At 50.7% G+C, this 56,869-nt stretch carries 58 protein-coding genes, 6 pseudogenes and 1 riboswitch (1 of these 65 only partly in view); of the genes and pseudogenes, 45 read left to right on the top strand and 19 right to left on the bottom strand.

Annotated features, from left to right (window positions below; translation table 11 throughout):
• The 4 genes and pseudogenes from OGW44_RS14785 to OGW44_RS14775 all read left to right on the top strand — a co-directional run.
• On the top strand, positions 1–334 hold the end of the coding sequence (locus OGW44_RS14785; RefSeq protein WP_049268776.1) for a DUF4145 domain-containing protein. The gene continues 350 nt to the left of window position 1, outside the view; only the last 334 of its 684 coding nucleotides appear in the window; the start codon falls outside the window, past its left edge; its stop codon occupies positions 332–334.
• 151 nt (positions 335–485) lie between these two features.
• On the top strand, positions 486–689 hold the full coding sequence (locus OGW44_RS14780) for a hypothetical protein (protein ID WP_049268775.1): 204 nt from the start codon (positions 486–488) through the stop codon (positions 687–689).
• 88 nt (positions 690–777) lie between these two features.
• Positions 778–863, top strand: a pseudogene (locus tag OGW44_RS25825) (terminase small subunit); the annotation flags it as partial.
• 258 nt (positions 864–1,121) lie between these two features.
• Positions 1,122–1,484, top strand: a complete 363-nt coding sequence (locus tag OGW44_RS14775) for an HNH endonuclease (protein ID WP_075207154.1) — start codon at positions 1,122–1,124, stop codon at positions 1,482–1,484.
• Positions 1,485–1,619: 135 nt separating this feature from the next.
• Here the strand turns inward: OGW44_RS14775 and OGW44_RS14770 are convergent, their stop codons facing one another.
• The gene (locus tag OGW44_RS14770) at positions 1,620–2,135 is read right to left on the bottom strand and encodes a hypothetical protein (RefSeq protein ID WP_003841965.1); all 516 of its coding nucleotides are present in this window, start codon (positions 2,133–2,135) and stop codon (positions 1,620–1,622) included.
• Positions 2,136–2,350: 215 nt separating this feature from the next.
• Between OGW44_RS14770 and OGW44_RS14765 the strand changes: the two genes are divergently transcribed.
• The 21 genes from OGW44_RS14765 to OGW44_RS14665 all read left to right on the top strand — a co-directional run bounded on the left by OGW44_RS14765 (position 2,351) and on the right by OGW44_RS14665 (position 23,900).
• Positions 2,351–2,848: a phage terminase small subunit P27 family gene (locus tag OGW44_RS14765; RefSeq protein WP_003832359.1), complete on the top strand. Its 498-nt coding sequence runs from the start codon at positions 2,351–2,353 to the stop codon at positions 2,846–2,848.
• Positions 2,845–4,572, top strand: coding sequence for a terminase large subunit (locus OGW44_RS14760; protein ID WP_075847151.1), 1,728 nt, complete (start codon positions 2,845–2,847; stop codon positions 4,570–4,572). Before OGW44_RS14765 ends, OGW44_RS14760 begins: the two co-directional genes overlap by 4 nt.
• Positions 4,566–4,745 (top strand): hypothetical protein, encoded by a 180-nt coding sequence (locus tag OGW44_RS14755; RefSeq protein WP_003832363.1) that lies wholly within the window; start codon positions 4,566–4,568, stop codon positions 4,743–4,745. The genes OGW44_RS14760 and OGW44_RS14755 overlap by 7 nt, the downstream gene beginning before the upstream one ends.
• Positions 4,745–6,004 carry a phage portal protein gene (locus tag OGW44_RS14750; protein ID WP_016152732.1) on the top strand — a complete coding sequence of 420 codons (1,260 nt, stop codon included), beginning with the start codon at positions 4,745–4,747 and terminating at the stop codon, positions 6,002–6,004. The genes OGW44_RS14755 and OGW44_RS14750 overlap by 1 nt, the downstream gene beginning before the upstream one ends.
• 36 nt (positions 6,005–6,040) lie before the next feature.
• Complete coding sequence (locus OGW44_RS14745; RefSeq protein ID WP_075847153.1) at positions 6,041–6,961, top strand: S49 family peptidase; 921 nt, start codon at positions 6,041–6,043, stop codon at positions 6,959–6,961.
• Positions 6,962–7,033: 72 nt separating this feature from the next.
• Entirely contained in the window at positions 7,034–8,320 is a 1,287-nt protein-coding gene (locus tag OGW44_RS14740) for a phage major capsid protein (protein ID WP_016152734.1), read from the top strand.
• Positions 8,321–8,417: 97 nt separating this feature from the next.
• Entirely contained in the window at positions 8,418–8,795 is a 378-nt protein-coding gene (locus OGW44_RS14735; protein WP_016152735.1) for a hypothetical protein, read from the top strand.
• Positions 8,776–9,093, top strand: coding sequence for a head-tail connector protein (locus OGW44_RS14730; protein WP_016152736.1), 318 nt, complete (start codon positions 8,776–8,778; stop codon positions 9,091–9,093). Before OGW44_RS14735 ends, OGW44_RS14730 begins: the two co-directional genes overlap by 20 nt.
• A complete protein-coding gene (locus OGW44_RS14725) occupies positions 9,090–9,440 on the top strand; it encodes a phage head closure protein (protein ID WP_016152737.1) in 351 nt (116 codons plus the stop codon). Before OGW44_RS14730 ends, OGW44_RS14725 begins: the two co-directional genes overlap by 4 nt.
• Positions 9,409–9,798, top strand: a complete 390-nt coding sequence (locus OGW44_RS14720) for a hypothetical protein (RefSeq protein ID WP_016152738.1) — start codon at positions 9,409–9,411, stop codon at positions 9,796–9,798. The genes OGW44_RS14725 and OGW44_RS14720 overlap by 32 nt, the downstream gene beginning before the upstream one ends.
• On the top strand, positions 9,795–10,199 hold the full coding sequence (locus OGW44_RS14715; protein WP_016152739.1) for an HK97-gp10 family putative phage morphogenesis protein: 405 nt from the start codon (positions 9,795–9,797) through the stop codon (positions 10,197–10,199). The genes OGW44_RS14720 and OGW44_RS14715 overlap by 4 nt, the downstream gene beginning before the upstream one ends.
• 33 nt (positions 10,200–10,232) lie before the next feature.
• On the top strand, positions 10,233–10,715 hold the full coding sequence (locus OGW44_RS14710) for a hypothetical protein (protein ID WP_003832379.1): 483 nt from the start codon (positions 10,233–10,235) through the stop codon (positions 10,713–10,715).
• A gap of 62 nt (positions 10,716–10,777) precedes the next feature.
• A complete protein-coding gene (locus OGW44_RS14705) occupies positions 10,778–11,140 on the top strand; it encodes a phage tail protein (RefSeq protein ID WP_075847155.1) in 363 nt (120 codons plus the stop codon).
• Positions 11,141–11,390: 250 nt separating this feature from the next.
• The gene (locus OGW44_RS14700; RefSeq protein WP_137366890.1) at positions 11,391–14,693 is read left to right on the top strand and encodes a phage tail tape measure protein; all 3,303 of its coding nucleotides are present in this window, start codon (positions 11,391–11,393) and stop codon (positions 14,691–14,693) included.
• Complete coding sequence (locus OGW44_RS14695; protein WP_053090390.1) at positions 14,694–15,026, top strand: phage tail protein; 333 nt, start codon at positions 14,694–14,696, stop codon at positions 15,024–15,026. It abuts the gene before it with no gap.
• Between the two features lie 8 nt (positions 15,027–15,034).
• Complete coding sequence (locus tag OGW44_RS14690; protein WP_075847157.1) at positions 15,035–15,730, top strand: phage minor tail protein L; 696 nt, start codon at positions 15,035–15,037, stop codon at positions 15,728–15,730.
• An 11-nt stretch (positions 15,731–15,741) separates the two neighbouring features.
• On the top strand, positions 15,742–16,476 hold the full coding sequence (locus tag OGW44_RS14685) for a C40 family peptidase (protein ID WP_075847159.1): 735 nt from the start codon (positions 15,742–15,744) through the stop codon (positions 16,474–16,476).
• On the top strand, positions 16,374–17,051 hold the full coding sequence (locus tag OGW44_RS14680; RefSeq protein WP_049268765.1) for a tail assembly protein: 678 nt from the start codon (positions 16,374–16,376) through the stop codon (positions 17,049–17,051). Before OGW44_RS14685 ends, OGW44_RS14680 begins: the two co-directional genes overlap by 103 nt.
• A 71-nt stretch (positions 17,052–17,122) precedes the next feature.
• Positions 17,123–20,503 carry a phage attachment tail tip protein J gene (gene gpJ / locus OGW44_RS14675; RefSeq protein ID WP_075847161.1) on the top strand — a complete coding sequence of 1,127 codons (3,381 nt, stop codon included), beginning with the start codon at positions 17,123–17,125 and terminating at the stop codon, positions 20,501–20,503.
• Positions 20,504–20,571: 68 nt separating this feature from the next.
• Positions 20,572–23,319, top strand: coding sequence for a prophage tail fiber N-terminal domain-containing protein (locus OGW44_RS14670; protein ID WP_075847163.1), 2,748 nt, complete (start codon positions 20,572–20,574; stop codon positions 23,317–23,319).
• Positions 23,319–23,900, top strand: a complete 582-nt coding sequence (locus tag OGW44_RS14665) for a tail fiber assembly protein (RefSeq protein ID WP_075847165.1) — start codon at positions 23,319–23,321, stop codon at positions 23,898–23,900. The genes OGW44_RS14670 and OGW44_RS14665 overlap by 1 nt, the downstream gene beginning before the upstream one ends.
• Here the strand turns inward: OGW44_RS14665 and OGW44_RS14660 are convergent.
• The gene (locus OGW44_RS14660; RefSeq protein WP_306299935.1) at positions 23,872–23,955 is read right to left on the bottom strand and encodes a tail fiber assembly protein; all 84 of its coding nucleotides are present in this window, start codon (positions 23,953–23,955) and stop codon (positions 23,872–23,874) included. The genes OGW44_RS14665 and OGW44_RS14660 overlap by 29 nt on opposite strands.
• Positions 23,956–24,015: 60 nt before the next feature.
• Between OGW44_RS14660 and OGW44_RS14655 the strand changes: the two are divergent.
• Positions 24,016–24,144, top strand: a pseudogene (locus OGW44_RS14655) (helix-turn-helix domain-containing protein); the annotation flags it as partial.
• 127 nt (positions 24,145–24,271) lie between these two features.
• Here OGW44_RS14655 and OGW44_RS14650 read toward each other — a convergent pair.
• A pseudogene (locus tag OGW44_RS14650) lies at positions 24,272–24,414 on the bottom strand (DinI-like family protein); the annotation flags it as partial.
• A gap of 284 nt (positions 24,415–24,698) precedes the next feature.
• On the opposite strand from OGW44_RS14650, the gene OGW44_RS14645 reads away from it, so the two are divergent.
• Positions 24,699–26,240, top strand: coding sequence for an EAL domain-containing protein (locus OGW44_RS14645; RefSeq protein ID WP_153647147.1), 1,542 nt, complete (start codon positions 24,699–24,701; stop codon positions 26,238–26,240).
• Positions 26,241–26,354: 114 nt separating this feature from the next.
• On the opposite strand, the pseudogene OGW44_RS14640 reads toward OGW44_RS14645, so the two are convergent.
• A pseudogene (locus OGW44_RS14640) lies at positions 26,355–26,450 on the bottom strand (SOS response-associated peptidase); the annotation flags it as partial.
• 756 nt (positions 26,451–27,206) lie between these two features.
• Between OGW44_RS14640 and OGW44_RS14635 the strand changes: the two are divergent.
• Positions 27,207–28,040 (top strand): hypothetical protein, encoded by an 834-nt coding sequence (locus OGW44_RS14635; RefSeq protein ID WP_185654522.1) that lies wholly within the window; start codon positions 27,207–27,209, stop codon positions 28,038–28,040.
• 444 nt (positions 28,041–28,484) lie between these two features.
• A pseudogene (gene spr / locus OGW44_RS14630) lies at positions 28,485–28,694 on the top strand (bifunctional murein DD-endopeptidase/murein LD-carboxypeptidase); the annotation flags it as partial.
• A gap of 871 nt (positions 28,695–29,565) precedes the next feature.
• Here spr and OGW44_RS14625 read toward each other — a convergent pair.
• From OGW44_RS14625 to znuC, 3 genes and pseudogenes are all read right to left on the bottom strand, one after another.
• Positions 29,566–29,829, bottom strand: a pseudogene (locus OGW44_RS14625) (SOS response-associated peptidase family protein); the annotation flags it as partial.
• Between the two features lie 291 nt (positions 29,830–30,120).
• Positions 30,121–30,906, bottom strand: coding sequence for a zinc ABC transporter permease subunit ZnuB (znuB, locus tag OGW44_RS14620; RefSeq protein ID WP_016152760.1), 786 nt, complete (start codon positions 30,904–30,906; stop codon positions 30,121–30,123).
• Positions 30,903–31,658, bottom strand: coding sequence for a zinc ABC transporter ATP-binding protein ZnuC (gene znuC / locus OGW44_RS14615; RefSeq protein ID WP_016152761.1), 756 nt, complete (start codon positions 31,656–31,658; stop codon positions 30,903–30,905). Before znuC ends, znuB begins: the two co-directional genes overlap by 4 nt.
• Before the next feature lie 78 nt (positions 31,659–31,736).
• Here znuC and znuA point away from each other — a divergent pair, with 78 nt between their 5' ends.
• The 3 genes from znuA to lpxM all read left to right on the top strand — a co-directional run bounded on the left by znuA (position 31,737) and on the right by lpxM (position 35,107).
• Positions 31,737–32,681, top strand: coding sequence for a zinc ABC transporter substrate-binding protein ZnuA (znuA, locus tag OGW44_RS14610; protein WP_019076521.1), 945 nt, complete (start codon positions 31,737–31,739; stop codon positions 32,679–32,681).
• 15 nt (positions 32,682–32,696) lie between these two features.
• Positions 32,697–34,016, top strand: coding sequence for a murein DD-endopeptidase MepM (mepM, locus tag OGW44_RS14605; protein WP_016152763.1), 1,320 nt, complete (start codon positions 32,697–32,699; stop codon positions 34,014–34,016).
• 119 nt (positions 34,017–34,135) lie between these two features.
• Positions 34,136–35,107, top strand: coding sequence for a lauroyl-Kdo(2)-lipid IV(A) myristoyltransferase (lpxM, locus tag OGW44_RS14600; RefSeq protein ID WP_185654377.1), 972 nt, complete (start codon positions 34,136–34,138; stop codon positions 35,105–35,107).
• A 45-nt stretch (positions 35,108–35,152) separates the two neighbouring features.
• Here lpxM and pyk read toward each other — a convergent pair whose 3' ends face one another.
• Positions 35,153–36,595: a pyruvate kinase gene (gene pyk / locus OGW44_RS14595; protein WP_046276423.1), complete on the bottom strand. Its 1,443-nt coding sequence runs from the start codon at positions 36,593–36,595 to the stop codon at positions 35,153–35,155.
• Between the two features lie 118 nt (positions 36,596–36,713).
• Complete coding sequence (locus tag OGW44_RS14590; RefSeq protein ID WP_019076523.1) at positions 36,714–37,583, bottom strand: MurR/RpiR family transcriptional regulator; 870 nt, start codon at positions 37,581–37,583, stop codon at positions 36,714–36,716.
• A gap of 368 nt (positions 37,584–37,951) precedes the next feature.
• On the opposite strand from OGW44_RS14590, the gene zwf reads away from it, so the two are divergent.
• From zwf to kdgA, 3 genes are all read left to right on the top strand, one after another.
• The gene (gene zwf / locus OGW44_RS14585) at positions 37,952–39,427 is read left to right on the top strand and encodes a glucose-6-phosphate dehydrogenase (RefSeq protein ID WP_003034896.1); all 1,476 of its coding nucleotides are present in this window, start codon (positions 37,952–37,954) and stop codon (positions 39,425–39,427) included.
• Positions 39,428–39,659: 232 nt separating this feature from the next.
• On the top strand, positions 39,660–41,471 hold the full coding sequence (gene edd, locus OGW44_RS14580) for a phosphogluconate dehydratase (protein ID WP_016152767.1): 1,812 nt from the start codon (positions 39,660–39,662) through the stop codon (positions 41,469–41,471).
• A 34-nt stretch (positions 41,472–41,505) separates the two neighbouring features.
• Entirely contained in the window at positions 41,506–42,147 is a 642-nt protein-coding gene (gene kdgA, locus OGW44_RS14575; protein WP_016152768.1) for a bifunctional 4-hydroxy-2-oxoglutarate aldolase/2-dehydro-3-deoxy-phosphogluconate aldolase, read from the top strand.
• A gap of 66 nt (positions 42,148–42,213) precedes the next feature.
• Here the strand turns inward: kdgA and purT are convergent, their stop codons facing one another.
• Positions 42,214–43,392: a formate-dependent phosphoribosylglycinamide formyltransferase gene (gene purT, locus OGW44_RS14570; RefSeq protein WP_046276424.1), complete on the bottom strand. Its 1,179-nt coding sequence runs from the start codon at positions 43,390–43,392 to the stop codon at positions 42,214–42,216.
• A 132-nt stretch (positions 43,393–43,524) separates the two neighbouring features.
• Between purT and yebG the strand changes: the two genes are divergently transcribed.
• The 4 genes from yebG to ptrB all read left to right on the top strand — a co-directional run bounded on the left by yebG (position 43,525) and on the right by ptrB (position 47,213).
• The gene (gene yebG, locus OGW44_RS14565; RefSeq protein ID WP_003833810.1) at positions 43,525–43,815 is read left to right on the top strand and encodes a DNA damage-inducible protein YebG; all 291 of its coding nucleotides are present in this window, start codon (positions 43,525–43,527) and stop codon (positions 43,813–43,815) included.
• Between the two features lie 121 nt (positions 43,816–43,936).
• Positions 43,937–44,290, top strand: a complete 354-nt coding sequence (gene yebF, locus OGW44_RS14560; protein ID WP_016152770.1) for a protein YebF — start codon at positions 43,937–43,939, stop codon at positions 44,288–44,290.
• A 101-nt stretch (positions 44,291–44,391) separates the two neighbouring features.
• Complete coding sequence (locus OGW44_RS14555) at positions 44,392–45,051, top strand: tellurite resistance TerB family protein (RefSeq protein WP_016156220.1); 660 nt, start codon at positions 44,392–44,394, stop codon at positions 45,049–45,051.
• Positions 45,052–45,137: 86 nt separating this feature from the next.
• On the top strand, positions 45,138–47,213 hold the full coding sequence (gene ptrB / locus OGW44_RS14550; RefSeq protein WP_109017732.1) for an oligopeptidase B: 2,076 nt from the start codon (positions 45,138–45,140) through the stop codon (positions 47,211–47,213).
• Here ptrB and exoX read toward each other — a convergent pair.
• The 3 genes from exoX to OGW44_RS14535 form a co-directional block, all read right to left on the bottom strand.
• A complete protein-coding gene (gene exoX / locus OGW44_RS14545) occupies positions 47,195–47,857 on the bottom strand; it encodes an exodeoxyribonuclease X (protein WP_049040232.1) in 663 nt (220 codons plus the stop codon). The two genes, ptrB and exoX, sit on opposite strands and share 19 nt — an antisense overlap.
• Before the next feature lie 23 nt (positions 47,858–47,880).
• On the bottom strand, positions 47,881–48,537 hold the full coding sequence (locus tag OGW44_RS14540; RefSeq protein ID WP_016156222.1) for a carbon-nitrogen hydrolase family protein: 657 nt from the start codon (positions 48,535–48,537) through the stop codon (positions 47,881–47,883).
• Positions 48,538–48,643: 106 nt separating this feature from the next.
• A complete protein-coding gene (locus tag OGW44_RS14535) occupies positions 48,644–48,874 on the bottom strand; it encodes a DNA polymerase III subunit theta (RefSeq protein ID WP_003034925.1) in 231 nt (76 codons plus the stop codon).
• Positions 48,875–49,017: 143 nt separating this feature from the next.
• Between OGW44_RS14535 and yobA the strand changes: the two genes are divergently transcribed.
• From yobA to OGW44_RS14520, 3 genes are read left to right on the top strand one after another with little or no spacing between them, the layout of a single operon-like run.
• Positions 49,018–49,392, top strand: coding sequence for a CopC domain-containing protein YobA (yobA, locus tag OGW44_RS14530; RefSeq protein WP_047415373.1), 375 nt, complete (start codon positions 49,018–49,020; stop codon positions 49,390–49,392).
• Positions 49,393–49,395: 3 nt separating this feature from the next.
• Complete coding sequence (gene copD / locus OGW44_RS14525; protein ID WP_137351950.1) at positions 49,396–50,268, top strand: copper homeostasis membrane protein CopD; 873 nt, start codon at positions 49,396–49,398, stop codon at positions 50,266–50,268.
• A gap of 20 nt (positions 50,269–50,288) precedes the next feature.
• Positions 50,289–50,627, top strand: a complete 339-nt coding sequence (locus OGW44_RS14520) for a YebY family protein (protein ID WP_003833793.1) — start codon at positions 50,289–50,291, stop codon at positions 50,625–50,627.
• Between the two features lie 336 nt (positions 50,628–50,963).
• Here OGW44_RS14520 and OGW44_RS14515 read toward each other — a convergent pair whose 3' ends face one another.
• From OGW44_RS14515 to OGW44_RS14500, 4 genes are all read right to left on the bottom strand, one after another.
• Positions 50,964–52,049, bottom strand: coding sequence for a tyrosine-type recombinase/integrase (locus tag OGW44_RS14515; protein WP_047415377.1), 1,086 nt, complete (start codon positions 52,047–52,049; stop codon positions 50,964–50,966).
• Complete coding sequence (locus OGW44_RS14510) at positions 52,018–52,290, bottom strand: excisionase (protein WP_072034353.1); 273 nt, start codon at positions 52,288–52,290, stop codon at positions 52,018–52,020. The genes OGW44_RS14515 and OGW44_RS14510 overlap by 32 nt, the downstream gene beginning before the upstream one ends.
• Before the next feature lie 64 nt (positions 52,291–52,354).
• A complete protein-coding gene (locus OGW44_RS14505; protein ID WP_047415379.1) occupies positions 52,355–52,597 on the bottom strand; it encodes a DUF4060 family protein in 243 nt (80 codons plus the stop codon).
• 39 nt (positions 52,598–52,636) lie between these two features.
• Positions 52,637–53,635 carry a RecT family recombinase gene (locus OGW44_RS14500; protein WP_185654378.1) on the bottom strand — a complete coding sequence of 333 codons (999 nt, stop codon included), beginning with the start codon at positions 53,633–53,635 and terminating at the stop codon, positions 52,637–52,639.
• A gap of 506 nt (positions 53,636–54,141) precedes the next feature.
• Here OGW44_RS14500 and OGW44_RS14495 point away from each other — a divergent pair.
• Positions 54,142–54,453 carry a DNA cytosine methyltransferase gene (locus tag OGW44_RS14495; protein WP_185654379.1) on the top strand — a complete coding sequence of 104 codons (312 nt, stop codon included), beginning with the start codon at positions 54,142–54,144 and terminating at the stop codon, positions 54,451–54,453.
• Here the strand turns inward: OGW44_RS14495 and OGW44_RS14490 are convergent.
• Together OGW44_RS14490 and OGW44_RS14485 are read right to left on the bottom strand one after the other, a co-directional pair.
• The gene (locus OGW44_RS14490) at positions 54,395–55,690 is read right to left on the bottom strand and encodes a voltage-gated chloride channel family protein (RefSeq protein WP_185654380.1); all 1,296 of its coding nucleotides are present in this window, start codon (positions 55,688–55,690) and stop codon (positions 54,395–54,397) included. The genes OGW44_RS14495 and OGW44_RS14490 overlap by 59 nt on opposite strands.
• 87 nt (positions 55,691–55,777) lie before the next feature.
• Positions 55,778–55,839: riboswitch (Fluoride riboswitch) on the bottom strand.
• A 175-nt stretch (positions 55,840–56,014) separates the two neighbouring features.
• Positions 56,015–56,257: a DinI family protein gene (locus OGW44_RS14485; protein ID WP_047414238.1), complete on the bottom strand. Its 243-nt coding sequence runs from the start codon at positions 56,255–56,257 to the stop codon at positions 56,015–56,017.
• A gap of 74 nt (positions 56,258–56,331) precedes the next feature.
• Between OGW44_RS14485 and OGW44_RS25820 the strand changes: the two genes are divergently transcribed.
• Both OGW44_RS25820 and OGW44_RS14475 read left to right on the top strand, forming a co-directional pair.
• Entirely contained in the window at positions 56,332–56,574 is a 243-nt protein-coding gene (locus tag OGW44_RS25820; protein WP_446661275.1) for a DNA polymerase V, read from the top strand.
• Positions 56,575–56,576: 2 nt separating this feature from the next.
• The coding region (locus OGW44_RS14475) for a HumD family translesion DNA polymerase (protein ID WP_502873893.1) at positions 56,577–56,869 on the top strand (293 nt) is incomplete at its 3' end.

Raw genomic sequence — 56,869 nt, 5'->3', positions numbered from 1 at the left:
ACTCTCGCGTCGATGTCTTCAGGGGATGATCAGGAATGTTTGGAATGTCAAACCAGCAAGATTGGTCGATGAGATAAAAGCCATTGAGGGCCAGATAGAATCTGGTATGTGGAAAGCCATTGATGCTATTCGCAATATTGGCAATATTGGTGCTCATATGGAAAATGACATTAACGTGATCGTTGATGTTGATCCAGACGAAGCGGAAATGCTTATCGGTCTACTAGAGCTACTTATTCAAGAATGGTACATAGAAAGGCATGAAAGGCAGCTAAGAGTTGAAGCTATCACTGCCTTGGCCGCAGAAAAAAAAGCAATGAAACAAGCTAGATAATCGGTTTTTGACGATTTTTTTATTGTCATCATCATACTGATTGCAGCAGGCATACGCTGAAAGTCTGTGATAATCATGTTGAAACTGCTATGAAATTACATCAAATTATCTATGCCATACATACCATGTTGATAATAGATAAGGAGTTACTATGTTAGAGGGATATTTCGGAAACGGACCAGCTGAAAAAGATAGAAAACGCTTACTGGCTGTCCAGGCAGCTCTTGAAATTTCCAAAGCAACGGTTGCATCCGCAACTGCGATTGCTGGTGTGAAATCAGGCTACGATTTAGAGCATGTAACGAAAAAAGTTGAAGCATTGGCAGATGCAATACAGGCAGCCCTAGATAAATAATTGCTTTCTTAAGGTAACAATTTCATTGCCATCACAAAGGCCACCTTCGGGTGGCTTTTTTAATGGCTTGAACCATAGGAATAGAACCATGGCAAAACCGGACTGGGGAGCGCTGCAAGACCAGTTCCTCACCGAACATGCCAAATCCGGTCCCCCCCAATGAACTGGTGCGATTAGCTAGGACTGATTAACACATCTGCACGGCCAACTGAATTGTGGACTGGCCCGATACCGGTAGATGATCCTGTTCTAAGCATTATCTAGAGAAAACGATATTCATTCTCATTTACGGGGACCTTTCCGGTGTTCCGGCCTGTTACGGGGCGGCGACCGCGCAGATTCTCGCTATTTATGAAAATTTTCCGTTAGTGGCCGTTTCCAGTTTCTTTCCGCGTACGACAAAAACTTTATTCAACAGACAGGACAATACCGATGCCAGCCCGAGCTAAGCGTCCATGCCGGCACAAAGGATGTGCGGCAATCACCAACGATGCCAGTGGGTATTGTGACCAACACCGACAACAGCATGTTGGTGATGGTTGGAGAAACTATCAGGCAGGTAAGAGCAGACAGGATCGAGGATATGGTCGGCTCTGGGAAATCATACGGGAGCGTGTCCTACAGCGTGATCAATACCTGTGTCAGAACCATCGCCGGCAGAAGATAGCGAAGAAAGCGACCAGCGTTGACCACATCATCCCAAAAGCTCATGGCGGCACTGATGACGATTCCAATCTTGAGTCGTTGTGCTGGGAATGCCACAGAGCGAAGACAGCAAGAGAACATATTCGATGATAATATTCACTGCTGTAATGCATAAGAACTGTTTCTACATTCATGCAGATACCCGGAAGGAATTTTGGGTGTTTTTAAGTAAAACACTGGGATGGGGCAAATTTGAGTTAATTCGCCCCTCTGACGAGTTTAGCCCTACTGGAGGGTTGTTTGAATTAGTCGAAGTGCGTTCGGCAGATTCAGAACCCCCTGAGTCAGTAACTGTAGGGTCAAATGTTTTATGGCGTCTCCCGGAAGCTCTCGGAGTTTTGAAATCAATCCCTTCTTCTGATCTTCAGATATATTTGCGACACGGATTATATCCTCAAGGGCAACAATCGTGTCATTGTGTAACCGAACGGTTTGAACCTTAAGGATTGCACTTAAGCCGCCATCATCAAGAAGAAAATCAATTCCTTTCTCTGTAATGTTGCAGTATGGGGCGTTGAAGATAAAATCAACGCCAGCCATTGTTTCGCTGCGTACGAAAGGTGTAGAAACAAGACTATGCATTTCAAGATATAGCATGCACGCCACAAAGTGATCATAGTTATCAAACTTCTCAATGAGGTCTCGCTCCTGTGCCTTGTTTAAAGAGTTAGGAGCACAATCTATAAGAGCGTTGAGGATCTCAAGTTGTAAGGCTCTATCATATTTTCTAGTTTTATCCATTTCTTAGACTCCATCGTTTATTTATTGAGAATAACTGAAGACACTATGCTGAACATCCTGATGGATGACCAGTATCTGCTTTTGCATGCTTTCTTGCTGTCATCTTCAAGGGGGAGGGGGGGATAAAATCCCTGACCCCTTTCGCGCTTTAGGACTGCCCGCTTCCTCGTATTTTTATACCCGCGAAAAATGAAATTTAACCAGGAGTGTCGCTTATGGCTGGTACGGCGGGGCGTTCCGGGCGTCGCCCTAAGCCAACGGCGCGCAAGGAGCTGGCAGGGAACCCCGGCAAACGAGCCCTGAATAAAGAGGAACCTGTATTCACACCGATTAAAGGTGTGGCACCACCTGACTGGTTTTCTGAGGATGATGGTCTGCCAATGGCTGCCGTCATGTGGGAACTGACCACGAAAGAATTATGTGGACAGGGATTACTGTGTGTTACCGATCTTGCCGTACTTGAGCGCTGGTGTGTTGCATATGAGTTCTGGCGCAGGGCGGTTAAAAATATCGCCAGAGAAGGGCTGACTATCACTGGTGCTATGGGGGGGAAGATAAAAAACCCTGAGCTAACCGCAAAGAAAGAGCAGGAATCGGAGATGAGCTCTACCGGCTCCATGCTTGGCCTTGATCCCAGCAGTCGACAACGCCTAATCGGCCTTGCCGGACAGAAGAAAACCTCTAACCCATTCCTGAAGATGATCAACTCATGAGCCGGAAATCGTACCCCAACGTAAACGCCGCGAATCAATACGCCCGCAACGTTGTGCGGGGGAAAATTCCGGCGTGCCAGTTTGTCATTCAGGCCTGCCAGCGTCATATCGATGACATGGCGGCTGAAAAGAGTAAGAAATTTCGTTACCGCTTCGATAAAGACATGGCAGAAAAGGCCGCGAAATTTATCCAGTTGTTGCCACATACAAAAGGAGAGTGGGCATTCAAGCGGATGCCGATCACTCTGGAGGCATGGCAACTGTTTATTGTGTGCTGCGCCTTTGGCTGGGTCCAGAAAGGGTCGAAGCTTCGACGATTTCGCGAGGTTTACACGGAGATACCGCGTAAAAATGGGAAATCAGCTATTTCGGCAGGTGTGGCGCTGTACTGTTTTACCTGTGATAACGAGTTTGGCGCTGAAGTATATTCCGGGGCCACAACTGAAAAACAGGCGTGGGAAGTATTCAGACCAGCTCGTCTGATGTGTAAGCGCACCCCGCTGCTGGTGGAAGCGTTCGGGATTGAAGTTAATGCGTCCAACCTGAACCGGCCAGAAGATGGCGCGCGTTTTGAGCCGCTGATTGGTAACCCTGGGGACGGCGCTTCGCCGCACTGTGCGATTGTTGACGAGTACCACGAACATCCCACAGATTCGCTCTACACCACTATGCTGACGGGTATGGGGGCGCGGCGACAACCACTAATGTGGGCGATCACGACGGCGGGTTACAACATTGAGGGTCCATGCTACGACAAACGGCGTGAAGTGATTGAGATGCTGAATGGCACAGTACCGAATGAGGAATTGTTCGGCGTGATATACACCGTCGACGAGGGGGATGACTGGACCGATCCTAAAGTGCTGGAAAAAGCTAACCCGAATATGGGCGTGTCGGTCTATCGTGACTTTCTCCTCAGCCAGCAACAGAGAGCTATTAATAACGCCCGTCAGGCTGGTGTATTTAAAACTAAACACCTCAACATCTGGGTTGCAGCCCGTGCTGCTTTCTACAACCTGGTTTCCTGGCAGAACTGTGAGGATAAGACACTTACGCTGGAGCAATTCGAAGGACAGCCATGTGTTCTGTCTTTCGACCTGGCGCGCAAGCTGGATATGAACAGTATGGCGCGGTTGTTCACCAGGGAAATTGACGGCAAGACACATTACTACAGCGTTGCTCCCCGCTTCTGGGTTCCCTACGACGCAGTATTCAGCGTTGAAAAGAACGAAGATCGTCGTACTGCGGAGCGATTTCAGAAATGGGTTGAAATGGGACTGCTTACAGTTACTGATGGCGCTGAAGTTGATTACCGCTACATCCTTGAAGAGGCCAAGGCGGCAAACAAGCTCAACCCAGTCAGTGAGTCACCGATTGACCCGTTCGGCGCGACGGGGCTTTCACATGATCTGGCTGATGAAAGCCTTAATCCGATCACTATTGTTCAGAACTACACCAATATGTCTGATCCGACGAAGGAGCTGGAAGCCGCCATTGAGTCAGGCCGCTTTCATCACGACGGGAACCCGATTATGAGCTGGTGTATCAGCAACGTCGTCGGGAAGTATTTGCCCGGTAATGACGATGTGGTTAAACCCATCAAAGAGCATAACGAAAACAAAATCGATGGCGCGGTTTCGCTAATTATGGCAATCGGACGGGCAATGTTGAATAGCCGGGCGAGTAATTCATCCGTTTACGACGAGGAAGATGTAGCATGCTAATGACGTTTTTAAGTTTTTTTATTGGCCTTGCCGGAGCCGCGTTACTGTCTGCCGGTGCCTGGCTTATTTCACCTGCAGCCGGGCTTATTACTGGCGGTTCAATCTGCCTGCTGTGGTCATTTTTAATCGCGAAATCAATGTCTGCCAGCGTAATTAAATCAGGGGGTGAATAATGTTCATTCCCCAGATGTTTCGGGGTAAATCTCAGTCTGGTGGTAGTTTCTGGCAGGCGATGCTGGGTGGTGTGAGTTCCAGCCAGAGCAAGGCGGGGATCGTTATCACTTCTGAAACCGCAATGGCGTTATCGGCGGTCCGGGCATGTGTAACGCTTCTGGCAGAATCGGTGGCGCAGCTGCCGTGTGAACTTTACAGGCGAGGCGCTAACGGAGGCCGTGAACGGGCGACTGACCACCCTGTATATGATCTGATTCATTCCGAGCCCAACAAAAAAGACACTTCATTTGAATACTTTGAACAGCAGCAGGGCCTGCTTGGCCTGGAGGGAAATTGCTACTCGATCATCGACAGGGACGGGAAAGGTTATCCCCGCGAATTAATCCCGGTTAATCCCCAAAAGGTCATTGTCCTGAAAGGCCCGGATGGGATGCCATATTATGAACTACCCGAAATTGGCGAAACGTTGCCAATGCGCATGATGCATCATGTGAAGGTCTTCTCACTGGATGGCTATATCGGCAGTTCCCCAATCCAGACGAACGCGGATGTTCTTGGGCTAAACCTCGCCGTGGAGGAGCATGCTTCTCAGGTCTTTCGCCGTGGTACAACGATGAGCGGCGTTATTGAACGTCCAAAAGACGCTCCGACGATCAAAAGCCAGGATGCTATCGACCGCCTGCTGGCAAAGTGGACGGACAGATATTCCGGCGTCAGGAACGCATTCTCTGTTGCATTGCTTCAGGAAGGGATGAGCTACAAACAGCTATCTCAGGATAATGAGAAAGCGCAGCTGTTACAGTCCCGTCAATGGGGCGTGGAGGAAGTGTGCCGGCTCTATAAAATCCCGCCCCATATGGTGCAGATGCTGGCGAAAGCCACGAATAACAACATTGAGCACCAGGGGCTGCAGTTTGTGATGTACACGCTGTTGGCCTGGCTGAAGCGCCATGAAGGCGCATTAATGCGCGATCTGCTTTTACCCAGCGAGCGCAGTGATCTGTACATTGAATTCAATGTTTCTGGCCTGCTGCGCGGTGATCAGAAGTCACGCTATGAATCTTATGCATTAGGCCGCCAGTGGGGCTGGTTATCGGTTAACGACATTCGCCGCATGGAGAACCTTCCACCCATCGCCGGAGGGGACAAATACCTGACGCCTCTGAATATGGTCGACAGTAAACAAATCTTACCTGGCGATAACACGCCAACAGCAAAACAACTGGCAGAAATCAACTCTATTCTGTCCAGAAACTGAATATCACCCGCAGTGCGGGCTGACCTGGTAAACATCATGACAAAAAATTTAATTAATCTGCCGCATCTGGCGGCTATGGTCTTTGGTGTTCCACATTACGTGACACGACAGACAATGGATTCTGTAAAAGCTGTGCTGGTTCCCCGTATTCAGGGATTATCAGAAGAGGCTGGAATTCACATGACACAGAATCCTGATAACAATCAGGCGCCAGATTTGGTTCAACCAGCTGGTGGAATGGCTGTTATTCCTGTTCACGGCATTCTGGTTCCACGTCGTGGGCAAATTACTGCAATGTGTTCGGAACTTACCAGCTATGAGCGCATACGTAGCCAGGTGCATGCTGCATTAAATGACCCTTCCATCAGTGAAATTGTGCTGGATATAAATTCTGGTGGTGGTGCGGCGGTTGGATGCAAGGAACTGGCCGATTATATTTTCCAGTCACGTCAAACTAAGCCTATTACTGCAATTGTGAACTACAGCGCCTATTCTGCGGCTTACTTTATCGCTTCGGCCTGCAGCAAAATTGTAGTCAGCCAGACCAGTGGAGTCGGCTCGATTGGAGTGATCATGGAACACCTGGATACTTCCAGGATGGAAGAGCAAATGGGGTTAACATTCACCACGATTTTTCGGGGAGATAACAAAAATAACGGTACACAACATGAGCCACTGAGTGAAGACGCTCGGGGAATGTTCCAGAGGATGATTGACGATATGTACGAGACGTTTATTACCTCTGTAGCGGAATACCGGAAACTTGCCCCTCAGACGGTGATTAACACACAGGCCGGAATCTATTTCGGCGCTGATGCCATTTCTGCTGGTCTTGCTGATGAAGTTTCGGATCCTCAGTCCGCGATTAATGCCATTGCGGCAAAGTACAAACAACCTCAACAAACCACTTCCATAAAGTTGCAGGCAGCCGCGATGGACCTGCAAACCAGAATGTAACCCGGCGCTAACGCGTCATTACCAGAAAGCAGCCAACAGGCTGCTTTTTTTATGCCAAAAAGAGAGAAAAACATGGATCATATTGAAGAATTGCGTCGTGAACGTGCGGGTATTAATCAGAAGGTTCAGGTACTGGCGGCAGTAGAAACTGGTGGCGGTACGCTGACTGCGGAGCAGTTAACCGAATTTGCCAGCCTGCAGCAGCAGTTCACGGATATCAGCGCCAAGATTGAGCGTCTGGAAGCGGCTGAACGTGCTGCAGCGCTTGTCGCCAAACCGGTTAAAGGCACACAGCAGACTCCAGGTATCAGCATTAAGGCTGAGCCAAAGCAATATACCGGCGCAGGCATGACCCGTCTGGTGATGTCGATTGCGGCAGCACAGGGTAACGTTCAGGATGCTGCTAAATTTGCAGCTGAAGAACTGAATGACCAGTCTGTCTCGATGGCCATCAACACTGCCGCCGCGTCAGGCGGTGTTCTTATTCCGCAAAACCTGCACAGCGAGGTGATCGAACTGCTGCGCGATCGCACCATCGTTCGTAAGCTGGGCGCGCGCTCCATTCCGCTGCCGAACGGCAACATGGCGCTGCCGCGTCTGGCAGGTGGTGCGACGGCGAGCTACACCGGGGAAGGCAAGGATGCGAAAACATCAGAAGCGCGCTTCGATGATGTGAAACTCACTGCGAAAACCATGATTGCAATGGTTCCAATCTCAAACCAGCTGATTGGTCGTGCTGGCTACAACGTGGAGCAGCTGGTCCTGCAGGATATTCTGACCGCGATCTCTGTTCGTGAAGATAAAGCCTTTATGCGCGATGACGGTACCGGTGATACGCCTGTCGGTATGAAAACGCGAGCAACTGAGTGGAACCGCCTGCTGCCGTGGGAAGCTGCTGCAGAGGTTAATCTGCAGACGATTGATACCTATCTCGACAGCATCATCCTGATGGCGATGGACGGGAACAGCAACATGATCAGCTGCGGCTGGGGCATGTCGAACCGTACCTACATGAAACTGTTCGGGCTGCGCGACGGTAACGGTAATAAGGTCTACCCGGAAATGGCCCAGGGGATGCTGAAGGGATTTCAGATTCAGCGTACCAGCGCTATCCCGGCAAACCTCGGTGACGCTGGCAAAGAGTCGGAAATTTACTTCGCTGACTTTAATGACGTGGTTATCGGTGAAGACGGCAACATGAAGGTGTCGTTTTCGCAGGAAGCCTCCTATCAGGACGGGGACGGAAATCTGGTTTCCGCGTTCTCCCGTAACCAGTCGTTGATTCGCGTGGTGACGGAGCACGATATCGGCTTCCGTCATCCGGAAGGTCTTGTTCTCGGGACAAAAGTGCTGTTTTAACCGGTCCTGCACTCTGTGCGACCACGGTCGCACAGCGTAAAAGCACGTAATTCCCCAAGCCCGCAGCAGCGGGTTTTTTCTTTTCAGGAGCAAAACGATGACGACGAAAGCGGCAAAAGCAGCGGCAGCGGCGGTTGCAGCCGGTGATGTGAAAAAGCCGGATGAACTGACGCCGGAAAATACAGTGGACGGGGATGACGGTCAGAATACTGCAGCGGGTTCAGGTGATACAGGTGTTGATCTGACCGGAAGTGAAACAAACGGGGCCACGGTCCTGACGGGAGCAGAAGTGATGCGGAAAGCGGTTTTTTTCCTGGGACCCTATCATCGTTATTCACGCGGTGATACGGCCTGTTTTGATACTGAGTACGCAGAAAAACTGGTTGAACGCCATATTGCGGTATGGCCAGAAGATGCGGAAAAGGCGCTGAGTCCCCGCAAGGGAGCCGATGACCATGATACTGACATTGGATGACGTGAAAACCCAGCTCCGTCTGGAGCCGGATTTCACGGAGCATGACGGCATGCTCACTAAAATGGTGGCGGCTGCGCAGAAGAGTATTGAACGTGACTACTACTGCAAACTGGTGGGAAGCGACGACGAACTGCAGGCGCTGCCGGAAGGTGTACGCGGTTTTGTGGCGGATGAAGATATCCAGCTGGCCATGCAGTATCTGGTCGGGGATGCGTATCTGAATGGTTTCACCGGTCAGTGGCTGGAGACGGCTCCGGTCCGGCATCTTCTTTTCCCGTTGCAGGAGAACACCGTATGAGCCTGAAGCCGGAAGAGATGACCTGCCGTCTTTCGATTGGGTATATGCAATCCGGTCGGGGACCGCTGGGTGAACAGCTGCCGGAGCAACTGGTCACGACCGGGAAAGCCTGGGCGAAGCGCGAGCTGGTCTCGGGCAGAAAGATCCGCACACTGGATCAACAACAGGTTGTTGAAACATGTCTTTTTACCACTCATCCGAACCTGAATATTGATATCGACTGGAAAATAACGACGTCTGACCGGGTTTATACCGTTCGTAACGTCGAACGTCTTGCGGACCGCATCATCATCACAGGGGAGGCAGACGCACGTCATGATCGAGCTGGCATTAAAGGCAGCACTTGAACGCCTGACCGGGCTGGATGTTTACCCTCTGCTCCTGCCTGATGAGCTGCAGGAGGGAATTACTTACCAGTGTATCTCCGATCCGGAGCTGTACGCCGGACTGTTGCGCACAGGCTTGATTGCGGGTCGCTTCCAGATAGCGATTTATCTGCTTAATGACTACACCCGCCTGTTACAGCTGGATAAGAAAATCAGCGCGGAATGGACCGCTATCGTGCATGGCCAGCTGGAGGGCTTTCCCGTGCAGAATGTGGTCCGGGGTGGAATACAGCAGAGTAAATCGGTACTGACCAGCGGCAATATTCAGTACCGGCTCGTCCGGGATTTCACCTTTCACTACCGGGATGCCTCACCATGATCACTATGGACGTAAAAGGGCTGGACGAGCTGGAGCGGCAGCTTATCGCACTCGGTGAAAAGGTCGGCACGAAGGTGTTACGTGACGCGGGGCGTGAGGCGCTGAAAGTGGTTGAAGACGACATGAAACAACATGCCGGCTTCGACGATGCATCCTCTGCAGAGCAGCATATGCGTGATTCCATCAAAATTCGCTCATCCACGCGGAAAGGTCGCGGAAATACGGTGGTCACCCTTCGGGTTGGCCCCAGCAAGAAGCATTACATGAAAGCGCTGGCCCAAGAGTTCGGTACGGTGAAACAGGTTGCCGATCCATTCATCCGTCCGGCACTGGATTACAACGTCCGGCAGGTTCTGCGCATTCTGACCGTTGAAATCCGCAATGGTATTCAGAACAGGTAGCAACCGCTGCCCACTATTTAAGAGAGAATCATTATGGCTGATGAAAATAACACGCCAAAATCATCCCCTGAGTACGCAATGCTTCCTGCCGGGACGGTGGTGAAGTTCGGCGAGGTGGGGGCCGCTGTGGCGGCGCTCAAACCCCTGATTAACTGTAAGGCACTGGGCGCGACAGGTCAGACGGGAGGATTTGTCGACTGTACCACCCTGCTGGACAAGAGTAAGCAGTCGGTGTCAGACCTGCCGGAAGGGCCGGAGAAATCGCTGGGATTCATTGACGACCCGGAAAACGAAGATTTCACCGCGTTCCTCAATGCTGCAGAACAGCGTAAGACCGTTCAGTTTTATATTGAGCTGCCGAACAAAAGAACGGCTTCAATGATCCTTGCGCTTTCAGGCTGGCAGATGAACGAAATCACAGCGCCTGCCAGTGAAGTTATCCAGATTACGGTGCAGGGTAAGCAAAACAACATTAAATGGGGGATCGCCGCGCCGGCACCAGATGCCGGAGCGTAATCTGTTTCCCGATATACACCGCCTCCGGGCGGTTTTTTTTCGTCTGAAAAACAGGATACACCATGTCTGAATTTAGCCTCTCCGCACTGAAAAATGCACTGCTCAAAACGAAATCCACGCCTACTGAAACTGAAATTTTAGGCACAAAGGTTTACCTGCGTCGGCTGACGGCGGCTGAGCTTATTGATCATGAAGATGCACTCATCGAGGCGCAGACCTCTGGCAATGCCCGCCTGGCGTCTGAGCTGAGCGTACAGATTGTTATCGACAGCCTGGTTCAGCCTGACGGCTCGCCGATTAAAGCCAAAGACAAACCCACGGCGAAGGAGCTGCTGGCGGCACACGATAACGTTGTGCTTCTGGATGCCATCGACAAAGTGAAAAAGCACGCCATCGGTAAGCTGGAAACCGCCGAAAAAAACTGAGTGACTCGCCCTGGCTGGAGCTGATTTTCTGGCTGGCCGATCGCTGGGGCGAGCCTGACCCGTCAAAAATTGCGGCGCTTCCGGCTGACACGCTTTTCCACTGGCGGGCTTTCTTCCTCAAACAGGGCATTTTCAAAAAGCCTTGCCGGGAAGAGCCTGACAGTAATCCGCCCCCTGTTAAATCCCCCACCGCCGCCGTGAATCCGAGTCTGGATGCGCAGTGTGCGGCAGTTATGAAGGTATTAATGTAATGGGTGACGTTGCCTCTCTTGCCGTTGGGCTGCATCTGAATGCAGCGAACTTTAAATCGCAGCTGATGAGCGCCTACGGCAGCGCTGAGAGTCAGTCACGCCAGTTTAACCGCAATGCCCAGGCTGATGCGAAAAAGACGGAGGATGCCTATAAGCGTGTTTCTGCTTCGGTATCAGGGCTGGCTGGCAGGCTGGCAGGTTTTGCCGGGGCGGGTTTATCGCTGGGCACCATTATTAACACTACGCGGCAGTACAGCCAGTCCCTGTCGGATTTGCAGGCCATCACCGGTGCCACCAGTGCGCAGATGAAACTGTACGATCAGGCAGCGCAGGAAATGGGCCGCACAACGGAATACAGCGCATCGCAGGCTGCCGAGGCCATTAAGCTGATGGCTTCGGCAAAGCCTGAACTGCTGAGTACCTCTGCGGGGCTGACGGCGGCGACCAAAAGCGCGTTAACGCTGGCCCAGGCGGCAGGGACCACGCTTCCGGATGCCACCCGAACGCTGGCGCTGTCGTTAAACCAGTTTGGGGCGGGAGCCAGTGAAGCCGACCGGTATATCAATGTGCTGGCTGCCGGCGCGAAATTTGGTTCGTCGGAGATAGCCGATACTGCTGCTGCTATTAAAAATGGCGGGGTGGCAGCGGCACAGGCTGGCGTAGGTTTTGAAACCCTCAATGCCGCCATACAGGTACTGGCGGAGCGTGAGGTTAAAGGCGGCGAGGCCGGAACCGCGCTGCGTAACGTGATCCTGAATCTGGAGAAGGGAACCGATAAAACCCTGAAGCCTTCTGTTGTCGGGCTGAGTCAGGCACTGGAGAACCTGGCCGGGAAAAACCAGTCAACAAAGCAGGCCGTGAAGCTGTTCGGGGTGGAAAACCTCAGCGCGGCATCCATCCTGGTGCAGAACCGCGAGAAGGTGGAGTCGCTGACCGCCGCCCTGACCGGTACACAGACCGCACATGAGCAGGCCGAAATCAGGGTAAATAACCTCAACGGCGATCTTCTCAGCCTGACTTCGGCTTTTGAAGGTCTGATTATTAAGGTGGGACAGAGCGGAAACGGCCCGCTGCGCAGTGGTGTTCAGACCGTTACCGATGCCATTAATGGCCTGACGGATAATTTTAATACGGTCGCCAACGTTGCGCTGTATACGCTGATTCCTGTTCTGGCGACAAAACTGACGGCAGGTATCAGGGGCAACATCGGTGCCTGGGTGGAGCAGCAGCAGGCAGTCAGGGCCAGCGCGATGGCGCAGGCCGATATGGCGCGAAAAACGCTGGAAAGTACCGCCGCCACGCTGGCACAGAATAACGCAGAATTCGGGCGTTATCGGGAAATGGAGAAAAGTGCCAGACAATTTGGCCTTAACGTCAGTTATCAGAGTGAGTTTAACCGCTTAATCCGGCAGGAAACCGAGCAGACACTGCTCTCCACCCAGGCAAAGAGCCAGCTGAATGCTGCCAATAAACAGCTTTCCGTTTCAGCCCGCGCAGCTTCTGCAGCAGTAGGTATGGCAAGAGGGGCGCTGGCACTTGTTGGCGGTCCGGTGGGAGCGGCGATGCTGGCAGGTTCGGCGTTGCTCTATTTCCATAATCAGGCGAAGAATGCCCGTCAGTCAGCGATTGACCTGAAAAATGCTGTCGTTGAAACGAATGAAGAACTAAAAAAACTGTCGCTTAACCAGCTCAACGTGAAACAGCTGGATATTGATGAACAGTTTGAGAATCAGGTTATTCAGCGAAATAAACTGATTAAGGAAATTCAGGATGCGGACAGCCGTATCGATGGATTGAGCGGCTTCGACCCGTTCGGACAGCTTAAAGGCGTACAGAACGATAAAACCCGCTACAAAGGGGATCTGGATGCCGTTGAACAAGGGTTAAAACTCCTCAAGGAACGGCAAAAAATTGTCAAAGAGGCCATAGAGCAGGCTAAATCAGGGAAAACCGATCCCTCGCCGAAGCCGGATAAACCAAGGAATGAAACAGGGAGCGATAAACCCGATACCCCCTGGACCGGGGAAGGCGGGGATACTGGTAAGGGGCAAAAGGCGAAGGTTAACCATTATGAGCAACTGCGGCGTGAAATCGAAGCGGCGCATGCCTCAAGTCTCGGACGAATCAACCTGCAGGAGCAGGAAAGCGCCAGAAAACTCCTTGAAGCCGCCCGCGCTGACGGGGCCAGCGAGGCTGATATTCAGAAGACGTTGCTACTGAATGCTGAAAATTATCAGAAACAGCGCCTCGAACTGGCAGAACAGTATGCGCCGGCCAGAGCCTCTCTGACAAAAGAGCGCGAAGCGAGCCAGGAGCTGAAGTCGCTCCTGGATGCCCGTCTTCTGGATGAAAAGGAATACCAGACGGCCAGAATCACGCTGGCACAAAGTACAGCCCGCGAACTGTTACAGGCACAGGCAGCGGCAATGTCTGCCCCTCTGATTGATATCGCCGGCACGGTTGATCCGCTGGCAGAACTGCGCAATCAACTGGCCGAGCGTCAGTCTTTGCTGCAGGCTTTTTATCAGAACGATGTTATCAATAAAGAACAGTACGAACTGCTGAAGCAAAAGGCTGACAAGGATTCCGCTGATGCGCAGTACCAGACGGCGGTGGAGCTTTATAAGTCGCAGGGAAACCTGAACAGCCTCGCCATTGGCCTGATGGAAACCACCCAGGAGCGAACCTCCAACATGCTGACCGGGATGCTGAACGGTACACAGACACTCCGGGACGGGATGATTGGGTTATTTTCCTCCCTGACACAGTCGGTGATTAAAAACCTTGTCGATATGGCAGCGCAGGCGCTGATTACTAACACCATTCTGAAATCCATTATGGGTATCGGCGGCAGTCTTTTGGGTGGTGCAGCCACCGCGAGTACCGGCACGGCCATCAGCAGTTTTGGCAGCAGTTTTAGTTTTAATGCGAAGGGCGGTGTTTATGACTCACCTTCATTAAGTGCCTACAGTAACGGCATCTATGACAGCCCGACCCTGTTTGCTTTTGCAAAGGGGGCAGGTGTGTTTGGTGAAGCTGGTCCGGAAGCCATTATGCCCCTTGCTAAAACGCCTGACGGTACGCTGGGCGTCAGGGCGCTGGGTGACCCGGGTTCCTCTGGTGGTGGTATGAATGGGTGGATTACTTATTCACCTGTGTATCACATTGCCATCCAGAATGACGGACAAAACGGGGAGATAGGGCCGCAGGCATCGCAGATGCTGGTCAGAATGATCGATACGCGCGTCATGAGCATCCTGAGAACTCAGGGCCGCGATGGCGGCATGCTGGCGGGAGGATAAGTGAAAACCTTTCATTGGGCACCCAGGGAGGGGATGCCGTCTTCTGTTTCCCCTTCAGTGACAACCATAAAATTTGGGGATGGCTATGAGCAACGTCGCCCGACCGGACTCAACCATCAGTTAATTAACTTCCAGCCTGTTTTCCGGACAACGTCGGACAATTCCCGCACCGCACTTGAAGCGTTTCTGGTCGAGCACGGGGGATATAAAGCCTTTCTGTGGCGACCGCCAAAATACAACCGCACGATTAAAGTTGTCTGCCGGGAATGGTCTGTTACGGACAACGTCACGTATTCTGATTTCAGCTGTAAATTTGAGCAGGTTATTGCTTAAGGATCCTTATGCAGGATATTCCTCAGAACACCCTCAACGAAACCACGAAAACCGAGCAGTCTGCCCGCATTGACTTGTGGGTAATCGACCTGACGGCCTTTGGTGGCCAGCGTTACTACTTTTCAAATGAACTAAACGAGAAGGGAGCGCCGGTCACCTGGCAGGGCAGGAAGTATGACGTTTACCCGATACAGGGAACCGGATTTGATCTGGTAGGGAAAGGGACGTCTTCCCGACCGACGCTGGCGGTGTCGAACCTGTTTGGCATGGTCACGGGACTCGCGGAGGATGTGCAGAGCCTCGTCGGGGCCACGGTGGTAAGGCGCGTGGTATACGCCCGTTTTCTCGATGCGGTGAACTTTACAGGCGGCAATCCGGAGGCTGATCCGGAACAGGAAGTGGTCAGCCGCTGGGTGATTGAACAACTGTCGGAGCTGAAAGCCACCACGGCGACCTTCGTGCTGGCCACACCGACCGAAACGGACGGTAGCGTGTATCCGTCGCGGATCATGCTGGCTGATGTCTGCAACTGGACCTACCGTTCGCAGGAGTGTGGCTATGTCGGGCCACCTGTGGCGGACGAGTTTGATAAACCCACGACAGACCCTGCAAAAGATGCCTGCAGCAAATGCCGTACCGGCTGCGAGCTGCGTAATAACCTGCCGCGCATCGGCTGTTTCCTCTCCATTAACCGTCTTTCCTGATGGATACACCCATGAAAAAAACACTCCTGGCGCATGCTGCAGCATGCGCGCCGGCTGAATCGTGTGGCTGGGTGGTGAACACGCCCGCAGGGGAGCGGTATTTTCCCTGCCAGAATCTTTCCGCTGAACCGACTCTGTATTTCCGCATGGATCCGGCAGATTACCTTCAGGCGCAGGCGGCAGGCGATGTGGTGGCCCTGGTACACAGCCATCCCGATGGCCAGCCGTTTCTCAGCGATGTTGATCGCCGCCTGCAGGTGCAAAGTGGCCTGCCGTGGTGGCTGGTCTGCGATGACCGGATATACAAATTTCGCTGCATGCCATTCCTCACCGGGCGGGCATTTGAGCACGGGGGGACGGACTGTTACACCCTGTTCCGAGATGCGTACCATCTGGCGGGTATTGAGATGCCGGATTTTGCGCGGGGGGAGGACTGGTGGAAGCAGGGCGAGAATCTGTATCTGGATAATCTGGAGGCGACAGGTTTTTATCGGGTGAATGCTGAAGAGGCACAGCCCGGAGACATTCTGATTTGTTGTTTTGGTTCATCAGTTGCCAACCATGCCGCGATTTACTGCGGCGACGGCGAACTGCTGCACCATATTCCTGACCAGCTCAGTAAACGCGAGAGGTATTCTGAAAAATGGCAACGCCGCACACACTCGATATGGCGACACCGGGCATGGCACGACTCTGCCTTCACGGGGATTTACAACGATTTGGCCGCCGCTTCAGCCTCAGTATAAAAACGGGGGCCGAGGCCATTTACGCGCTGGCCATACAGGTTCCGGGCTTCCGGCAGAAAATGAATGATGGCTGGTATCAGATACGCATCGCCGGTCAGGATGTGGATGAAACCAGCGTGTCAGCCCGTCTGCATGAACCGCTGCCGGACGGGGCCATTATTCATATTGTCCCGCGTATGGCAGGGGCAAAATCCGGTGGCCTGTTTCAGGTCGTGCTGGGTGCTGTGGCAATAGGCGCGTCCTTTTTTACGGCAGGCGCTTCAATGGCAGCCTGGGGGGCTGCGTTATCTGCCGGTGGTATTTCGGTATCCTCAGTTCTGTTTTCTATGGGGGCAGCCATGATGCTGGGTGGTGTGGCGCAGATGCTGACGCCGCAGGCAAAAATCCCCTCGTCCCGGCAGACCGATAACGGCAAACAGAACACTTATTTTTCGTCACTGGACAACATGGTGGCGCAGGGGAATGCCCTGCCGGTGTTGTACGGTGAAATGCTGGTCGGCTCCCGCACGATCTCCCAGGAAATAAGCACACGGGATGAGGGCGGCGGCGGGCAGGTGGTGATCATCGGTCGCTGATTTACTGCAGCATATTTATATTAAAACAGAACCGCCTTCGGGCGGTTTTGTCGTTTCAGAGGGAACAGATTATGGGGAAGGGTGGTGGCAGCAGTAAAACGCCGCATGAGGCTCCTGACGACCTGAAATCCAGCCAGATGCTGACCGTTGTTGATGCCATCTGCGAGGGGCCGATTGAAGGTCCGGTGGACGGGCTGAAAAGTGTCAGAATTAACAAAACGCCGGTCCTCGACAGCGACGGTAATGCGATGATTCACGGTGTCACCGTGGTTTACCGCGTGGGGGAGGATGAGCAGACCGCGATGGAGGGATTCGAAGACTCCGGTGCTGAAACCCTGCTGGGTGTGGAGGTGAAGAAGTCAGAGCCGGTGACCCGCACCATTACCGCTAAAACGGTGGACCGTCTGCGTTTTACCTTTGGTGTGCAGTCTCTGGTCAGTACCAGTACCAAAGGCGACCGCAACCCGACCAGCGTACAGATGCTGATCCAGTTTCGCCGGGACGGGCTGTGGCGAACGGAACGGGATATCACCATTACAGGTAAAACAACCACGCAGTTTCTGGCATCTGTGGTGATCGATGATTTGCCGCCCCGGCCGTTTGAAGTCCGCATGCAACGTATCACTGATGACAGTACGACAGACCTGCTGCAGAACAAAACGGTGTGGTCGGGCTATACCGAAATCATTGATGTAAAACAACTCTATCCGAATACCGCCGTTATCGGGGTAAAAGTGGACGCGGAGCAGTTTGGCAGCCAACAGGTCACGCGAAACTATCTCCTGCGCGGGCGCATCGTACAGGTGCCGTCGAATTATGATCCGGTAAAACGGACGTATTCCGGGCTGTGGGACGGGACGTTTAAACCCGCCTGGACAGATAATCCGGCCTGGTGTGTGCTGGATATGCTGACCCACCCGCGCTATGGCATGGGAAGCCGCATCGGTGTTGCCGATGTGGACAAGTGGGCGCTGTATGCCATTGCACAGTACTGCGATCGGCTTGTTCCAGACGGTTTTGGCGGGACAGAGCCGCGTATCACCTGCAATGCGTATCTGACGGACCAGCGTAAAGCGTGGGACGTGCTGGGGGACTTCTGTTCCCTGATGCGCTGCATGCCGGTCTGGAACGGCAATACCCTGACCTTTGTACAGGACCGGCCCGCCGATAAAGTCTGGACCTATACGCAGAGTAATGTGGTGATGCCCGCTGACGGTGCGCCGTTCATCTACATCTTCAGCGCCCTGAAAGAGCGCCATAATGCCGCCGAGGTCCGTTACACCGACCCGAACAACGGCTGGGAAACGTCCACCGAACTGGTGGAAAACGACGCTGCCATCCGGCGCTACGGTCGCAACGTCCTGAAGATGGACGCGTTCGCCTGTACCAGCCGGGGGCAGGCGCACCGCGCCGGACTGTGGGCCATCACCACCGAATTGCTGGAAACGCAGACGGTGGATTTTTCCGTGGGGGCCGAAGGACTGCGACATGTTCCCGGCGATATCATTGAGGTCTGCGACAGTGATTATGCCGGCGTGACCGTGGGCGGACGCGTTCTGTCGGTCGACAGCCTGTCCCGTACGCTCACCCTGGACCGCGAGGTGGAAATACCGCCAGGCGGCAATGTGGTGCTGAACCTGGTGGGCAGCGATGGCCAGCCTGTTACCGTCGCGGTCACTGCACATCCGGCCCCGGACCGCGTGACCGTCAGCCAGTTACCCGATGGCGTGGCGGCGTACAGCGTGTGGGGGCTGAAACTGCCGGACCTGCGCCAGCGCCTGTTTCGCTGCGTGGCCATACGGGAGAATGATGACGGGACGTATGCCATCACCGCCGTGCAGCATGTTCCGGAGAAAGAGAGCATCGTGGACAACGGTGCGAAGTTTGACCCGTTGCCCGGCACAGGTGTCACGAACACACCACCCGCTGTGCAGCATCTCACCACGGAGATTCTGGCAGAGGACGGGCAGTATCAGGCGCGGGCGCGCTGGGACACGCCGCGCGTGGTGAAAGGCGTTAACTTCTTCCTGCGCCTGACGGTGAAAGCGGAAGATAACAGCGACCGCCTGGCCAGCAGCCTGACCCTGACCGAAACGGAGCACACCTTCCGCAACCTGACGCCGGGGCGCTACACCCTGACGGTGCGGGCGGTGAACACCCAGGGCCAGCAGGGTGAGCCTGCCAGCACAGATTTCAGTATCGCCGCGCCGGCTGTACCGTCTTATGTTGAGCTGATTCCCGGCTATTTCCAGATAACCGCCACCCCGCGTCAGGCGGTATATGACCCCACGGTGCAGTATGAATTCTGGTTTACGGATACGCAGATAACCGATATCCGCCAGGTGGAAAGCGATGCGCGTTATCTCGGCACGGCGCTGTACTGGATTGCGGCAAACGCGAGTATCAAACCAGGTAAAGACTATTACTTCTATATCCGTGCCGTGAACCAGGTCGGGAAATCGGCGTTCGTGGAGGCTAAAGGCCAGGCCAGCAACGATGCGGCGGGCTATCTGGACTTCTTCAAAGGGGAAATCACCGAAAGCCACCTCGGCAAAGAACTGCTGGAGAAGGTGGAACTGACAGAAGACAACGCCAGCCGGCTGGATCAGTTTTCGGAAGAGTGGCAGGACGCGAACGGCAAGTGGAATGCCATGTGGGGCGTGAAGATAGAACAGACCGAAGACGGGAAGCACTATGTGGCTGGTCTGGGCCTGAGCATGGAGGATACGGAAGAAGGTAAGCTGAGCCAGTTCCTGGTGGCGGCTGACCGTATCGCGTTTATCAACCCGGCGAACGGCAATGAAACTCCGATGTTTGTGGCGCAGGGCAACCAGATATTTATGAACGAGGTGTTCCTCAAATATCTGACGGCCCCGAGCATCACCAGTGGCGGGAACCCGCCGACCTTTATGCTGACGCCTGACGGCAGGCTGACTGCCCGTAATGCGGATATCAGCGGTAATATCAGCGCGAATTCCGGCACCCTCAATAATGTGACGATAGCGGAAAACTGCACCATTAACGGGACAATGCGGGCAGAGAATATTGTCGGCGATATCGTTAAAGCCGTCGGGCGGGCTTTCCCCGGAAGCGCTAATTACCCGAATGGGACCCTCACGGTTCAGATACAGGATGACCACCATTTTGACAGGCAGATAATCATTCCCCCCATCACCTTTGCAGGAGGAAAGGCAAAATCAGAGACAAGCAACGAGATATGGACAGACTGTGGGCTTGTGGTGAAGCACAACGGCAGAGAGATATACAACGCAGAACCCGCGATTACAGCGAGATCATTCAGCAGGGTTCTTGATATGCCAGCCGGAGGTGGAAATGTGACGCTGAGCTTCACGGTTTCATCCAGGGGGTATGGCGGCGGGGCCTGGGCTGATATCAGCAACCTGCTGGTCATGGTGGTGAAGAAGAACAGCACGGGGATCAGCATTTACTGATACCTGAATCCAGAAACGAGCGCCTGAATGGGCGCTTTTTTATTGCTGAAAACAAGAGGTAATGACATATGTCAGTACAAATTTCTGGCGTATTTAAAGACGGGGCGGGGAAACCGGTACAGGGTTGCACTATTCAGCTGAATGCGAAGAAAACCAGCCCGACCGTTGTTGTGGAGGTGATTTCATCCACTGTTACAGACGCGAACGGCCACTACAGCATTGAGGCTGAACCGGGTTATTACAGTGTGTCACTGATGCGGGAAGGGTTTCCGCCCTCTGTGGCTGGCGACATTTACGTGGCCCCGACTGATGCGCCGGATACCCTGAATGCGTTTCTCGATGCACCAAAAGATGCAGATCTGCGCCCGGGGGTGATGAAACGCTTTGAAGAAATGGTAAACCGTGTAGTGGATTTGAGCGGTGCAACAGAAAAGGATCGGGAACGCGCCGAACAGGCCGCACAGTCAGCGGAACAAAGTAAGGATTCGGCAGCCCTTTCTGCAACGGCTGCAGCAGAGTCACAGAAGCAGGCAGCACGCTCTGCAGATGCTGCTGATGTGTCTGCCCGCTCTGCTGATGATAATGCCCGACAGACCGCGCAGGACGTTCTGGCCTGTGCAGCGGATGCGGACAGTGCGGCAAAGTCTGCACAGACAGCGACGGAGCAGGCCGGACAGGCAAAAATCGCCGCCGATACGGTACAGAAAGCGCAGGAGGAAGCGGGAGTTTCGGCACAGTCAGCAGCAGGAAGTGCCGGAAGTGCTGCTGCAGCAGCACAAACAGCGGGTGAACATGCCGGTAATGCAGCCGCATCTGAAATTTCAGCGCGTGAAAGCGCCCTTACGGCCACGCAGGCGGCAGAACAGGGTGATAACAGCGCGGCAGCTGCAGTGCTAAGTGAACAGCATGCCAGGGAGTACAGCGAAAAGGCTGCTAAATCAGAGGCTGCGGCATCAGCCAGTGCAGAATCGGCATCTTCCAGTGATGCATCAGCCCTGCAGTCAGCCGAAAAGGCTGAGAAACAGAAAAATGCAGCCGCTGAGAGTGTCACCCGTGCAGAACAGGCCAGAGATGAGGCGCTGACTTCCCGGAACGAGGCAGTGGAGGCCGCTGAAACAGCGGCGACAGACGCTGCGGAGAAAGCCGCAGGCAAGGTTTCGGAGCAACTGAAAGCTGCTGTAGCTGATGATACTCAGCGCGCCGAAGCCGCAATGGCTGGCGCTGAAAGCGCGGCAGTAGCCTCACAGGGATACCGTGATGAAGCGAGGGATATTGCTGAAAGTCTGAAGCCAGGAGACGCCAGCACCACGCAGAAAGGGCTTGTGCAGTTAAGCAGCGATGACGACAGCGACAGTGAAGCCTATGCAGCGACACCGAAAGCCGTTAAAAAAGTCAAAGACCTGGCAAACCAGAAGGCCCCACTGGACAGTCCGGATCTGACAGGGACTCCAACTGCCCCCACGCCGCCATTAAGTGTCAGTAACAAACAGATTGCGAATACCGAGTACGTTCAGGCTGCGGTTGCTGCATTAGTTGGCTCATCCCCTGAAGCTCTGGATACGCTGGCTGAGTTAGCGCAGGCATTAGGAAATGATCCTAATTTTGCAACCACGATGCTCAATGCGTTAGCGGGTAAACAGCCGCTAAATGAAATACTGACGTCGCTGTCCGGGCTGTCTACCTCCGGAAGTAAATTGCCATTTTTTAGCAGTAAAAATACGTTGATGTTGACGGATCTGACGACGACCGGGCGTGGGTTGATTGCTAAAAACTCAATAAATGAAATTATCACATACCTTGGTTTGGTAGAAACGATAAATTTAGCAGCTGGCGCGGTGCCTTCAACGCGCAGAGTAAACGAAAAAGCGCTTACAGATGATATTTACATCACCTCACAGGATATTTTTAACGGGCAAGTCTTGATGATTGGTGCAGACCAAAATCTGGACAATTTCCAGACGCCGGGGCTGTATGCTCAGGATATGAATGTTAATACCAGTACGGCACTGAATTACCCGGAGAATAATGCAGGTTCTCTGATGGTACTGAGAAGCGCCGGAGTGACACAGATTTACCGCGTGTACAATTCATCCCGCAGTTATACACGTAGCAAGCATTCAACGCAGGCATGGACTCCCTGGGTACCTGATGATTCTTTTCCGGTCGGCGCACCTATTCCCTGGCCGTCTGATACAACTCCGCAAGGGTATGCTTTAATGCAGGGGCAACCTTTCGATAAAGCAGCCTATCCATTGCTTGCGATTGCGTATCCATCGGGTGTTATCCCGGATATGCGAGGCCAGACGATTAAGGGTAAACCGAACGGTCGTGCGGCACTTTCATATGAACAGGATGGTGTTATATCGCATACCCACGGAGCCAGCGCATCCAGTACGGATTTGGGAACTAAAACCACATCATCGTTTGATTACGGCACTAAGACTTCAAACACTACCGGTGACCATAACCACAACAGAGGTACTATGGAAATTACTGGTACTCTCGGTTACTTCAGAAGTGATAATAGTAGCTTCTATACAGCAAGTGGAACATTTACACTTGGTGGCTCTACAGCGGCTAAAAGTTTTACAGGTTCTAATTTTACTTATGGTGTTCCTGTAAACTTTAACGCTTCCAGAACCTGGTCTGGCGTCACAAACACTACGGGTAACCATGCGCACTCTGTTGCAATTGGCGCTCATGCACACTCCATTGCTATTGGTTCACACGGACACTCCGTCACTGTTAACGCTACTGGTAACGCGGAAAACACTGTCAAAAATATTGCGTTTAACTATATTGTGAGGCTTGCCTGATGACTTTTGAAATGACCGGAGAAAATCGGACTATTACTCTCTACAATCTTCGTGCAGATACAAATGAATATATTGGGAAATGTGAAGGGTTTATCCCTGCTAATACCGGATTACCTGCTTACAGTACCAATATTTCTCCGCCGCCAGCGAAGGCCGGTTTTGTCGCTGTATTTAATCTTAAGTCAGAAAAATGGTCACTGGTTGAGGACCATCGCGGGAAAATTGTCTACGACATTCAAACTGGGAAAGCTACCACGATTGACCAGTTAGGTAAGTTACCTGACGATGTTGTTTCCGTCGCGCCGGAAGGCCATTTTGTTAAGTGGGATGGAGCACAGTGGGTCCACGATACCGATGCGGAAAATAAACATCTTCTGATGCTGGCCGAACAGGAAAAAATAAATCTTCTGGCGGTCGCAACATCCGCTATAGCCCCCTTACAGGATGCTGTTGATCTGGGCATGGCAACGAAGGTTGAAACCGCACTTTTACTGGAGTGGAAGAAATACCGTGTCTTGCTTAACCGGGTAGATACCTCAAATCCAGAATGGCCTACTCAACCGAATATTCAGGCCAGTTAATATCAGGGGCGGAAGACAAATCGATGCGACGTAACTCAGTTCGATAGCTTCGCAACGCCGCCAGTTCTGTTTCCTCGCTGGCTGATATATCGATGTCTTTTGTGCAAGAGGACTAAAGTTAACCGCAGAAGAGTGGGCTCAGGCTGGAAGGTTGATTGCTGCAGGTGAGTCAAGAAAACGTTTGGCTATAATTTATGATGTAGGGGTGTCGACGCTATACAAAAAATTACCTGCGCGGTGTTGAGAAGACGCCACGCGTCGTCGTATGCGAGAACGGGCGGCGGCGAACTGGCGAACGTTCGATAGTGCGAGTATTGAATGATTGCCAGTCACGGCGGATTGTACTTAAGCAATATGATGGTTCAAGGCGTTTAATCTGAAACCAGCCACAATCAGCCTCTTCAAACATTTCCTGAACAGTACAGCTAATCTGTTCCTTCCCATACTTGCTGGCGTCAGTGTTGATCGCCGGCAGTGTCATGAGCGGTTTTACCCGAACACCAGCATCGGGGGAAGAACGCTCCCTCATCATACTCAGCCCCCTTGAATGCTATCATGTTCACGATGTTTGTACATGTAGGGAGACATGTACTTGATTGAAATGGAGACATAAATCTCACTTATATAGTTTTGTACTATAGTATGATGTCAGTTTCTAATGGAAAGTATAAAGAAACAACTATTGTTGCCGATAATCTATTTTAATTGTATGTTCAACATTGTATATTGATAGTGGAATGTATGTTGTCACAAAGGGTTAGGATATATTAAGAGGTTTGTGTGATAAAGAACTACAAATTGACTACACTTAAGCCCTATGTGATATCAATCACATTTTCATTTTTGCTGTTTTTGTCGTTAACTGAGATTTCTACTTATTATATATATAAGGAGCGTATCGGTTCATATACAGAACGAGTATTGAATAGAAGTGTTAGTCTCATTCAACAGATTGATGAAATAAATGATGGTTATGAGATGTTTGATGCTTATAGTCCCTGTAGTGAACTACAGCTTCATGCTGTAAGAATCGCTCTATGGCCTTATGCACTTATAAAGGATATATCATTTATTTCTAATGGGGCAATTACTTGTACTGCGTTGTGGGGAAAGTTGCCAGCACCATTATTACTCAACATATACGATAGAAAAGTTGAAAAGGATAACTTGACGTGGTTTTTTGGCGTGTTGTTGGAAAATAATGTTAAAGCTGATTTACTAAGCAACCAAAAATTAGCTATAACGATTTCACCATTTGCTTTTAACAGATTTGCTACAGACCATGAAGAGAAAGGATTTTCAGCAATTGTCGGCAATAGAGATCATTCTCTTCATTTGTTTAGGTTTGGTGAACTGGTCGATCTGCTTGAGGAGGCTAAACATGATAAATCCTATCAGTTAGGACTTATTACTACGCAAAGTTGTAATGGAAAACATGACATCTGTGTCATGGGAGGAGTTAAATTTCCGTGGGTGAGTTTCGATAATTGGTTAATGATATTGTTGATTGCATTTACATCTATTGTAACAGGTGTTCTTTTAGGTGTTGTTTATAATCAAAAGGTTGCACGCAAACAATCATTAGTATCAAGATTAAAAAATGCCATAAGAAATGAATCATTATATCTTGTATATCAACCTATTTATAAAATAAAAACCGGTATGGTTATTGGTGTAGAGGCACTAATTAGATGGGATGACCATGATATTGGTAGCATTCCTCCTGATATTTTTATCCCTATTGCAGAGAGACATAATTTAATTCAAGATGTAAGTAATCTTGTATTTCGAATGGTAGTAAAAGAAGCTAGGTCCCTTTCTGAAAAATTTAATGTCTTTATAAGCATTAATGTTAGTTCACAAGACCTTTTGTCTGAATCTTTTCAAAGAAAAGTGTTTCAGATGATCGATGAATTAAATATAAAGCCCGGAATGATAATGATGGAATTAACAGAAAGACAGAGTGCGGATCTAAATTCACTCCAAAAGGTAATTTCTTTATTTAATGATAAAGGTATTTCAATAGCCATTGATGATTTCGGGACGGGCTATTCAAATTTAAACTGGCTGTCAAGTTTACAAATAGATGAAATTAAAATTGATAAATCAATTACAGACTCTATCGATGAATACTCTATAAGTAATAATTTATTATCAGGATTGGTAGAGATTTTTAAAGATATAACTCATAAGGTCGTATTCGAAGGTGTGGAAACATCAACTCAGGTTAATTATTTAACTGAAATGTTCCCTGAGTGCGGTGTACAGGGATGGTATTACTCAAAGCCGTTATCTATAGATAAATTGACAAAATTAGTCGAGGATGCCAATTTGCCTTAATAGTTATTACTTTATTTTCATTGTTTTCACATTCTATATAACACGCGTAACCGCGAGCTATATAAATTTAGCTGCAGAAGGATTTTGATATCTTGCCGCATTCAATCAGCTAGTTGGCTCAAAATTGTATGGAATGTCGCGTTCACCTTCTTCAGCGAGCAGGGCAAGATAGTCCTCTCGTGTCATTGACTGTGAAAAGCGTCCACACATAGAAACCTCCAGCCATATGTCAGACTAAAAGTATTGGGCAGTAAGAAAAAGTGGTGCGCACCGTTAAAGATTTAAACGGAGCTTGTAAAATAAATCGGAATGATTTCTTTGTGAATTGATGAATTCCGAAAGTGAAGGGGGCCTTAATCATTGTGTTCGAGAGCGATTAATAGACAACATTTGACGGACTTTTTCCCAGTAATTCCCCGAAGCTTCCCCTTTCAGAAAACAGACATAAAAAAACAGCCGTAACAGGCTGGTTATTAAAGGATTTTTGGTCGGCGCGAGAGGATTTGAACCTCCGCCCCCCCGACACCCCATGATGGCGAGTTACCGCTTAAGGGCTGCTATGTGCCAGAAGCGGACCTCTAGTCCAAAATTTGAACTAATTCAGGAAATGGTTGTTGTGCTATTTAATAGCCTTATTTTGACATGCGGGCAGTACTTAGAAAAATGAAGTTATAGGTGACTCATTACCAATGAGTTGGTTAAATCTCCAAACCAACGGCAAACGTACATTTCAAAATATTTGTTTATATGTAGAAGTATAGCGCTACGTAGGTCTTAACTGCCTATGGCGATCGTAAAAGAATTGAGTTACTGGCAGATTTTTGAACCGGGACTCCCCCAGTTGCCTGGGGAAATGTGCTCTAACTGTCCCCCCCATAGATTTGGTGGAGGGGCCCGGGATTGCTTGTCTAGGTGTCACTTTACCAATACACTAAGACTATCTAATCTATTAAGTATTGTAAAGCTATGACTACTTTGATTGCATGGGTCGGGGTTGACAGCCAGCGCATTGGATCAGTTTATATCGCCTCTGATAGCAGAATTACATGGATGGACTATGGAGATTGCTGGGATAGTACTCAAAAAGTATTTTCATCACGTTTTTACCCTGAGATATTTGGGTATAGTGGACGTGCTGAAATTGCTGTTCATACATTGCAACAATTAATAGGTCACATTGATGACGACATCTTGATTGAGCATTCAGACTCATTCGAGTTAAAAATTCAAAAAGTAATACTTTTTTTGAATGAAAAGGTTAGCAATCTCTCCGGAAATCGAATAGGGGCTGGTACTATTATATACGCTACTAGGATTGGATTTAAGATGAAATCACAGTTTCATATTGCTGAGATTAAATTTTCTAAAAATGGGTTCGTTTGGAGTGAGATTGAATTGCCAAATGAATCTAATGTCGTTGCCAAAGCTGGTTCCGGAGCCGCGATTCAAGAAACAATAAACAACAAGTGGTGTATTGGCGATAAGTTGGTTTCTGATAAAAATGAAGGGTATATTAAAAAAAATTATAGTCGCTTTGTATTTAGCTCTCTTTGTGAAGCTATATTGAGTAAAAGTGATAAATATACAGGTGGGGCGCCTCAACTGGTCGGTCTTTACAAGCATAAACCTGGACTCAATTTTGGTGTTATTTTTAATTCTAAACGTTACCTCAGTGGGAAAGAAATCTCATGTTCACAAGCCAAAAGCACTAATGTTGAGTGGAGGAATGAATTCTTTGAACTTTGCGATGGCGAATCCATGCAAGTACTCGATGGAGCACAAAAACAGCCGAGATGTTAGCCAGGATAGGCTTTTATGAATGACTTTCTCAGCTTGGTAATTAATTGTAAAGTAATGGAGTCAGGTTTATCATTAATTACATGTGCTTTTCTCAAGGAACTAATGATAAGATGATTAAAATTTAGAACGATAGTTAGGTCCATTGCAAATTGTATTACATAGTTTAAACTTTATGAAAGTTTAATTTTATTTAGACAATATACTTCCTTCAAAAGGGCATTATAAATGGATGTAAATGATTTTTCCATAGCAATTGATAACTTGAGAAGAAGGGCGTCCTCTGCTCGAAAAACAAGGTCAATAATTGCGTCAGTGCTATTCATTCTTTCTCTTGTTATTTTTGGGATAATATATATAAACACAACAAGTGGGCTTGCCAAGGGAATGAGTGATGTCTTCAAAAAATTATCACTGAATGACAATATCGATAGTGGCATTGAAGCTATGTATTCCAATGCTATCAATACTTCTAATTTACTGGCTGGAATCGCATCATCAAATTCAAATAAAATAGCAAAAACAAACGAGCCAGACAATGGTAAGTCATTAGAGGCTTCTAAGGATGAATTTGAGCGGATGGTAAAAAACCTAGAGGTGAAATCGAGGATTATGGATAGTTATGCAGATTTGAAAGGTGTGCGATATAGATTAGGTCAAGGAAACATAATTAACAGCGTTACAACTTCTTTCGCAACAATCGCATTTTCCATATGTTCAATATTATTACTTGTGTTCCTTGTTCAAATATCAGTGATGTTTATGAGGTACTACGCACAATTGGCGGAGCTTTACGATTCTCAAGCCTTAGCTTTAATTGTATCGGAAGGGAATACAGATAAAGCTATTTCTTTTGCGAAGGAGTTTTCTCCAAGAGTTATTTCTATAGGAAAGTCGCCAGATAGTGTTTATGAGAAAGCATTTGAAGTAATAGGTAATGTGATTAATAAGAAGGAAAAATAGTAATAGGTTAAGTTTCTGACGTTATTTTTTCTATGGTTTTTAAATTGTTTTATAAAAGATCATAAGAGGCCTGAATGACATTTCAGGCCTCTTATGGCCCATTTGAATATCAACTAATGAAATTCTGGTACTCATTTTAATACTTAGGACCTGGAAGGTGTGGCTCATTCAATACGGATTGTGCTGTCGAATGCGGCTTCCTTAAGTGGCTATTACCCTTCTTTCTTCCTGATTGTGTCTACAATCGCCCAAGTGTAAGTGCCACTAAAAACAAATCGTTGAGTTTTGAGAGCATCGACACATATGCAGGTGTCCGCTTCTCGCTCATAGCGGACTTCAGCGGCAGTAAAAGCTTTATCATCGAGGTTTGCCAATAGTGGTAGCGCGTTGAATGTGCCGGCGAAAAACTTGGATTCTTGGCGAAAACTCTTCCCCAAAACTAAAATCAAAGTTTAGATAATCAATGAGTTGTAAAAGGTAGCCACTGGCTGTTTTTGAAAGTAGAAAGCATGATAATTTCAATTATATCAAATGGTAGCTATGAATTTGGCAATGTAATGCTGCGTCACATTGGTTGAGCTAACTGGGGCCCCTGATTTTTCACATTTCCAACGGCACGCGTCACCGCGTGTGGTATAAATTTATCAGCCGGTACGGCACCATCGGCCCGATGAATAAAGCAAGGCTGTTTCTTGTCGTCTTCCTTTTTCCATTCTTACCAGCCATCAGCTAAGCAAATTACACGGCCATGCTGCCAGAGTGGTTTAAACATTCTGCTGATGGTTGCAGTTTCAGAACGTGCATAAATTAGCGGCAGCTTAGACCACCATCGATTGTTAATTTTTGGGGGCAAATTTGGGGGCAAAAATCAGTTCGGGGCATGATTTGGGGCGATGAAATGACTCACATTGCCCGAAATTGTCCAAGGCGATTTTTCATTAACTGATTGATTTTATGGTAATTGACTGTAATTGCTAAATTTACAAAATCAATTTTATAGTCTAACGCTGATTATGTGGCTGTGGGGATAAACATTTAATAAACCGCGGGAAGGGAAGCATTTCGCTCATGAAATAAAAAGCCGGATAAGGTGATAGCCTCCATCCGGCTAAAATACGCATTAGCTCGCCTGTTTTTTCATCATGCTGAAGATAAACAGCAGCGCAGCACACAGCACCACGGAAGGACCTGCCGGGGTGTCATAGAAGGCCGAGAAGGTCAGCCCGCCTGTAACCGCTATCATTCCCACACCAACGGCAACCCCTGCCATCTGTTCTGGCGTACGGGCAAAGCGACGGGCGGTTGCCGCAGGGATAATAAGCAGTGAGGTGATAATTAACGCCCCGACAAATTTCATCGCCACGCCAATAGTTAATGCTGTGACCAGCATCAGCAGTAGCTTAACGCGTTGCAGCTTCACGCCATCCACAAATGCCAGATCCGGACTGATGGTCATCGACAGCAGGTTGCGCCACTGCCAGAACAAAATCGCCAGAACGATAACCACCCCAATGGCGATGGAGATAAGATCTTCTGGCGTCACGGCGAGCAAATCACCAAACAGATAGGCCATCAGATCTACACGGATGTTGGACATCAGGCTGACGACAACCAGCCCTAATGACAGCGCACTGTGGGCCATAATGCCCAATAAAGTATCGATCGCAAGGTGAGGGCGCTTTTCCAGCCATACCAGACCGCCTGCCAGCAACAAGGTGACGACGATGACCGCATAGAAAGGGTTTACATCCAGCAGCAGGCCAAAGGCGACCCCCAGTAGCGAAGCGTGGGCCAGCGTATCACCGAAATAAGACATTCGACGCCAGACCACAAACGAGCCGAGCGGGCCAGCGGCACAGGCCAGCATGATCCCGGCTAACCAACCGGGTAATAACAATTCAATCATGAGTGACCATTTCCCCGGCGTAAGACGATACGACCCTGTAAATCGTGGCGGTGATTATGATTATGACGGTAAATTCCGAGTTGTTCGGCACCGCGTTGTCCGAACATTGAGATGAATTCCGGGTGCATGGAAACCACTTCCGGCGCACCAGAACAACAAATATGATGGTTCAGGCACAGTACCTCATCGGTTTTTGCCATCACCAGATGCAGGTCATGAGAAACCATCAGTACGGCGCAATCCAGTTCACGTCGCAACTGATCGATAAGATCGTACAGTGCGACCTGCCCATTGACATCCACGCCCTGGGTTGGCTCATCAAGCACCAGTAGCTGAGGTTTATTCAATAAAGCACGGGCCAACAGGACGCGTTGTGTCTCCCCGCCAGAGAGTTTTTGCATCGGCGCATTCATCAGATGTCCGGCCTGAACACGCTTCAGTGCCGGAAGGATATCTTCTTTTTTGGTGCCGGGACGTAGGCGCATAAACCGACTTACCGTCAGCGGAAGCGTCGTATCGAGGTACAGTTTTTGCGGCACATAGCCAATCCGCAATCGACCATTACGCTTGATAACTCCCTCATCAGCCTCTACCAGCCCTAATACAACGCGCACCAGCGTAGATTTCCCGGCACCATTTGGGCCGAGAAGCGTCAATATTTTACCGGGTCGAAGTTCAAGCGATACGTCAGAGAGGACGCGGCGTTGACCATAAGAGACCGAGACATTTTCCAGTGAAACCAAAGTCGTCATATCAATTTTAGTCTTGCAGAAGTTATAGAATGTTATAATATCACAATTCTCACATTCATTACGATGATTGGTCGCATTATGTTACATAAAAATACGCTTCTTTTCGCAGCATTATCCGCTGCTCTTTGGGGTAGTGCAACACAGTCGGCAAATGCCGCTGTCGTGGCCTCTCTTAAGCCACTGGGGTTTATCGCTTCAGCCATTGCTGACGGGGTTACTGACACCCAGGTTCTGCTGCCTGACGGGGCTTCCGAACACGATTACTCATTACGTCCTTCAGACGTAAAACGCTTACAGGGCGCGGACTTAGTCGTTTGGATTGGACCTGAGATGGAAGCGTTTATGGAAAAATCAGTCAAGAATATTCCTAACGCAAAACAGGTAACGATTGCGCAGCTCAATGACGTGAAACCGTTACTCATGAAAGGTGCTGACGACGATGATGACGATCATGGACATAATGATGCCGGCAGTGAAAAAAGTGACGAGCATCACCATCACGGCGATTACAACATGCATCTTTGGCTTTCCCCAGAGATAGCACGGGCCTCAGCGGTTGCAATCCATGAAAAATTAGTGGAACTTATGCCGCAAAGTCGAGCCAAACTTGACGCCAACCTGAAGGATTTTGAGGCACAATTAGCCGCAACCGATAAGCAGGTAGGTAACGAGCTCGCGCCGCTCAAGGGAAAAGGTTACTTCGTTTTTCATGACGCCTATGGCTACTACGAAAAACACTACGGACTAACACCGCTTGGTCACTTTACCGTGAACCCTGAGATTCAACCTGGTGCGCAGCGTTTACATGAAATAAGAACACAGTTGGTTGAGCAAAAAGCAACCTGCGTTTTTGCTGAGCCACAGTTCAGGCCAGCGGTCGTTGAAGCCGTCGCGAGAGGGACATCCGTTCGAATGGGAACGTTGGATCCGCTCGGAACGAATATCAAACTGGGTAAAACAAGCTATTCAGCGTTTTTGAACCAATTAGCCAACCAGTATGCGAGCTGCCTGAAAGGAGATTAATGAGGAAGTGATTACGTGCAACAGATAGCCCGCTCTGTCGCTCTGGCATTTAATAATCTGCCGCGGCCCCATCGCGTTATGCTGGGGTCGCTTACCGTACTGACATTGGCCGTCGCTGTCTGGCGGCCCTATGTTTACCATCCTGATTCTGCACCTATCGTCAAAACTATCGAGCTGGAAAAAAGCGAGATTCGTTCACTATTGCCTGAGGCCAGCGAACCTATCGATCAGGCCGCTCAGGAAGACGAAGCTATTCCACAGGACGAACTGGATGACAAAACGTCTGGTGAAGCCGGCGTGCATGAGTATGTCGTCTCCACGGGCGATACGCTGAGCAGTATTCTGAATCAGTACGGCATCGATATGGGTGACATCAGCCAACTCGCGGCTTCCGACAAACAACTGCGTAATCTGAAAATTGGTCAGCAACTTTCCTGGACGTTAGGCGCGGAAGGTGACTTGCAGCGCCTGACCTGGGAAGTCTCCCGTCGTGAAACCCGTACTTACGATCGCACCGCGACGGGTTTCAAAATGAGCAGCGAAATGCAGCAGGGCGATTGGGTTAACAGCCGAATCAAAGGCACCGTGGGCGGAAGTTTTGTCGCCAGTGCCAAAGATGCCGGACTGACCAGCTCTGAAATCAGCGCAGTGATTAAGGCCATGCAGTGGCAGATGGATTTCCGCAAACTGAAAAAAGGCGATGAGTTCTCGGTACTGATGTCTCGCGAAATGCTGGACGGTAAGCGTGAGCAAAGCCAACTGTTGGGCGTACGCTTGCGTTCTGAAGGTAAAGATTATTACGCAATCCGTGCTGAAGACGGTAAGTTCTATGACCGCAACGGTACCGGACTGGCGAAAGGCTTCATGCGTTTCCCGACGGCTAAGCAGTTCCGCATCTCTTCCAACTTTAACCCGCGTCGTCTGAACCCGGTGACCGGACGCGTTGCGCCGCACAAAGGTGTCGACTTTGCGATGCCGCAGGGGACGCCGGTGCTGTCGGTGGGTGATGGCGAAGTGGTTGTAGCGAAGCGCAGCGGCGCAGCCGGATACTATGTTGCGGTTCGTCATGGTCGCACCTATACCACGCGTTATATGCACCTGCGTAAGTTGTTGGTCAAACCAGGACAAAAAGTGAAACGTGGCGATCGTATCGCGCTGTCTGGCAATACCGGGCGTTCAACGGGTCCGCATCTGCACTACGAAGTCTGGATCAACCAGCAGGCAGTGAATCCTCTGACGGCGAAACTGCCGCGCACAGAAGGCCTGACTGGATCGGATCGTACCGATTACCTGGCACAGGTGAAAGAGGTTGTTCCTCAGTTGCGTTTCGATTAATTAACACGCTGACAGAGCCGGTACGCTATGCGTGCCGGCTTTTTTATTTTGTACGGCGCATCGCGCGCCGCTACACTATCAGCAGATCTACTTTTCGCCGCACCAGACACTGGAAGAGCATGGAAACGAAAAAAAAGAATATTGAATATATCCCCGAGTTTCACAAATCATTTCGCCATCCGCGCTACTGGGGTGCATGGCTTGGTGTGGCGGCGATAGCAGGCATTTCGTTAACGCCAGCATCATTTCGCGATCCAATTCTGGCAAAGCTCGGAAGAATGGCCGGGCGGCTGGGAAAAAGCTCGCGTCGCAGAGCACTGATCAATTTATCCCTCTGCTTTCCTGAGCGCAGCGAAGCTGAGCGTGAAGCTATTGTCGATGAGATGTTTGCGACTGCGCCTCAGGCGATGGTTATGATGTCGGAACTCGCCATACGCGGCCCGGAAAAAATTCAGCATCGGGTTGACTGGCAGGGGCTGGAAATCATCGAAGAGATGCGTCGCAACGATGAAAAAGTGATTTTTCTGGTTCCTCATGGTTGGGGCGTAGATATCCCAGCGATGCTGATGGCTTCCCAGGGACAGAAAATGGCTGCGATGTTCCACAATCAGGGAAATCCGGTATTCGATTATGTCTGGAACACGGTACGCCGTCGTTTCGGTGGTCGTTTGCATGCGCGTAATGATGGCATCAAACCGTTTATTCAGTCTGTACGTCAGGGATATTGGGGATACTACCTGCCGGATCAGGACCATGGCGCTGAGCACAGCGAGTTTGTGGATTTTTTTGCTACCTATAAAGCCACGTTACCGGCGATTGGCCGCCTGATGAAGGTGTGTCACGCCCGTGTGGTGCCGCTGTTCCCGGTATACAATGGGAAAACGCATCGCTTAACGATTCAGGTTCGTCCTCCGATGGATGACATCCTGACGGCGGATGACCACACCATTGCCAGACGAATGAACGAAGAAGTGGAAATCTTTGTCACGCCGCATCTCGAGCAATACACCTGGATTCTAAAACTGCTTAAGACGCGTAAACCTGGTGAAATTGAGCCTTATAAGCGTAAAGATCTTTATCCGAAGAAATAAAAAAAAGCCTCTCAAACGAGAGGCTTTTTTACATCAAACGGGGCGTTACTCGACGGTCAGAATACGCGTGGTATTCGTTGAGCCAATGGTGCTCATGACATCGCCTTGCGTCACAATGACCAGGTCGCCGGAAACCAGATAGCCTTTATCGCGCAGCAGATTCACTGCTTCATTGGCGGCAACGACGCCGTCAGTTTCGCTGTCAAAGTGAACTGGGGTGACGCCGCGATACAAGGAAGTAAGATTCAGCGTACGTTCATGACGAGACATCGCGAAAATCGGCAGACCAGAACTGATACGTGAAGTCATCAGCGCAGTACGACCGGATTCCGTCATTGTGATGATAGCGGTGACCCCTTTCAGGTGGTTAGCGGCATACATCGCTGACATGGCAATCGCTTCTTCAACGTTATCAAACTGCACGTCAAGGCGGTGTTTAGAAACATTGATGCTCGGGATCTTCTCAGCACCCAAACAGACGCGTGCCATAGCCGCGACGGTTTCAGCTGGGTACTGACCTGCTGCAGTTTCTGCTGAGAGCATAACGGCATCGGTACCGTCGAGGACGGCGTTAGCCACGTCCATCACTTCTGCACGGGTCGGCATTGGGTTGGTGATCATCGATTCCATCATCTGCGTGGCGGTAATGACCGCACGGTTCAGCTGACGTGCGCGGCGAATCAACGCTTTCTGAATACCTACCAGCTCAGGATCGCCAATTTCAACGCCCAGGTCGCCACGCGCCACCATCACCACGTCGGAGGCAAGGATGATGTCATCCATCGCATTCTGGTCGCATACGGCTTCTGCACGTTCTACCTTGGCGACAATTTTCGCATCGCAGCCAGCGTCGCGCGCCAGACGGCGGGCATAGTTCAGATCTTCGCCGCAGCGCGGGAAGGAGACGGCCAGATAGTCAACGCTGATTTGCGCAGCGGTGACGATGTCGGCTTTGTCTTTTTCGGTCAGGGCTTCAGCAGAGAGACCGCCGCCCAGTTTGTTAATGCCCTTATTGTTGGACAGCGGGCCACCGACGGTAACTTCGGTGAAGACTTTCATGCCCTGAACTTCCAGCACTTTAAGTTGTACGCGGCCGTCGTCGAGCAGCAGGATATCGCCCGGGACGACGTCAGCAGGCAGTCCTTTATAATCAATACCGACTTTTTCTTTGTCGCCTTCGCCTTTGCCGAGGTTGGCGTCTAACAGGAACTTGTCGCCAACGTTAAGAAATACTTTACCTTCTTTAAAGGTTGATACGCGGATTTTAGGTCCCTGCAGGTCACCCAAAATAGCTACATGACGTCCCAGTTTTGCGGCAATTTCACGGACCTTATCCGCCCGCAGTTTGTGATCTTCTGGAGAGCCGTGAGAAAAGTTCATTCGTACGACGTTCGCACCCGCGGCGATAATCTTTTCAAGGTTATTATCGCGGTCAGTTGCCGGGCCTAACGTGGTAACGATTTTGGTTCTGCGAAGCCTTCTGGACATGTAATACTCCGTTGACTGAAACAACTTGGTGTTGCGTGAACATTAATCCGGTCGTTCTCAAATATTAACGGTAAATGAACGACCCGGATGATAAAAGGGTAGAACATTGTTATTGCTTTTAGCGGTCATCACTCTTGATGAGTAATTCTTTATCAAAACGCGATTCCTTGAGCGCTTCCTTGACACGCTTCAAGTTATCTCTAAATTTTGCCCCACGGCGCAAAGTAAATCCTGTAGCCAGCACATCTATCACGGTCAGTTGAGCAAGTCGAGAGACCATAGGCATATAAATGTCAGTATCTTCCGGTACATCGAGAGTAATTGCCAGCGTTGCTTCACGCGCCAGTGGCGTGCCGGGAGAGGTGAGGGCGATAACCATGGCGTCATTTTCCCGCGCCAACTGCGCCAGTTCCACCAGACTTTTGGTTCTTCCGGTATGAGAAATAAGCACAATGACGTCATCGTCGCTACAATTCATGCAACTCATGCGTTGCAGAACAATATCGTCGGAATAGATTACCGGTACGTTAAACCGGAAAAATTTATTCATTGCGTCATGCGCCACTGCGGCAGAAGAACCGAGGCCAAAGAAGGCAATTTTTTTCGCCTGAGTTAATAAATCTACTGCCCGGTTTACCGCTGCGTTATCCAGAGACTGGCGGACGTGGTCGAGGCTTGCCATCGCTGACTCGAAGATTTTCCCCGTGTAAGATTCTACGCTGTCATCCTCATCCACATTGCGATTAACATATGGGGTGCCATTTGCCAGACTTTGCGCCAGATGCAGTTTAAAATCAGGGAAGCCGCGGGTATCCATGCTGCGACAGAAACGGTTCACCGTCGGTTCGCTGACATTGGCTTCCACAGCAAGTGTGGCGATGCTTGAATGGATTGCCCGCTCGGGAGAGGCAAGAATAATGTCGGCGACTTTACGCTCTGACTTGCTCAACTGTTCCAGTTTTAACTGGATTTTTTCCAGCATATTCATGATGTAGGTAGACTCATGGGTCATGGGCAAAAACGATTTCAATGATACGGAGAAATCGGGGCATAATTTCGTGTATAGATATTACCCCTGCTAATGCAGCAACGGGGCAAAATGGACAGAATAGTTGTTGTTTTTTTTCATTACATGATCGGAGTCGGGTTTTCTTACGTCTTCAGGGGTACGAAAAAAGACGACTTTTTTGTCCAATTTGCGACGGCAAACGCCCATAAAGCGACTGTTCGCGGTAACAGCACGGCTGGATAAGCGTTTACGGTTTCCGGATTCACGTAAAAGCAGTACAGTGCACTGTAATAAAATTACAACCAGTGTCTGGCAAAAGCACCAGGCACTTAATTGAGGAGAATGACATGGCGGTAACGCAAACAGCCCAGGCATGTGATCTGGTCATTTTCGGCGCGAAGGGCGACCTGGCGCGGCGGAAATTGCTGCCTTCCCTGTATCAACTGGAAAAGGCCGGCCAGATTAACCCGGAAACCCGTATCATTGGGGTAGGGCGTGCCGACTGGGACAAAGCAGCCTATACCAAGGTTGTGCGTGAAGCGCTCGAAACCTTCATGAAAGAAAAAATCGACGAAGGTTTGTGGGAGACTCTCAGCGGTCGTCTGGAGTTTTGTAATCTGGACGTCAATGACACCGCCGCGTTTAGCCGTCTGGGCGAAATGCTGGATCAAAAATCACGTACCACCATTAACTATTTCGCGATGCCGCCGAGCACCTTTGGCGCGATCTGCAAAGGCTTGGGTGAAGCAAAGCTGAATGCTAAACCAGCCCGTGTTGTGATGGAAAAACCGCTGGGTACGTCGCTGGCAACATCCCGTGAAATCAACGATCAGGTCGGCGAGTATTTCGAAGAGTGTCAGGTTTATCGTATCGACCACTATCTTGGCAAAGAGACGGTCCTGAACCTGCTGGCACTGCGTTTTGCCAACTCCCTGTTTGTGAACAACTGGGATAACCGCACTATCGATCACGTAGAAATTACCGTGGCGGAAGAAGTGGGTATTGAAGGCCGTTGGGGCTATTTTGACCAGGCAGGTCAAATGCGCGACATGATTCAGAACCACCTGCTGCAGATCCTGTGCATGATTGCGATGTCTCCGCCGTCCGATCTGAGCGCCGACAGCATTCGTGATGAAAAAGTGAAGGTACTGAAATCGCTGCGTCGTATCGATCGTTCGAACGTACGTGAAAAAACGGTTCGCGGTCAGTACACCGCGGGTTTTGCCCAGGGCAAAAAAGTGCCGGGGTATCTGGAAGAAGAAGGCGCGAACAAGAGCAGCAACACGGAAACGTTTGTGGCGATCCGTGTGGATATCGATAACTGGCGCTGGGCGGGAGTTCCGTTCTACCTGCGTACCGGTAAACGTTTACCGACGAAGTGCTCTGAAGTGGTGGTTTACTTCAAAACGCCTGAGCTGAATCTGTTCAGAGAATCCTGGCAGGATCTGCCGCAGAACAAGTTGACCATCCGTTTGCAGCCTGATGAAGGTGTCGATATCCAGGTACTGAACAAAGTGCCGGGTCTGGATCACAAGCATAATCTGCAAATTACCAAGCTTGATCTGAGCTATTCCGAAACCTTCAACCAGACGCACCTTGCCGACGCCTATGAGCGCCTGCTGCTCGAAACAATGCGCGGAATACAGGCGCTGTTTGTGCGTCGTGATGAAGTTGAAGAAGCATGGAAGTGGGTCGACTCAATTACCGAAGCCTGGGCGATGGACAACGACGCGCCGAAGCCGTATCAGGCAGGGACCTGGGGCCCGGTTGCTTCTGTGGCGATGATTACCCGAGATGGTCGTTCCTGGAACGAATTCGAGTAAAATATCATCTAGCCCATAGGTGTTATTTTACCGGTAACATGATCTAACACAGATTGTAGAATAATTTTTGCACTTTTAGGCTCCGCGTGGATTCACCCGCGGGGCTTTTTTTATTACACTGCCTGAAACGATTTTGCCCCTGAGCTACGGCCAACAAGCGATTCAGCTATTTTTACCCAACTGAAACACATTGTTGATCCAACGCTCTGACAGATAAATTTTAGGAGCCTCTATGAATCCGAATTTGTTACGCGTAACACAACGTATCGTCGAACGTTCTCGTGACACACGTTCCGCCTACCTCGCCCGTATTGAACAAGCGAAATCAACTACCGTTCATCGCTCGCAACTGGCATGCGGTAACCTGGCGCATGGTTTTGCTGCGTGTCAGCCGGACGATAAGGCCTCGCTGAAAAGCATGCTGCGTAACAATATCGCGATCATTACCTCCTATAACGACATGCTTTCCGCGCATCAGCCGTATGAACACTATCCGGCCATCATTCGTAAAGCACTGCATGAAGCCAATGCAGTAGGCCAGGTTGCTGGCGGTGTACCTGCAATGTGCGACGGTGTGACCCAGGGGCAGGATGGGATGGAGCTTTCGCTGCTCAGTCGTGAAGTGATTGCGATGTCTGCTGCAGTGGGCCTTTCCCACAACATGTTCGACGGCGCGTTGTTCCTCGGCGTATGCGACAAAATTGTCCCGGGTCTGGTAATGGCTGCGCTGTCATTTGGTCATCTGCCGTCAATCTTTATTCCTTCCGGTCCGATGGCGAGCGGTCTGGCGAACAAAGAAAAAGTGCGTATCCGTCAGCTGTATGCTGAAGGTAAAGTCGATCGCATGGCGCTTCTTGAATCCGAAGCGGCGTCTTATCACGCTCCGGGTACCTGTACGTTCTACGGCACGGCGAATACTAACCAGATGGTGGTGGAGTTTATGGGTATGCAACTGCCTGGCTCCTCATTTGTACATCCTGATGCGCCGCTGCGTGAAGCGCTGACAGCGGCAGCAGCCCGTCAGGTAACACGCCTGACCGGCAATGGCAATGAATGGATGCCGATCGGTAAAATGATCGATGAAAAAGTGGTAGTGAACGGTATTGTGGCGCTGCTGGCGACCGGGGGCTCTACCAACCATACGATGCACCTGGTGGCTATGGCGCGTGCGGCCGGGATTCTGATTAACTGGGATGATTTCTCCGATCTGTCCGATATCGTGCCGCTGATGGCGCGTCTGTACCCGAATGGTCCGGCAGATATTAACCACTTCCAGGCGGCGGGTGGCGTGCCGGTGTTAATGCGTGAACTGCTCAATGCGGGTCTGCTACATGAAGATGTGAACACCGTTGCCGGATTCGGTTTATCCCGCTACACCATGGAACCGTGGCTTAACGAGGGTGAACTGGACTGGCGCGAGGGGGCGGTGAAGTCTCTGGACAACAACGTGATCGCCACCTTTGACCAACCATTCTCCCACCACGGCGGCACCAAAGTGCTGAGCGGTAATCTCGGGCGTGCGGTGATGAAAACGTCGGCGGTACCGGTAGAAAACCAGATTATTGAAGCGCCGGCAGTTGTCTTTGAAAGTCAGCATGATGTCTTACCCGCGTTCGATGCGGGTCTGCTTGACCGGGATTGCGTGGTGGTTGTGCGCCATCAGGGACCAAAAGCGAACGGAATGCCAGAATTACATAAACTCATGCCGCCACTTGGTGTATTATTGGACCGTTGTTTCAAAATTGCGTTAGTTACCGATGGACGACTTTCAGGTGCTTCAGGTAAAGTGCCTTCAGCAATCCATGTAACCCCGGAAGCCTATGATGGCGGGCTGCTGGCAAAAGTACGCGATGGCGACATCATTCGTGTGAATGGACAGACAGGTGAATTGACGCTGCTGGTGGATGAAGAGGAACTTGCCTCCCGTCAGCCACACATTCCTGATCTCAGCGCATCGCGCGTGGGTACGGGACGTGAAATGTTCAGCGCGTTGCGTGAAAAGCTGTCCGGTGCGGAGCAGGGCGCAACCTGTATCACTTTTTAAGACTTATTTTGTAATCAGGCGAGAGAAAACTCTGATGAAAAACTGGAAGACAAGTGCAGAAGCAATCCTGACCACGGGCCCGGTTGTACCGGTTATCGTGGTTAATAAACTGGAACACGCGGTGCCAATGGCAAAAGCGCTGGTTGCAGGGGGCGTGCGCGTTCTGGAAGTGACCTTACGTACCGCATGTGCGATGGATGCCATTCGCGCGATCGCAAAAGAAGTTCCCGACGCTATCGTTGGTGCGGGTACCGTACTGAATCCACAGCAACTGGCTGAAGTCACTGAAGCGGGTGCGCAGTTTGCTATCAGCCCGGGCCTGACCGAGCCGCTGCTGAAAGCTGCAACTGAAGGCACTATTCCGCTGATCCCAGGCATTAGCACCGTTTCTGAACTGATGCTGGGTATGGACTACGGTTTGAAAGAGTTCAAATTCTTCCCGGCGGAAGCAAACGGCGGTACTAAAGCGCTGCAGGCAATTGCGGGTCCGTTCTCTCAGGTCCGTTTCTGCCCAACCGGCGGTATCTCTCCAGCGAACTACCGTGATTACCTGGCACTGAAAAGTGTGCTGTGCATCGGTGGTTCCTGGCTGGTTCCGGCAGATGCCCTGGAAGCTGGTGATTACGCACGCATTACCAAGCTGGCTCGTGAAGCAGTAGAAGGCGCGAAGCTGTAATAACGCAAAATGCCCGGTAATCATTACCGGGCCTGCGAGTCTGAAACGGGCCAGATGGCCCGTTTTTTATCCTGCGACTTTCACCTGTGCCGCCGCGTCTTTCGCGCGTGTCACCGCGTCTTCAATACTCTGCGCTGTGGCCAGCACAACGCCCATACGACGGCTCCCGTCGATGTCCGGCTTGCCGAAGAATCTGACTTGCATACCTGTGCCCACAGCGGCCTGTACGTTATCAAACGTGACATTCTGGCTGGTAAGCTGCGGCAGAATAACGGCGGAAGCAGAAGGCCCATATTGACGGATTGCGCCAACCGGCAGACCGAGAAATGCGCGTACATGCAGGGCAAACTCAGACAGATCCTGCGAAATCAAGGTCACCATACCCGTGTCGTGAGGGCGAGGGGAAACTTCGCTGAAAATGACCTCATCACCGCAGACAAATAGCTCTACCCCAAACAGACCGTGGCCGCCCAGCGCCAGCACCACCTTACGGGCAATCTCCTGCGCTCGAGCCAGCGCCAGGTCACTCATCTGCTGCGGCTGCCAGGATTCGCGATAATCGCCATCTTCCTGACGATGTCCTACCGGTGCGCAGAAATGTACGCCATCAACGGCGCTGACGGTAAGCAGGGTGATTTCAAAATCAAAATTCACTACGCCTTCGACGATAACGCGTCCGGCACCTGCTCGGCCGCCTTGTTGAGCATAATTCCAGGCTTCAGTGAGTCGATCGGCGGAACGGATAAAGCTCTGTCCCTTACCGGAGGAACTCATTACCGGCTTCACGATGCAGGGATAGCCTATTTCGGCGACGGCCTCGCGAAAGCGGGCTTCGCTGTCAGCAAAGCGGTAAGAAGAGGTTGGTAGAGATAATTCTTCGGCAGCGAGACGACGGATTCCTTCGCGGTTCATGGTCAACTGCGTCGCCCGGGCGCACGGCACGATGTTTTGACCGTCCTGTTCCAGTTTTACCAGCATATCCGTGGCAATCGCCTCTATTTCCGGCACGATATAATGTGGTTTTTCACGCTCGACGAGCTGGCGTAAAGCATCGCCATCCAGCATGTTGATTACGTATGAGCGATGGGCAACGTGCATGGCTGGCGCGTCGGGGTAACGATCCACGGCAATGACTTCCACACCCAGGCGTTGGCATTCAATCGCCACCTCTTTACCCAGTTCACCTGAACCTAATAACATCACTCGCGTTGCTGCGGGACGCAGCGCTGTGCCTAATAACGTCATAAATTAATCCCCTGTTTTATCTGGGCGCAGTATATACGAAAACGTTTGCGTCTGTCTTTATTACCAGGTTGATTTCAAGGCGCAAAAAGAATATACTGTACATAAATACAGGTAATTTAAGAGGCTGCAAAAATGGCGGTTGAAGTTAAATACGTAGTCATTCGGGAAGGTGAGGAAAAAATGTCGTTTACCAGCAAAAAGGAAGCCGATGCGTATGACAAAATGCTTGATACAGCAGATTTGCTCGACACATGGCTGGAGCAATCGCCGGTAGCGCTGGAAGACGAGCAGCGCGAAGCGCTTTCCCTGTGGCTGGCTGAGCAGAAAGATGTGCTGAGCGCCATTCTGAAAAACGGCAAGCTGCCCTCTCCGCAGGCGGTCGAAAACGATGCGCACGCTGAGGATGATACTCAGGCTGCCTGAAACGACTTGCGCTCCTGACGTTTTGTACCATGCTTTTCCCTGAATCATTGTGCAATCCCTGACGTCTTTTCACGTTGCAACAGGCAACCTGAAGGACGAAGGGGAGATTAAGGAGAAAAGAATGTATAAAAAAAGAGCGTTGTTGAGCCTGCTGTTGTTATCTGCCAGCGTATCTGTATTTGCGGCAAATATGGAAAGTAAGAAAGTTCAGTTCCCCAAGTGCGAAGGACTGAATGCTGACGGTATCGCGGCGAGCGTGAAACGTGATTATCAGCAAAATCGCATCGCGCGCTGGGCTGACGATCAAAAACGCGTCGGGCAAGCCGATCCTGTCGCCTGGGTCAACACGCCCGATATTACGGGCAAAGATGGGAAATGGTCAGTTCCCCTCACGGTTCGCGGTAAAAGCGCGGATATTCACTACCAGGTAAAAGTCGACTGCAAAGCCGGAACGGCGGAGTATCAGTCGCAGTAACGAAGGTAGAAGGTATTTGCACTTCTTTTGATGACCTGAACACTTCCTGACATCCCCTCGGGTACGCTTTGATGATTATTCGTCTGTACTTGAGGGGCAACATGGCTAACTGGCTGAATCAACTTCAATCTCTTCTTGGGCAAAAAGGATCTTCCGCGTCATCTTCTGGTGAGCAAGGGCTGAGTAAACTTCTGGTTCCCGGCGCGTTAGGCGGTCTGGCAGGATTACTGGTTGCCAACAAATCTTCACGTAAGTTACTGAGTAAATACGGCACCAGCGCGCTTCTGGTGGGCGGCGGTGCGGTTGCCGGTACCGTGTTATGGAACAAATACAAGGATAAGGTTCGCGCGGCGCATCAGGGTGAGCCGCAGTTCGGTGCACAAAGCTCGCCGCTGGATGAGCGAACCGAACGACTGATCCTGGCGCTGGTTTTTGCGGCGAAAAGCGATGGTCATATTGATGCCAAAGAACGTACCGCCATTGAGCAGCAGCTCCGTGAAGCAGGCGTGGAAGAGCAGGGCCGTGTTCTGATCGAACGCGCCATTGAACAACCGTTAGATCCTCAGCGCCTGGCACAAGGGATCCGCAACGAAGAAGAGGCGCTGGAAATTTACTTCCTGAGCTGTGCGGCGATTGATATCGACCACTTTATGGAGCGTAGCTATCTGAACGCGCTGGGCGATGCGTTGAAGATCCCGCAGGATGTTCGTGAAGGCATTGAACAGGATCTCAAGGAACAAAAACAGGCTTTACCGGGTTAATTACTTGCCGTTAAGGCGCATGTTTCGCTTGCATCATTGCTGTCTTTTGCCACCCTTATAGGATGTTTAAGCAAAAGAACAATGACATGCTACCAAAAGCTTCTCGTATCCCCCACGCCATGACGAATCATGGCGATACCCGTGTTGATAATTATTACTGGCTGCGAGATGACACCCGCTCGCAGCCAGAAGTGCTGGATTATCTGCAACAAGAAAATGCGTATGGCCGCCAGATCATGGCCTCGCAGCAGGCATTGCAGGATCGCATCTTGAAAGAGATTATCGACCGTATCCCGCCTCAGGATGCTTCCGCCCCCTATGTGAAGAATGGTTATCGCTACCGGCATATTTATGAACCGGGGTGCGAATATGCCATTTATCAGCGTCAGTCTGCCTTCAGTGAAGAGTGGGATGAATGGGACACCTTGCTGGATGGTAACCAGCGCGCGGCCCACAGTGAGTTTTATACGCTGGGGGGACTGGCGATATCTCCGGATAACACCATCATGGCGTTGGCCGAAGATTATCTCTCTCGTCGGCAATATGGCGTGCGTTTTCGCAATCTGCAAAGCGGCAACTGGTATCCGGAAGTGCTGGAAAACGTTGAAGCGGATCTGGTCTGGGCGAATGACTCGCAAACCTTCTATTACGTGCGCAAACACGCAACGACGCTGCTCCCGTATCAAGTGTGGCGGCATACCGTCGGCTCGCCGTCATCACTGGATGAGCTGGTGTATGAAGAAGCCGATGACATGTTTTATGTCAGTCTGCATAAAACGACCTCGTTACATTATGTGGTTATTCATATCGCCAGCGCGACCACCAGTGAGGTTTTGCTGCTTGACGCAGAACTGGCGGATGCCGAGCCGTTAGTCTTTTTAGCGCGACGCAAAGATCACGAGTACAGTCTCGATCACTATCAGCATACGTTTTATCTGCGTTCCAACCGTCAGGGTAAAAATTTCGGCCTGTACCGTACCCGTGTGCGTGATGAACAAGCCTGGGAGACGCTGATCCCGCCGCGCGACAGCGTCATGTTGGAGGGCTTTACGCTGTTCACAGACTGGCTGGTGGTGGAAGAGCGTCAGCGGGGCTTAACCAGCCTGCGACAGATTAATCGTAAAACGCGCGAAGTGGTCGGTATCGCTTTTGATGATCCGGCGTATGTGACATGGCTTGCCTATAATCCAGAACCTGAGACATCGCGCCTGCGTTATGGCTATTCCTCCATGACCACACCGGACACGCTGTTTGAACTGGATATGGACACCGGAGAGCGTCGCGTACTCAAACAGACGGAGGTCCCAGGATTTGATGCGGCGAACTACCGTAGCGAACACGTCTGGATCACCGCGCGTGATGGCACCGAGGTTCCGGTTTCGCTGGTTTACCATCAAAAGTATTTCCTGAAAGGGAAAAACCCGTTACTGGTCTACGGCTATGGCTCGTATGGCGCCAGCATGGACGCCGATTTCAGCAGCAGCCGCTTGAGCTTACTGGATCGCGGCTTTGTTTATGCCATTGCTCATGTGCGTGGCGGCGGCGAGTTAGGACAGCAGTGGTACGAAGACGGTAAGTTTCTGCTCAAGAAAAATACCTTCAATGACTACCTCGACGTCTGCGACGCGCTGCTAAAAATGGGTTATGGCGCGCCTTCGCTGTGTTATGGCATGGGGGGGAGCGCCGGAGGAATGTTAATGGGTGTTGCCATTAATGAGCGCCCGGAACTCTTCCATGCCGTCATTGCGCAGGTGCCTTTTGTCGATGTGGTGACCACGATGCTGGATGAGTCCATTCCCCTGACGACTGGTGAGTTTGAAGAGTGGGGGAATCCGCAGGACGAAGAGTATTACACCTACATGAAAAGCTACAGCCCGTATGACAATGTTACAGCGCAAGATTATCCTCATCTGCTGGTTACGACGGGATTACACGACTCCCAGGTGCAATACTGGGAACCGGCAAAATGGGTGGCAAAACTTCGCGAGCTGAAAACGGACGATCATCTGCTGTTACTCTGCACGGATATGGATTCCGGGCATGGCGGAAAATCCGGGCGTTTTAAATCATACGAAGGCGTGGCCCTGGAATACGCGTTTTTGATCGGACTGGCGCAGGGGACACTGCCTGGGCAGGCATCTGCTCAGGGGTTATCCAGATAGTGCTTTAGCGTTAAGCGCAGCTCCGGGCTCATACTGTCGAGGTTATTAAATAACCAGCGCAGATAGCCCGGATCGCGTTCAGCCACTTCTGATACAGGTTTTCCGCGGTACTTGCCGAAAGTGAAAGTAGTGAGTAACGCAGGACGGCCGGTAATATCGACCATCTGTTCTGCTGACCAGCCTGACGTTTGTATGATGTCGATCAGCAGTGCCGCGGTGATGTAGCAGTCGTACAGGGCACGGTGATGATGCAGGCCAGCTGGCGTCTGCACGCTCAGCTTGCGCGATTTATACAGCGCCATGTTGCTGTATTTGATTCCTGGCCACAAACGACGGGAGAGTTTCATGGTGCAAATCCACTCCCCGGGCATGTCGGGTAATACGCGGCGATCAAAACTTGCATTGTGCGCCACGTACCATTCGCTGCCGTAATATTGGGGGATGACATCTTCAATCCACGGCTTATCGGCCACCATCGCTTCCGTAATGCGATGAATTGCCATCGCCTGAGGGCTGATGGGGCGGTCAGGACGCACCAGGTGGCTCATGGGATTGACTATTTTTCCGTCAACCACATCGACAGAAGCAATCTCAACAATGCCTCCCTGCAGACCACAGGTTTCTGTATCTATTATGCGCAACATGCCATGCTCCTGACCCAAAACGATTAGCGTAAAGGAATGATATCACCTTGCCAACCCCGTGGCGTGCGTTGACCGGTTAAGAGTAAGGAACCGCTGTCTGCGCGAACAATCAATCGACCTTGCTCATCCCATAACGCGCTGCTGCCACGCGCATTGGCCATTAATACCGCGATGGCAAATTTATGCGAGAAACTCTGTAGACGAGATGTGGAGGAGAGCAATTCGGGCTCACTGACAGACTGACTGCTGGTGAATAGCGAGTACGCCGGGTCGATATCGATACCTTCCGGCTGGCTATCCACAACGCTGATGGCATTTTGCTGTCTGGCGATACAGGCCCCGTGGCTCTGGTGAAACGTTAAGGGGGAGGTCATCCAGGGAGAGAAAAGCGCGATACCTTTTACGAACCGATTGTTATGTTCTACCGATAGCCCCGCAATAATCGTCATGCGATAAGTCACGGCAGCATGCGCGAGAGGTTCTAACAACGCTTCATCGGGTGGGGCAGGGAGCGCGTCATTCTCATCAACACAACCCAACAGGGAAAGGGAGGGGAAAACCAGCAATTCACATTGGCATTGAGCGGCTGCCTGAATGAATTGCAGGTGATGCGCGACATGTTCGGTAACTGAGGTCTGAAGAGGTTCGTACTGTGCTGCTGCGATTTTCCAGTGTGACATAATGATTTCCTTTTCATAGTGTCTACAACCATCTTTAAAGTATAGATTAAGAATATACTTATACTGTAGCAGGCATCATGTAAGGAATCGTAACGTAATATAAGTTTTATTTAACTTTAGGCTCGTAGGGTAAACGTGAAAGGGAAACGGATGCCAGACGGTGCGCGATCAGTCTTTCCCGAAACCAGTCGCGTAAATGTTCGGGCTGTTCACGCTCAACGACTTCGGCAACAACCGGCATGTTGTATCGCTCCTTAAATGCGACACCCGCCGCGGCCAGGTCAACATTGACCTTATCCATTTCAGCTTGCTCAAGTTTGGCCAGATTGATGTTCATGGGCTTCTCCTTTTCTCTGTCTTTCGGCGCGCAAAGTTACTAAGAGTGTGCATTAATGGCAAGACCGAAATGATGATTCTCGACTCGATCATTGTAGAAGGTTATTCTCTATAGATTAGACATAACAAAAAGGAATAGTTGAAATGGCTTCATCTGCATCTATGCTTCGCAACGCTCTCATCGTACTCGCCAGCCTTCTGGCAACTCCCGCCGCCCTGGCTCATGCTCACCTGACGAAACAAAGCCCGGCGGCTAATGCCGATGTTGCGGTATCTCCTCAGGCGTTGACGCTGAATTTCTCTGAAGGTGTCGAGCCGGGATTCAGCGGCGCAACGCTAACAGGCCCAAACAAAGAACAGATCAAAACGGGCAAGGCATCACGCAGTGAACAGGACAAAACACAACTGATTATTCCGCTTGCTCAAACGCTTGAGGCCGGAAAATATACTGTCGACTGGCACGTCGTCTCCGTGGATGGTCATAAGACAAAGGGGCAATATACCTTTAGCGTGAAATAACCGATGCTGGAATTTACCTGGGTTGCACTACGGTTTATCCATTTTACCACGTTGATGCTGGTGTTTGGCTGTGCGCTCTACGGCGCATGGCTGGCTCCCATTTCGGTTCGTCGTTTAATGATGCGTCGTTTTTTGCGTCTGCAACGACATGCCGCAGCGTGGAGCTTTATTAGCGCGACGCTGATGCTGGCGATCCAGGGTGGTTTAATGGGCTCAGGCTGGCGGGATGTTATTTCTAGTGACATATGGGGTGCCGTGTTGCAAACGCAGTTTGGCGGCGTGTGGTTATGGCAGATTATCCTCGCACTGGTCACGCTGGTGGTGGTAATTATAGTACCGCGCAGCATGCCGCGACTGCTGTTAATGCTGACGATTGCGCAGTTTATTTTGCTGGCTGGCGTCGGACACGCGACGCTGCATAGCGGTATCGCAGGGGCAATCCAGCAGGTTAACCACGCCTTGCATTTGGTATGCGCTGCCGCCTGGTTCGGTGGTTTGCTGCCCGTACTTTACTGTATGCAAATGGCGCAAGGTCGCTGGCGGGAACAGGCCATCAATACTATGATGCGTTTCTCTCGCTACGGGCATCTTTTCGTTATCGGAGTTTTACTTACCGGCATCCTGAATGCGCTGTTTATTGTTGGTTTTTCTGTTCCCTGGCACATGGCTTACGGGCAACTGCTTTTGTTAAAAGGTGCTCTGGTGATGCTAATGGTGGCGATTGCGCTGGTGAATCGGTATGTTCTGGTACCACGCATGCGGCAGGATAACCGCAGTATGACACTCTATTTTGTTTGGATGACTAAGCTTGAATGGGGAATTGGGGCCGTTGTGCTGGCGATTGTCAGCCTGTTTGCAACCCTCGAACCTTTCTGATTGATGGATTGGCGAAACGCATGAAAAAAATCATTATCTCGTTATTACTACTGGCAAGTTCAGGGGCCGCGCTGGCTGCGCCACAGGTCATCACCGTCAGCCGTTTTGAGGTTGGCAAAGATAAGTGGGCGTTTAATCGGGAAGAGGTGATGCTGACCTGCCGTCCTGGTAACGCGCTGTATGTCATCAATCCCAGTACGCTGGTGCAATACCCATTGAATGATGTTGCCAGACAGCAGGTAGAGAGTGGGAAAACTACGGCGAAGCCGATCGAGATTATCCAGATTGACGACCCGGCGAAACCGGGCGAAAAAATGAGCCTCGCCCCGTTTGTGGAGCGTGCAGAAAAGCTCTGCTAATTGTCAGATGTAGCGTTCTGATTTCCAATAAAAAACCGCAAGGCTCGCTCAGGAGAACTTGCGGTTTTTACGTTTAGATGTGTGACAATCGTCCTTTTTTTCAGGCCACTTTAGTCGCGGACTGGAAAACCTGGCGCTGTCATCTATTCTTAAATGGCAGGGTAACTTAGCCTGCATTAATGCCAACTTTTAGCGCACGGCTCTCTCCCAAGAGCCATTTCCCTGGACCGAATACAGGAATCGTATTCGGTCTCTTTTTATATTCTTGTTTTCGTTGGGTTTTTTCGGTGCTTTCACGAAATCCCACGAAAATTACTCGAAATTTCCATATCCTGTCTAAACCATAACATATTCTGCACCACGTGCGTCCAGGTATTTTTTGGTCATTGTTAAATTTTTATGCCCCAGCAGCCTCTGTGCGAAATCCTCTCCGCGCTCCCTTTCATAGAGTCTACTCGCCAAACTCCTGATTTCATGGAACGGAGGAGGGTTGGGGCCAAACTTTAACTCTGTAGAATCCCTGATATCGGAAAACGCTTGAGTGATTCCGTCCGGAGTTAACGGACCTGGCTTCCTACCGCCACGCCTTACCGAAGAATAAATCATGAAGTCTGACGGGTTGTTTTTACGACAACGGTCGATAACATCCTGCAGTACCAAATCAGCAGAGTCCAGTCGCAAATCAAGTGGCAACGCCAATTTGTGACCTGTCTTTTCCTGCGTGACAAACAACCTTCCATCCCTGATATCGCTGAATCTGAACAACGATACGTCCTCTCTTCTTTGTCCGGTGACAAGTGCAAGGTCACATGCATTTGCAGCCCATTCGGAATGGGTTGTTGCGGCATCTCTTATTATCTCAAACTGTTCAAGCAAAAGACGCTCACGCTTCACTTTTGGTGTCGGCGTTCTTGTCGGCTCTGCCGGGTTCCTTTCAATATGCCCTTCGACAATCGCTTCCCTGAAAATATCCAACAACACCGAACGCAGTCCGGAGGCCATGCTCTTCTTGTCACAGAGTATGTAACTCTCAAGAAAAGAAGATACGTCCTTCGTGCTGACAGCAGATAGCGGCATACGTCCGAATTCATCACTGATAGTGGCGATCTGGTTACGCCTGACCTTCATCGTGTTGGGCTTCAATTCTCTTCGCTCAAGAATTACTTCGTAACGCTCAAGCCACGCTTTCACCGTAAATGTGGGTGTTTCCTTTATGCGGTCCAGCAGCGCTGACGGAAGGTAATTCTGTTCGATGTAGTTATTGGCTTCGATGGCCTGAGAAATGGCGTCCTTTCTGTCGATCCGGCCAAGAGATAACTCTTGACCGGTAATCGGGTTTCGCCAGCTATAAAGCCTGTCTCTTTTACGATAGGTCAGGTTACGGGGCAGGTTAGCGTCGTAACGAACTGGCCTTTTCGCCATGAGTCAGTCTCTCCAGTAGAGTGCCGCCAGTTGGCAGCGCTAGGTGTTTTGCTTTGTGACGAAGGTTCTTTTTGCTCGGATCCACATAGATGGCGTCAGGCTGAACCTTATATTCTTTGCCGTGAAGCTCCGGGGCAGGGAAAATGCGCCCCTCCCGCGCCCAGCGGCGAAGTGTTGAAAGAGACGGAGGGGTTGAATAAGTTGAATTCGCCCATTCCAGCAGATTAAGAAGCTTGGCCATACTACCTCCGGCTTCCGGCAACTTATTATAGAGCTGCCGGAAAACTGTTAATGAAATATCGTTATCAACTCACCTGACCTGGCAGCGCGCGCAACCGGCGCATACCTGTCATTGCCGTGGCCACGTAGCTCGCCTTACGGTTAACTACCTCAACCCAGACTTTTACGCCTTCAACTCTCACCGTGTACGTCTCTTTCATCTTGCTGCGGCCATAGTCGCCGTAACGTTCTGCATGAGTGGCCAGTGCTATGTCGCATGCCTGACGCGCTAATGGGGATTGCTGATTGGCTCGGTTAATCAGTCGCATTACATCTCCTCAGTGGGAGGGCGAAGCCTCCCGCCTCCCTTAGGCCACGTATTCCGGTTTCATATCCGCCAGGGTGATGCTGAACTGATCGTGCAGCTCGTCGCCCAGATGACGTTTCACCGTTGCAAGAACTCGCTCAACTTCCCCAAACCGTTCAGCTGCATCCGGTTCGTCCGGAGACGGTAGGGAGTTGATCGCTGCCTCAACCTTGTTACGTGAATCAACCAGGTAATAACGTTTCACCGCCTTGTTCTTCAGCTCAGTGAACAGGGCTGAACCCAGCGTAACCTTCGCGCTTTCGATATCAGCGCGCAGCGCTTTGGCGCTATCAACATCCTGTGCGGCATCTATACGCTCGCGGAAATCATCAGCCAGTGAGTCGATATTTACCGACGACTCCTGCGCGCTCTGCGTGGTTGTGACGGTGTCACCTGCTATTTCAGCAGCGCTCATTCGTTGTATTGGTGCAGGGTTAATTTCGCGCTCTGTTCGTTGTTCCAGATCTTCTCTGTCATAAACACCCATTGTGACTTCAGGGCAGTAAGTCCTCGCCCAATACTTGACGGCCAAATAACCTATTTGCTGTTTAGGTGCGGTTTTCCACAAAGGGGAATTTCGCGTAGTAATATCAGCAAGGTAAATTGGCTCTCCCCAGGTCACCTCTGTCTCGCCTCGAAGGACTGCTCCGACACGAACAAACAAACCTGATTCATCACGCCCGTCATTTTTGCCAACAATTTTTTCCCACTCGCCGCCGTACTCGTATTTAAAGCGCCCGTGTACAACTTTGGAGCTGGTGATTAAAGCGTTGTAAAGCTGTGCTTCATAACCCAGAGCCCCGTTAACTAGGTGTGTTTTCTGTCCTACAACAAATGGGTCCATACCCCAACGAGCGGCCTGCATTATTATTGCCAGGCAATCAGAAGGTCTTCCCTGTAGATGTTTCGGTACTGTCGCTACGCCCTGAGACATCACCTCTGCTAGCTTCATCATGCGATCCATGACGTCGATATTCAGAAGCAGGGATGTGTTATTCATCGTGTTCGGTTCGTTATGCTGCCTTAACTTTAAATGGCGGCAAAACGATAAGAAACAAACATTCAAGCCCTGCGGTTAACCCCGTGGGGCTTTTGCGTTTCTGGAGGGTAAGAAAATGCACGAGTAGAACGGACAGACCGCAGCCGTTAGGCAAAGCAGCAGTCATGATGCTGCCCCGAGTCTCCGCGTAGAGAGCCGGCTTTGCATCTGGTGAGGGTTAATAAGAAAAGAAGCACCGGTAAGGCAGCGCGAACGCCGATAAGCGCACCGGTTACAGTTGCGGGGGAGCAGAGACGAACCCTAAGCACTACCCACGGCATGGGCGAGACCACTGCGAGAGTGTGGTTTGAATGAAGAATACCCGCTTATTTGCGGGCTTCGTGAAAATGGGCGACCGTTGGCAGTCTAGACCCTGCCAACAGCCATTTACCCATGAATACGGTCATGAAGTAAACCAAGGCCCACCACGCTAGCTAGCCTGGTGATACTAATGGAGTACTGTATAAATGACCAGTTATTTAACGCCTGTAACTTACGGCTCTGTTTGTTCAGGAATAGAAGCCGCATCAGTAGCCTGGAAATCGCTCAAATGGAAGGTAGAGTGGTTTTCAGAGATTGAAAAATTTCCCTGTGCTGTATTGCAGCACCACTGGCCCAACGTACCTAACCTTGGCGATATGACCCGAATTGCTGGCCGAATTCGTGATGGTGAAATTGCAGCGCCAACTGTACTGGTTGGCGGAACGCCTTGCCAGGCATTCAGTGTTTCCGGGACTTTACATTATTTGCCAACCAGTCAGGGACATCAGCAAGTTTAATATGCTCTGGCACGAAGCCATGTTTCAGGCAGGCTACGCGCTGGGAACGATAAATGCCGGTATAACCCGATATCAGCCAGGCAACAGCACAGGCCAGTGCAGCATAAACGCCCATCTCAGAGCCAAATAACTCAATCGCCATCAGTGTTGAAGCCACAGGGGTATTCGCAGCTCCGGCAAAGACGGCCACAAAGCCAATACCGGCCAGAAAACTGACCGGTAAATGCAGCACTGGAGCCAGCGCGTTACCCAGTGTGGCCCCAATATAAAAGAGCGGTGTGACTTCCCCGCCTTTAAAACCTGCGCCCAGAGAAGTGACCGTAAATACCAGTTTTCCCAGGAAATCCCATGGAGCCAGATGCTGATGAAAGGCGTCAACGATAACGGGAATACCCAGACCGATATAGCGATCAGCACCCAGGCAAAAGACCGACACAGCCACTACCAGTCCGCCAATGAACGGTCTCAGTGGCGCATAATGGATAGTCTTCTTCATGAAACTGCCGATGGCATGTGTTGCGCTGGCAAAAGCCCTGGCAGTCAGACCAAAGAGCCCACCGGCGATGATGACAGCAATCAGTGCCCAGGCAGACATATGAGGAATAAACGAGACGGAGTAATGAGTATGATGTACTCCCCATAATAACCCAGTTTGATCGGCCACAATGGCAGCGAAAATACACGGTATTAATGCGTTGTAATTCATCCGCCCAATGGCCAGAACCTCAAGCCCAAAAATGGCGCCCGCGAGAGGGGTGCCGAATACTGATGAGAAACCGGCACTGATACCGGCCATCAGGACAATGCGTCGGGTATCCGGCGTCAGGCCAAACATGCGAGTAAACTGATCGGCTATGGAGGCCCCCATCTGTACTGCGGTCCCTTCGCGCCCAACAGAAGCACCAAAGAGATGCGAAACAACAGTGCCGATAAATACCAGCGGGGCCATGCGCAGACGGATAATTTTTTGGGGATCATGAATTTCATCGAGCACCAGGTTATTCCCGCCTTCTACTGAACTTCCGTAGCGCAGATAAACCCATCCCACGGCAAATCCTGCAACGGGAAGCAGCCAGATAAGCCAATGGTGTCTGAGCCGGGTCGCCGTAGCCCAGTCAAGGGAAAACAGAAAGAACGCAGAAGCTGTGCCGGTCAGCACGGCGATCAGGAAAGCAAGGCCAAGCCATTGCGCAAGAGAACTGATTGAATTATTGAGCAGGAAGTGATTTGAGCGCATTGAAGCATCCTCAGATGGTTAATCATCCCGGACACACAACGCTGCATGGCTGATAAAACGATAAGCCTGCATCTTCCCGGTCCGGGAATAAATGCAGGCATCATTAGCCACATGGCGGTTCAAGGGGGAATGCCATCCCCTATGGGGTTATCTTAGCACAGGAATCGATTCAGCAGAAGAATTCATACCCATTGTTGACCCCCATGTATTAATGTCCGTTTTTGGCACAGAGTGGACTGTCAGGTTAGGTTTGGCTCTGTGCCATAAGACTGCCAGCTCAGGTCTGAGCTAATACAACTCAAGCGATATGATGGTTCAAGGCGTTTAATCTGAAACCAGCCACATATCAGCCTCTTCAAACATTTCCTGAACAGTACGGCTTATCTGTTCCTTCTCATGCTTGCTGGCGTCAGTGTTGATCGCCGGCAGTGTCATCATCGGTTTAACCCGGACATCAGCATCAGGGAATACCCGGTGAACCCTCTTGGTCAATTCGCCCAGAATGATATCTTTTGCACCGGGCAGGCCATCAAAATTCCTTTTGTCATAAACGAGTTCCACGAACATTGCTTATTGTCTCTTTACTGGATATATATACAGTATTTATACTGTGTTTTTATCCGGTATTCAAGAGGGGGTTAATGATGCCACGACGCAGCGATATTGAAATAGCCTGGCATGCTTCGATACAGCGAGAACCGAATGGCCGGAAGACTGTCACCACACAGCGGTTTGTCCAGGAACTGGGTAAGGTTAACTGGAACTGGACGATGAAGCAGGCCAACGATTGGATAGAATGTTATGTGACAACATTCCGCGATGTATCCACACAGGAAGGCGAGAACCGAACCTTTCAGCTGTTCAATCCAAACGGAGGGCTTTAGCCATGGGGTTCCCTTCACCGGCCAGCGATTACGTTGAAACGAGGATCTCACTCGATCAGCAGCTTATCAGCCAGCCAGCAGCGACTTACTTCATGCGGGCATCGCGTTCACATTTCAGGGAAGGGATACTCCAGGGTGCGCTGCTTGTGGTAGATGCGTCACTTACTGCCTGTGATGGCTCACTGCTGATATGTGCAATCGACGGGGAATTCAGGATCAAGCGATATCGGACTCATCCTCAACCCCATCTGATTAATCTGGAGAGCGGGAGAAGGGAGGCGCTACCAGTAGATGA

Origin of the sequence: Citrobacter sp. Cb023, from assembly GCF_030336805.1 — a bacterium.
Classification (GTDB): Bacteria; Pseudomonadota; Gammaproteobacteria; order Enterobacterales; family Enterobacteriaceae; genus Citrobacter; species Citrobacter braakii.
The sequence above is the reverse complement of the archived record's forward strand: the minus strand, read 5'-3'. Positions and strand labels throughout refer to the sequence as shown.

Bases quoted from the DNA above. Each gene is read 5' to 3' on its own strand.
- OGW44_RS14690 (WP_075847157.1), top strand. From the start codon at position 15,035: ATGCAGGATATTCCTCAGAACACCCTCAACGAAACCACGAAAACCGAG.
- OGW44_RS14780 (WP_049268775.1), top strand. From the start codon at position 486: ATGTTAGAGGGATATTTCGGAAACGGACCAGCTGAAAAAGATAGAAAA.
- OGW44_RS14635 (WP_185654522.1), top strand. From the start codon at position 27,207: ATGACTACTTTGATTGCATGGGTCGGGGTTGACAGCCAGCGCATTGGA.
- kdgA (WP_016152768.1), top strand. From the start codon at position 41,506: ATGAAAAACTGGAAGACAAGTGCAGAAGCAATCCTGACCACGGGCCCG.
- OGW44_RS14770 (WP_003841965.1), bottom strand. From the start codon at position 2,135: ATGGATAAAACTAGAAAATATGATAGAGCCTTACAACTTGAGATCCTC.
- OGW44_RS14505 (WP_047415379.1), bottom strand. From the start codon at position 52,597: ATGCGACTGATTAACCGAGCCAATCAGCAATCCCCATTAGCGCGTCAG.
- copD (WP_137351950.1), top strand. From the start codon at position 49,396: ATGCTGGAATTTACCTGGGTTGCACTACGGTTTATCCATTTTACCACG.
- yebG (WP_003833810.1), top strand. From the start codon at position 43,525: ATGGCGGTTGAAGTTAAATACGTAGTCATTCGGGAAGGTGAGGAAAAA.
- OGW44_RS14725 (WP_016152737.1), top strand. From the start codon at position 9,090: ATGAGCCTGAAGCCGGAAGAGATGACCTGCCGTCTTTCGATTGGGTAT.
- OGW44_RS14745 (WP_075847153.1), top strand. From the start codon at position 6,041: ATGACAAAAAATTTAATTAATCTGCCGCATCTGGCGGCTATGGTCTTT.
- pyk (WP_046276423.1), bottom strand. From the start codon at position 36,595: ATGTCCAGAAGGCTTCGCAGAACCAAAATCGTTACCACGTTAGGCCCG.
- OGW44_RS14710 (WP_003832379.1), top strand. From the start codon at position 10,233: ATGGCTGATGAAAATAACACGCCAAAATCATCCCCTGAGTACGCAATG.
- OGW44_RS14520 (WP_003833793.1), top strand. From the start codon at position 50,289: ATGAAAAAAATCATTATCTCGTTATTACTACTGGCAAGTTCAGGGGCC.
- OGW44_RS14510 (WP_072034353.1), bottom strand. From the start codon at position 52,290: ATGGCCAAGCTTCTTAATCTGCTGGAATGGGCGAATTCAACTTATTCA.
- yebF (WP_016152770.1), top strand. From the start codon at position 43,937: ATGTATAAAAAAAGAGCGTTGTTGAGCCTGCTGTTGTTATCTGCCAGC.
- OGW44_RS14720 (WP_016152738.1), top strand. From the start codon at position 9,409: ATGATCGAGCTGGCATTAAAGGCAGCACTTGAACGCCTGACCGGGCTG.
- OGW44_RS14680 (WP_049268765.1), top strand. From the start codon at position 16,374: ATGGCAACGCCGCACACACTCGATATGGCGACACCGGGCATGGCACGA.
- OGW44_RS14685 (WP_075847159.1), top strand. From the start codon at position 15,742: ATGAAAAAAACACTCCTGGCGCATGCTGCAGCATGCGCGCCGGCTGAA.
- OGW44_RS14775 (WP_075207154.1), top strand. From the start codon at position 1,122: ATGCCAGCCCGAGCTAAGCGTCCATGCCGGCACAAAGGATGTGCGGCA.
- znuA (WP_019076521.1), top strand. From the start codon at position 31,737: ATGTTACATAAAAATACGCTTCTTTTCGCAGCATTATCCGCTGCTCTT.
- OGW44_RS14670 (WP_075847163.1), top strand. From the start codon at position 20,572: ATGTCAGTACAAATTTCTGGCGTATTTAAAGACGGGGCGGGGAAACCG.
- znuB (WP_016152760.1), bottom strand. From the start codon at position 30,906: ATGATTGAATTGTTATTACCCGGTTGGTTAGCCGGGATCATGCTGGCC.
- gpJ (WP_075847161.1), top strand. From the start codon at position 17,123: ATGGGGAAGGGTGGTGGCAGCAGTAAAACGCCGCATGAGGCTCCTGAC.
- yobA (WP_047415373.1), top strand. From the start codon at position 49,018: ATGGCTTCATCTGCATCTATGCTTCGCAACGCTCTCATCGTACTCGCC.
- OGW44_RS14715 (WP_016152739.1), top strand. From the start codon at position 9,795: ATGATCACTATGGACGTAAAAGGGCTGGACGAGCTGGAGCGGCAGCTT.
- OGW44_RS14485 (WP_047414238.1), bottom strand. From the start codon at position 56,257: ATGTTCGTGGAACTCGTTTATGACAAAAGGAATTTTGATGGCCTGCCC.
- OGW44_RS14495 (WP_185654379.1), top strand. From the start codon at position 54,142: ATGACCAGTTATTTAACGCCTGTAACTTACGGCTCTGTTTGTTCAGGA.
- OGW44_RS14700 (WP_137366890.1), top strand. From the start codon at position 11,391: ATGGGTGACGTTGCCTCTCTTGCCGTTGGGCTGCATCTGAATGCAGCG.
- OGW44_RS14500 (WP_185654378.1), bottom strand. From the start codon at position 53,635: ATGAATAACACATCCCTGCTTCTGAATATCGACGTCATGGATCGCATG.
- OGW44_RS14555 (WP_016156220.1), top strand. From the start codon at position 44,392: ATGGCTAACTGGCTGAATCAACTTCAATCTCTTCTTGGGCAAAAAGGA.
- OGW44_RS14735 (WP_016152735.1), top strand. From the start codon at position 8,418: ATGACGACGAAAGCGGCAAAAGCAGCGGCAGCGGCGGTTGCAGCCGGT.
- OGW44_RS14740 (WP_016152734.1), top strand. From the start codon at position 7,034: ATGGATCATATTGAAGAATTGCGTCGTGAACGTGCGGGTATTAATCAG.
- OGW44_RS14665 (WP_075847165.1), top strand. From the start codon at position 23,319: ATGACTTTTGAAATGACCGGAGAAAATCGGACTATTACTCTCTACAAT.
- OGW44_RS14540 (WP_016156222.1), bottom strand. From the start codon at position 48,537: ATGTCACACTGGAAAATCGCAGCAGCACAGTACGAACCTCTTCAGACC.
- OGW44_RS14760 (WP_075847151.1), top strand. From the start codon at position 2,845: ATGAGCCGGAAATCGTACCCCAACGTAAACGCCGCGAATCAATACGCC.
- OGW44_RS14490 (WP_185654380.1), bottom strand. From the start codon at position 55,690: ATGCGCTCAAATCACTTCCTGCTCAATAATTCAATCAGTTCTCTTGCG.
- OGW44_RS14590 (WP_019076523.1), bottom strand. From the start codon at position 37,583: ATGAATATGCTGGAAAAAATCCAGTTAAAACTGGAACAGTTGAGCAAG.
- lpxM (WP_185654377.1), top strand. From the start codon at position 34,136: ATGGAAACGAAAAAAAAGAATATTGAATATATCCCCGAGTTTCACAAA.
- OGW44_RS14750 (WP_016152732.1), top strand. From the start codon at position 4,745: ATGTTCATTCCCCAGATGTTTCGGGGTAAATCTCAGTCTGGTGGTAGT.
- OGW44_RS14755 (WP_003832363.1), top strand. From the start codon at position 4,566: ATGCTAATGACGTTTTTAAGTTTTTTTATTGGCCTTGCCGGAGCCGCG.
- OGW44_RS14705 (WP_075847155.1), top strand. From the start codon at position 10,778: ATGTCTGAATTTAGCCTCTCCGCACTGAAAAATGCACTGCTCAAAACG.
- ptrB (WP_109017732.1), top strand. From the start codon at position 45,138: ATGCTACCAAAAGCTTCTCGTATCCCCCACGCCATGACGAATCATGGC.
- OGW44_RS14515 (WP_047415377.1), bottom strand. From the start codon at position 52,049: ATGGCGAAAAGGCCAGTTCGTTACGACGCTAACCTGCCCCGTAACCTG.
- purT (WP_046276424.1), bottom strand. From the start codon at position 43,392: ATGACGTTATTAGGCACAGCGCTGCGTCCCGCAGCAACGCGAGTGATG.
- exoX (WP_049040232.1), bottom strand. From the start codon at position 47,857: ATGTTGCGCATAATAGATACAGAAACCTGTGGTCTGCAGGGAGGCATT.
- OGW44_RS14730 (WP_016152736.1), top strand. From the start codon at position 8,776: ATGATACTGACATTGGATGACGTGAAAACCCAGCTCCGTCTGGAGCCG.
- OGW44_RS14535 (WP_003034925.1), bottom strand. From the start codon at position 48,874: ATGAACATCAATCTGGCCAAACTTGAGCAAGCTGAAATGGATAAGGTC.
- znuC (WP_016152761.1), bottom strand. From the start codon at position 31,658: ATGACGACTTTGGTTTCACTGGAAAATGTCTCGGTCTCTTATGGTCAA.
- OGW44_RS14765 (WP_003832359.1), top strand. From the start codon at position 2,351: ATGGCTGGTACGGCGGGGCGTTCCGGGCGTCGCCCTAAGCCAACGGCG.
- OGW44_RS25820 (WP_446661275.1), top strand. From the start codon at position 56,332: ATGATGCCACGACGCAGCGATATTGAAATAGCCTGGCATGCTTCGATA.
- edd (WP_016152767.1), top strand. From the start codon at position 39,660: ATGAATCCGAATTTGTTACGCGTAACACAACGTATCGTCGAACGTTCT.
- zwf (WP_003034896.1), top strand. From the start codon at position 37,952: ATGGCGGTAACGCAAACAGCCCAGGCATGTGATCTGGTCATTTTCGGC.